The organism is Brevibacillus formosus, assembly GCF_003013405.1.
Classification (GTDB): Bacteria; Bacillota; Bacilli; order Brevibacillales; family Brevibacillaceae; genus Brevibacillus; species Brevibacillus formosus.
The window spans coordinates 57,672-115,342 of the sequence record NZ_PXZL01000011.1 but is presented as its reverse complement, the minus strand read 5'-3'; the positions used below and the strand labels follow the sequence as shown (position 1 = coordinate 115,342).

Sequence of the window (57,671 nt, the reverse complement as noted above, 5' to 3'; positions counted from 1 at the left end):
TCAAAGGAAGCATGTTCTGTCCCCTCCGCCCAAGATAGCTCAACATGAGCAATTGCCCCGCCAGCCATCCGGAGCATGACCAGCGCATAATGGACGATCTGTCCTGACTCATTCGTGTACTTGACCTCCCGCGCCATCACACGCTCAACTTCGCCGAACGTCCAGCGCAGCCAATCGAATTCACGCATTCCAAGCGCTTGAAAAATGCATTTCTCTCCATTCCGGGACGATGCGGGAGCACCTCTTCGCAAGCGAATGACGCCTGCCTTGCCTATGGCTCCCTTCTTTATTTGTTCGTGCGCTTGCTCGTATTCTGGAGCAAAACGCGGCGCATTTGCGAATTCCATGATCCGGCTCCCCCTCTTACAGCGAAAACTGAAAGGTATCCTGCAATAAAACAGCGGCAGCTCCTGCGACCTCTACATTTTCACCCAACGAATTCGGCCGAATCTCCAGTTCCTCCGTCAGGATTCCATGTGCGTATTCCATCACGTAGTCTTTTACTTTGGCGATCAACAGCTCATTTTCGAATGCAATCTCACCGCCTAGAATAATGACTTCCGGATTGAACAGATGAATTAGATTGACCAGCCCCGAAGCCAAATAAGAAGCGGTTTCCTCCAAAATGCTGACCGAGAGCGGGTCCTGCTCTGCCAAAGCCTGGCGAAACACCGCTGGAGTAATCCGACCAACATCCTGCTCCACCAAATCCGAAATGCGGCTCGTCTTTCCTTTCGCAAGCGAGGAGACCAGCTTGGAGTAAATCGTTGGCCAACTCACGTAATTTTCCAGACAGCCAACATTTCCGCAGTCGCACCGCACACCTGCCCGATCAATCGTGGTATGACCGAACTCACCGGCTCCGCCTTTAAAGCCCCTGTAGATGGCACCGTTCATCAAAATACTGGCTCCCAATCCATCCCCAATCGTGACGTACAGCATGTTTTGATAATGACTGAAATCCCCGATGGTCTTCTCGGCGAGCAAGTATGCGTTTGTGTCGTTATCCAGCCAGGTTTTCAACTGGAAACGCTGCTCGATCATCTCTTTAACAGGGGCATTCTGCAAGCGGAGCTTTGGATTGTAGCGAATCACCCCATGGACCGAGTCCACGATGCCTTGTGTGACAATCGAGATTCCCATACATGTATCCAGACTCGCGGCTCCACGCAAAAATTGCGCAATGATGTCCAGCAAATAAGCGAGTACGCTCTCCCCTTGGTACGGCTTGACCGAGTGGACTTCCTTTCGTTTAACAGCAGCTTCCAGATTCATCTCGGCAATCGTAATCTTCGAGCCAGAGATCGAAATACCGATCAGAAAGCGACTGTCAGGGGAGAACTGGACTAATATCGGTTTGCGTCCGCCATTTGACTCTCCTGTTCCCACCTCGCACACGAACGAGTCACGAATCAACTCACTGACTGCCGAGGTCACGGTAGTAGGACTCAGTTTGTTCCGCTTGGCTATTTCACTCCGGGAAATGGGCCCGTAATGACGGATCGTATCGAATATGATGGAGCGATTCAGTTCCTGGATCAGCTTTAAATCACCCGTCCTACGCATGTAACCATCCCTTTTATTCAAATCACAAATGGCAAGCGACAAAATGATCTCGGTCTGCCGCTTCTCGTAATGCAGGTGGTGTCGTCTTGCATATGTCCATCGCGAACGGACAGCGCGTATGAAACAGACAGCCTAACGGCGGATTTACCGGGCTCGGCACATCTCCCTGCAAAATGATCCTCTCCCGCTTCGCCCGTGGATCAGGAATCGGAACCGAAGAGAGCAGCGCTTTTGTATACGGATGCCGGGGATTGGCAAAAATCGTTTCCTTTGGGCCGGATTCTACGAGACTCCCCAAATACATCACGCCAATCTTGTCGCTAATATGCTCGACCACGCTCAAATCGTGGGAAATAAACAAATAAGTCAAATGAAATTCTTCCTGCAAATCTTTTAGCAAATTCAAGATTTGCGATTGAATCGACACATCGAGAGCAGAGACTGGCTCATCCGCGACGATCAGCTTTGGCTTCAAAATCAAGGCACGAGCGATTCCAATACGCTGTCGTTGCCCTCCGCTGAATTCATGGGCGAATTTCTCCGCATGATAGCTGGAGAGCCCGACGACCTCAAGCATTTCGGCGACAATCCGATCCCGCTCTTGGGCAGACAGCTTTGTATGAATGAGAAGAGGCTCTGCTACCACATCGCGAATTTTCATCCGCGGATTCAGTGAGGCGTACGGGTCCTGAAAAACCATCTGTACCTGCTTGCGCACTTCCCGCAGCTTTGTTTCCTTCATCTTGGAGATCTCTTCGCCATTGATCCAAATCTTGCCCTCATCCGGCATCAAAAGTCGTGTGACCAAGCGCCCTGTCGTCGACTTGCCACAGCCACTCTCTCCGACCAGACTGAATGTCTCGCCTTCCTTGATCTCGAACGAAACATGATTCACTGCCTTTACGCTTTTTTTGCTGCTTAATAGACCACTATCAATCGGGAACGTTTTTTTGATACCGTCTACCACGACCAGTGATTTAGACATGAACATCCCTACCTTCTCCTTGATAGAGCCAGCAGCGGCAAAAACGTTCTTTTCCCACCGTCGTAATGACGGGCTCCTTTTCCCAGCAGACAGGCATGACATCCTTGCAGCGCGGAGCGAATTTACAGCCCTTCGGCATATTGTTCGGTGTCGGTACGTTGCCCGGAACCGAATCCAGCCGCGCGCGCTTCTGCCCGATTTTGGGGACAGAGCCGATCAAGCCTTTGGTATACGGATGTTTGGGTTCATCGAACAAGTCGTAAACAGATGCTTCCTCCACGACACGCCCTGCGTACATGACCACGACACGGTTGCACATCTCCGCCACGACGCCGAGATCATGCGTGATCAACAGCATCGACATATGCTCTTCAGCCTGAAGCTGCTTCATTACGTCGAGGATTTGTGCTTGAATCGTGACATCGAGTGCCGTCGTTGGCTCATCGGCGATCAACAGGTTGGGATTGCAGGACATCGCCATCGCAATCATGATGCGCTGTCGCATACCGCCAGAGAGCTGATGCGGATACTCCCCCATAATTTCGCTCGGACGCGGAATGCCCACCTTTGTCAGCATGCTCACTGCTTGTTCTCGCGCCTTTTGGTCGGAGTAGCCGAGGTGTAAACGAATGGCTTCCATCAATTGCTCTCCGATCTTCATCACCGGGTTGAGCGAGGTCATCGGCTCCTGAAAAATCATCGAGATTTCTTTTCCGCGAATGCGACGCATATCACTCTCCGAAATCGAGAGCAAATTCGTACCGTTGTAAACAATCTCGCCATTGGTAATCTCACCAGTCGTGTCCTTGAACAGGCGCATAATCGACAAGGAGGTCACGCTCTTGCCGCAACCCGATTCGCCAACCAGGCCAAGCACCTCGCCTTTTTTTATATGAAAGCTGACATGGTCGAGGACGACTGTCTTCTGGTTGTCTCTCGTAAATTGCGTCTGCAGATGCTTTACTTCCATGATGTTCTCACTCATCTGACCCATCTCCCTCGCTTAGTTCTTCGTTTTCGGGTCCAAAATATCGCGCAAGCCATCCCCAACCAGATTGAACGCCAGCACGGTCAAAAAGATCGCAATCCCGGGAATGATGACCACATGTGGAGAAGTGGCGAGATAGTCACGACCCATACTGAGCATAGCCCCCCAGTCGGGACTCTCGGGCGCGGCCCCCAGACCGAGAAAGCTGAGACTGGATGCAGCCAAGATCGAGGTGCCGATCCGCATGGAAAAAAAGACGATCATACTGGAGACGGTCTCTGGAAAGATGTGTCGAAACATAATCCGGCTGCTTTTTGCCCCCATGGATCGCGCCGCTTCTACAAACACCGCTTCCTTGGCAGCCAATGTATTGCCGCGGATCAACCGGGCAAACGATGGAATACTGAACACAGCTACCGCCACGACGACATTCGTTAAGCCCGGGCCGAGAATCGCAACGATGGCGATTGCAAGCAGCAAGTCGGGAAAAGCGAACATGACGTCACTCCACCGCATGATGAGGCGATCCATCCACCCGCCGTAATATCCGCTAATCAAGCCTAGAATCGTCCCAACCACTGCGCCGACCAGCACAGAAGAAAAGCTGACGCCAAGAGAGATTCCCGTTCCTACGATGATACGGCTCAAAATATCTCGTCCGTATTCATCTGTCCCTGCCCAATGCTCTATGGAAGGAGTTTGCAACGTCACATCATAGTTCGGCTCATACGGATCATAAGGGGCGATCCAAGGACCAAACAGCGCGATGACAAACAAAAACAAGATAAAAAACCCTGCCCAGAAAGCTGTCTTTTGCTTCTTCCACTTCTTCCAAAACTCGCGGGCTCGGGATTTCTTTTCAGTGGGAACCACGACATTATGCCCGATTTCTTTTACTACCTCCATTTACGTCACCTCCTTGCCATTAGCTGTCATAACGGATTTTCGGATTCAGTGCCTTGTACAAGATATCTACCAGCAGATTCACGAGAATGAACTCCAGTGAAAACAACAGGATGACTGCCTGCACGACGGGATAATCGCGAAACGCAATGGAATCGATCAACAGACGCCCCATACCCGGAATGCTAAACACCGTCTCCACGACAACCGATCCGCCCAACAGAAAGCCGAATTGCAAACCGGCGATGGTTACGACCGGAATCATTGAGTTTTTCAGGGCGTGCTTGCGAACGACTACAGATTCCTTCAACCCTTTTGCCCGACCTGTTCGAATAAAATCTTCCTTTAATGTTTCGAGCAGGGAGGACCGTGTAAAACGGGCCAGCATCGACATGATTCCTGCTCCCAAGGTTAACGAAGGAAGCACGTAGCTTTTCCAGCTATCGACCCCACCCGTGGGAAACCAGCCCAGCGTGACAGAAAAAACTTGTATAAGAATGAGCCCCAGCCAAAATCCAGGCAAGGAAATACCGGAAATTGCCGTCAGCATTCCTACGTAATCGGGCCATTTATTGCGGAAAACAGCAGAGATCGTTCCAATCAGCAATCCGAGCACCAAGGCCCAGCCCAGGCTCATAAATGTCAACGTCATGGTTACGGAAAAACGGTTTTCAAACATATCGCTGATGGGAAGCCCCGTCTTCAAGGAGTGTCCCAAATTTCCTGTTAACAGGTTTTGCATGTAGTTGATGTACTGGGTAAGCAATGGCTTATCCAAGCCCAGCTCCTGACGCACCCGCTCGATCTCTTCCAAGGTCGCTTCTTTTCCCGCCGCCAAGCGTACAGGATCACCCGGCACCAGATGAATAAAGAAGAAAATGAGCAACGACACGACAAAAATAATCGGGATGATCTCGATGAGTCTCTTCACGATATAACGGAACATGGTACGGTTCCTCCTAAAAGAAAAGCAGCGCCCAGCGGCAGACAATGCCCGAACGCTGCTTCAAGTATTATTGGAACGCCGCTTCTCTTACATAGATGCCGCCACTTGGTGTGATATAAACCCCGTTCACGTTCGCGCGTTTTCCGTACAAAATTTCATCGACTGCGAGGAAAATCCATGGTGCGTCTTTAAACACATTTTCTTGCACGACGCCATACAATTGCTTTTGCTTGTCTTGGTCTGACGATTGTGTCGCTTCCTTGATGCTTTGATCGACAAGGTCATTTTTGTAGAAAGCCGTGTTCGCTCCCGCAGGCGGGAAGTTCTCGCTGCTAAACAGCGAACGCATCGCATTGTCTGGATCAGCAGAGGACCAGCTTACGTACCACATGTTCATTTTTGCTTCTTCTGGCGACTTGATGCCGTAGATTTCATCAGACAGCGTGGCTTCTTCCATCGATTTCACTTCAACCGTGATGCCGACCTTTTGCAATTGCTGCTGAATGAATTGCATGCCCTTCATCGTATCCGAGTTCGTATTGCCCCAGATATCGGTAGTGAAGCCATTCTCGTAGCCTGCTTCTTTCAAAAGCTGCTTCGCTTTTTCGATGTTGTATTCATAGGTGCCTTGCTTCGCATAGTGGGCAATCGTCGGCGACATTACGGATTCCAGCTGTGCACCATATCCGGATTTCACGACTTTAATGAACGCGTCCTTGTCCACTGCATGGTTGATGGCTTGGCGAACGCGCGGATCATCAAACGGCTTTTTCAGCATATTGATCGAGACATAGCGAGTGATGGTGGAAGGTGTGCGCTCTACTTTTACTCCCTCTTCACCGTTCAGTGTCTCTACTTGCTGCTCCGGCAACGGATAGATGACATCGGCTTCACCCGTCTTCAGCATGGCTACGCGGGAGCCGTTTTCAGGGACGGGCTTGTAGACGATTTTACCGACCTTGGCTGCTCCCTTATTCCAGTGATCTGGATTCAGCTCTACTGTCAGATGGTCTCCCTGTACCCATTCCACGAATTTGTATGGGCCTGTGCCGACTGGATTCTTGGTAATGTCCTTGCCGTACTTTTCCAGAGCCGCCGGGCTGATGATTCCAGTCGTGAACTTGTTGATCATCGCGGAAAACGGCTGGTTCAGTGTCACTTTCACTGTGTGTTCATCGACAACCTCTGTAGACTTGATGTATTTGTAGTTCCGATAGGCTCTCAAGTTATTGTCTTTGTTGCTCATCCTGTCGAAGTTGATTTTGACCGCTTCGGCGTTGAATGGTGTGCCATCATGAAACTTCACGTTTTGCCGGAGCTTGAAGGTATACTCTGTCGCATCTTTATTAACCGAATATTCAGTCGACAAACCCGGCATGAGCTTCAAATCCTTGTCGTAAATTAGAAGCCCTTCAAACATTGCACTTTGGACACCTGAAGACAGTGCATCCCCTGTATTTTGCGGGTCCATCGTGATGAAGTTTTCGTTTACGGCGATTACCAACTGATCCTTTTGCGGCGCTCCTGTCGTTGCCCCCCCATTGGAAGCTGCCGGAGTTCCACTACCACTGCCACCCCCACTGGAACATCCGAAAAGTAAAGCCACTGAAAAAAGTAAGACGGATGCGGTTCGCAAAAACGATGCTTTTTTCATTTTCTTTTCCCCCTTGTCTTCATCTACTTTATGGGTGATATCTGGATGTCCATGGATAGGTCTTATCTGCCGATTATCAGGTAAATACAATTTCTCTTCCACTCGCAGCTGATTCGTAAATGCCGCATAGAATCTTCATCATCTCCACGCCGTCCTGCACAGGGCTGAGCGTTTCTTTTTCACCTAATATGCATGCGACGAAGTGATCGATCTCATTTTGAAAGCCTCGCTTGAAATCAAACGATAATTTATCCATCTGCGGGCTGATATTCAGGATCGTGTCATGCTTTTCTGCAATGATGGACAGCTCTGGCTCCACCTCTGCGCCTCCCTTGTCTCCGTATAGCTTGACGGCCAACTCGTCTTTTTTCGCATGCAGCGTATAGCTCACATCCACGAAAAGGGACGCTCCGTTTTCGAAGCGAATGAGTGCATTGGCCATATCCTCGACGGTGTTTTGGGAAGGATCGTAGTCAGCTGCTTTGTAAAAGGAGAGATTTTTGACGTTGGCCCGATTGCCCAGCTTGTTGTATGTATTGCCACTGACGGTCGTTACTTTAGGGCAGCCCATCAAGTACCAGCACAGATCAATGACATGTACACCGAGATCGATCAGCGGACCTCCGCCAGATCTGTCCTTGTCAGCGAACCAGCCTCCTGGATTGCCCAAGCGACGCAAACAGGATGCCTTCGCATAATAAATCTCGCCCAGCTCGCCCGCATCGATAAACTGCTTGAGCAATTGCGCATTCGTATCGTACCTTCTCACAAAGCCTACCTGGAGCAGCTTGCCACTCTCTTTTACGGCTTCTTCTATCAGAAGAGCGCTTTCAACTGTTGTACTTAAAGGCTTTTCCAGAAGCACGTGCTTCCCCGCTCTAAGGGCAGCGATGGCAATATCTGCGTGCGTGTTGTTCCACGTACAAATACTCACTGCGTCTACCTGCCTATCTGAGAAAACTTCCTCAAGCTTGCTGTAGCAGGTCTCAGCACCGTACTTCTGTGCTTTTTCCCGAGCGCGCTCCTCGTTGAAGTCGACGACGGCACGAATTTCTGTACGCTCGTTTTGCTGGTACGATTGCAAGTGCATGTCTGAAATTGATCCTGCACCAATCACCGCAACTCTCACTTTTGTCATGATGTTGTCTTCCTCCTTGCTTCTCATTCATTAATTAATTTTTTCAGTGGAGTAATTAATAAGATGATACAAAATTGTTTTAATTTTTGCAATATAGATTTTCGAAGAATCCTCCTGCCGCTCCCATCACTCCGGCCTCCACTCCGATTTGGCTTGTGACCACCCGCACTTCATTCGCCAGACCAGGGATGCATCTATCTCTCATGCTCTTTTCGATTTCTGGAAGCAACAGTGCGGATGCGTTCATAACCCCGCCCCCGAAGACGAGGACCTCCGGATTAAACAAATAGATCAAATTGGCTGCTCCTATACCTAAGTAAAACCCCGCTTGCTTTACAATTTCAGTGAAACGCGGATCTCCTGCAAGCGCAGCTTCACTAATCACTTTTGCCGTCAGCTCTCCCTTTTCAACAAGGATTCGATCGGTAACGGGCTCCTTCATGGATGCCAATTTGCGACTGACGGCGTTTTCGATAGCAGTACCAGAAGCGTAATTTTCTAAGCATCCGCGATTCCCGCAGCGGCATTGCGGTCCGTTCCAATCGATCGAGATATGGCCGAACTCACCCGCACTTCCATCTCTACCTAAAACCAATCTTCCGTCGCTGACGATTCCAGCTCCTACCCCTGTGCTGACCGTGACGTAAATCATATTTCGTGTACCGACACCTGCGCCCCACAGCCACTCTGCAATGGCCGCAGCATTCGCGTCATTGAACAGGTGAACGGGCAATCCGAATCTTTGCCCAATCAGCGTGCCAATCGGTACATTTCGCCAGCCCAGATTGCTCGCAAAAATGACTTCGCCGCTATCGCTGTTAATCACACCTGCTGAAGCGATTCCAACACCGCGTACTTTTTCGGGATGGATTCCGCTTGCTGACAGGACATCGTGTGTAGCGGACAGCACTCTTTCGATCACGGCCTTTTCTCCCTCTTCCGCGTGCGTAGGCAGTTGTTTTCGTGCGATCAATCGGCCTGTACGGTCCACTAATCCAGCCAAGATTTTGGTCCCACCCAGGTCCAGCCCAATCGCGTATTCCTCTTTTGCCATGCTCGTCTCTCCTTTGTTTACCGTAACCGTTTGCTGTTAATTTCTCCAACGGCTTTATAAATTCAACTTGCTTTATTTGTAGCATACCCCTCTCTTTTCGTCCAGATTATTCAAAAAATTCACTTCATCGGCTGGTTTCTTTTCGAATACCAAGAAGTACATAGGACAGAATAAAACTGTTAAAACGCCCAAAAGGAGGATTGTCCGATGAATAAACAGACGCTGGCTGCCCATGAATCACTGGATATTCATGAAGTACTTAACTTCAAAACACTCTGCCTCGCCAAATCCAAGCTGATGCAAGGCATTGTATTCGATCAGGATTTACGAGCGTTGATGCAAAAAGATGTAGAGCAATCCTTGCAAGCAATCGAGGAGCTTCAGGCTATTTACAAGAACGCGCCCTTCCAGGCACCGATCCCGCAAACGCGTCCGACCCCCATCATAAACTGAAGGTGAAAATTAGATGAACAACGATTATCAAGATCCCATAAATGCGTTAAACATGCCGGAGAAGGCAGATATGACTTTTGCTATGGACTTCCTCATGCGTGCCAAAGAAGGCGTCCGAAACACAGCAATTGCTCTGACTGAAACCGTTACTCCGGAAGCAAGAGCCGTATTGCGAAAACAACTCCACCAAGGAATTGCTCTCCATCAAGAAATCGCGGAGCTGATGCTCAGTAAGAAATGGTTCCATCCCTACGAGCTCCATGAACAGTATCAACTAGACCACCTCTCAGCCTTGGAAACGATCCAAATCGGGCATATGAACCTCTTCCCTGAAGATACTTCGCGCAAAGGCATGTTCGATCGGACACCAGATGAACACCAATGATGGAGGAACTTATCGATGAAGGCTGTTACATACCAAGGCATTAAAAACGTAGTGGTAAAAGAGGTGCCCGACCCGAAGCTTGAAAAGCCCGATGATATGATCGTGAAATTGACAAGTACCGCCATATGCGGGTCCGATCTCCATTTAATTCATGGCATGATCCCCAATTTGCAAGAGGATTATATTATTGGTCACGAACCAATGGGCATTGTCGAAGAGGTTGGTCCCGGTGTAACCAAGCTGAAAAAGGGCGACCGCGTCATCATTCCATTTACGATTGCTTGCGGCGAATGCTTTTATTGCAAAAACGATTTAGAAAGCCAATGTGACAATTCAAACGAGAATGGCGATATAGGTGGTTTTTTCGGATATTCCGGTACAACTGGCGGTTATCCTGGGGGACAGGCGGAGTATTTGCGGGTGCCCTTTGCGAACTTTACCCATTTCAAGCTGCCCGAAAACTGCGAAATAGAAGATGAAAAGCTGTGTTTGATTGCCGATGTCATGCCAACTGCCTATTGGAGCGTAGATAACGCAGGTGTCAAGAGCGGAGACACCGTGATCGTTCTGGGCTGCGGCCCCGTAGGTCTTCTTGTCCAAAAGTTTTGTTGGCTGAAGGGTGCAAAACGTGTGATTGCGGTTGATTATGTTGATTACCGCCTGCAACATGCAAAGCGTACGAACAACGTAGAAATCGTAAACTTTGAGCAAAAAGAAAATATCGGCAACTACCTGAAAGAAATCACGAAGGGTGGCGCTGATGTTGTCATCGATGCTGTTGGTATGGATGGAAAAATGTCCGCTCTGGAGTTTCTGGCGAGTGGCTTGAAGCTGCAAGGAGGCGCCATGGGGGCAATCGTCATCGCTACCCAAGCAGTCCGCAAAGGCGGCACGATCCAAATTACCGGTGTTTATGGCGGACGCTATAATGCCTTCCCTCTTGGAGACATCATGCAACGCAACGTCAACATACGTTCCGGACAAGCTCCTGTGATCCACTACATGCCCTATATGTATGAGCTCATTACCACTGGAAAAGTCGATCCGGGCGACATCATCACGCATGTCATTCCCTTGAGTGAAGCAAAGCGTGGATACGAAGTGTTTGATACGAAAACAGACAATTGCATCAAAGTCGTTCTAAAGCCTTGATGAAATGACAGGAAGGAAGGTGCCGATGCGATGAGCTACGGATTGCACGAACAGCTTGAACTGCATGAAATTGCTTCTTTTAAAACCATTTGCATGACCAAGTCCAAGACAATGCAAAGCCTGGTTTCCGATGAGACGTTGAGACAGCTTTTGGCTGACGATGTTCTTGTATCCACCAGACAGCTCCAGGAGCTGAGCTCTCTACTGACAAAAGCAAATTCTTAGGGGGACAACACATGACTGGCATTCTTCAAAGCTTAGCTGGTATGGGTGGCCTGACGGATCAAGTAATCGCCATGGACTTCCTCATCTCCGCAAAGAGCGGTGTTCGGAACTATGCGATGGCACTGACGGAAACAGGCACCCCAGAAATTAAGGCAACACTAACCAAGCACTTGGAAGAAGCAATCGATTTGCACGAAAAGATCAGCCTGTACATGATTGAGCGAGGCTGGTATCATCCATGGAATGTTACCGAGCAGATTCAGTTGGATCAGCAAAATATCCAGACCGCGTTAAATCTTTCGTGAACGGAAAGCACCCTTTTGAGGTGCTTTTTATATTGTCTACCATTCGACAATATCTCCTAAAGTAAAAGAAATGAACATCCTATAAAATGGTATATATAGCTATTCTTAGGGAGTAGCGATGATATCCATCTCATGGAGTACCGCAGCTTCTGGCATTCACTAGATGAGCGTTTCAGAGCTACATTACCTCTGTCATGAAAGGTTGATGTTCATGTTTAAAAAAGCCTTGATCATCCTGACTTTAAGCTCAGTTGTCGCTGTACCAAGTTTAGCCGCGGAAGCCCACGGGGCCGCTCTACCATTACAGGAGAAGGCGCCAGCCTCCGCAAAAGCAATAATCAAAAATGCCGCATTTGGTCAGGAAGTATGGGTAATGCTCGGCTCGCCTATTCCAACGGGATGGGTCGTGATCAGATCTTCTGGCAATATGAACCTGATTAAGGATATGAACAATGCTCCTTCTGGTTACGAGGTTTGGGTAATGCTCGGCTCACCTATTCCTGACGGATGGGTTGTGATCAGAAGTTCCGGAACCATGAACCAGATTAAAAATTTGAACAGCGCCTCTTCTAATCAGGAAGTTTGGGTAATGCTCGGCTCCCCTATTCCAACTGGATGGGTTGTGATCAGCAGTTCCGGAACCATGAACCTGATCAAAAATCTGAACAACGCACCCTCTGGTCAGGAGGTATGGGTGATGCTAGGCTCGCCTATTCCTGACGGATGGATTGTTGTCAGGTCATCGGGAACAATGAACCTGATCAAGCGCCTATAGACTAATCAGAATAATGGGATAAACCGCATTCCCAATAGCTAGACTCATAGCATGCATCCTGTCCACAAGCTGACGTCGAAACTCAATCGACATCAGCTTGTTTCTTGTTGGCCATAGGCTGAGGACTCCAACTCCTACCTTTTTTAAACAGGTAGTTTTTTTTATTTCCACCATGCATTGGCATGAGCGATTAGTAAATATGGTATAAATTGTTAATTATTTTGTAATTGTCTTGAAAATACTAGATACATATTTTACCATTAGGAAAACAATTTCAAAATACTTAAAAGAGATGGATTTGGAAAGGAGCCTCATGATGTTAGAAAAAATTTTAGGTAAACTTTTATTGTTCATCATTACTTTTGTCACTCTTGTAAATGGATACTTCATTACGCCGACAAACGCACAGGATCAATCCGAATATCGCGTGGATTTTAGCGGTGTATCCGCTCCGATCCCTGTCAATATCCGTACCGGACCGACAACTTCTGCCGCTATCATCGACAGGCTTCAACCAAATACCCGTGTACAATTTTCTGGTTGGACCCGTGGTACCTCGCTCAATGACTATTGGACAAGCTCCCCTGATAATAGATGGTTCTTCTACGAGAAAAACGGCGTGAAATACTATATTGCGTCTGCTTTTATTAATGGAAACCCACCTGCAACCGATCAAAACAATGTCTTAGTTTCGTATCAGGTAACCATTACGACGAATATCCCTGCTCTTAAACAGGCCTATGAAAATGCCATTCAAAACTGGAACAACACAGGCATTGTTTCATTAACACCAACACAAAATGCCCCTATTACCTTAGGTGAAGGCTATGCGAGGGGTTATGATGGATTTGGCTGGTGGCAATTGAATGGCTCCAGAGTAACCGGTGGCACAGTCATCCAATGGAACAGAGTGAGCAACAGAAACGCCGCTTATTTAGAAGCCTTGGCTACTCATGAGATTGGGCATGTCCTACGACTAAATCACAGATCGGATTACTCGATCATGAATAACTCTTGGTTGACAAGAATCACTGCTCCGACCCAAAACGACATCAATGAGCTTAGAAACATCTTTAGTCGATAACTCCATTGCCCACAAAAAAAGACAATGAAATGCACTCTTTTTGGCTGTCGAGAAAGTCGACGGCCTTTTTTGACGAACTGCCCAACTCTTGTGGATAGACTCCTTTCCTTCTCATGCAACAGCGTATACTATTATAAATATTCCTTACCATTCCCAAAGGAGAATCCCAATGAATAATCAAATCCTCAGTGCACGCCTGACTCTCACTAAAGTGGCATTACCCGATTGGGATCTGATCCGCTCCATCTATTCCAACCCGACACTGATGGAGCATATCGGAGCGACCATGAGCGATGAAGATATCCGCCGTAACTTTGAGAAAGAACTCGCTCCATGGAGTCTCGAATCGAACCACTGGCTAACCTGGATCATACGTGAAACGGACTCTGGTAGCGACGTTGGCTTGATTAGCATCTGCACCCGTAACCGAGAAACTCTCACTGCGGAAGTGGGCTTCATCATACTGGAGGGATTCAAGGGCAAGGGTTACGCAACGGAAGCAATCAGACGTGTATTTGATTTCGCTGTGGATACGTTTGGATTCAAAAAATTTACAGCTGTTTGTTCCGAAGAGCATGCCGCTTCACGCCGTGTTTTGGAGAAGGCTGGAATGAAGCTGGATAAAATCGTGCCCGAAAGCACTGAAATTGCTGGCAAGATGGTGAATGACTGTTTTTATTCGTTAGAGAAGTAAGCGGATCTACGTTGGGCTCCCTAGCAAATCCGCCGATTTCTAGCTGCACCTAGACCAAATATAAAGAGCAAGATTGAGGCACAAACCAAAAGCAGAAGTGGAACAGTCCAGCTACCCGTTACATCATGCAGATATCCGAAAAGGGTCGGTCCTATTGCAGCAAGTAGGTATCCAACTGATTGAGCCATACCGGACAGCTCTGCAGCCTGTTGAGCATTCTCTGTGCGTAAGCCAAAAAACATCATCGATAAACTAAATGCAAAACCTCCACCAATTCCGAGCATGATGATCCACCAAACAATGAAATTCGCGCTTCCGTAAAGTAATCCAAGAGTTCCCATTAAAAGCAAAATTGCTGTAATCGTAACTAATGAGCGCTGACTGGACATACGCCCTGCGATAATCGGAACGACAAAAGTAAAGGGAAGCAAGGCTAACTGCATAATGGAAAGTAACCAACCAGATTGGTCTGGACTTGTTCCTTGCTGTTTTAAGATTTCAGGTAGCCATGTGATCAGTACATAGAAAAACGTAGATTGGAGTCCCATAAACAAGGTTACTTGCCACGCTAGTGGGGAACGCCATAAATTCACACTGCTATCAGCCGATTGATTTTGAACGGTGGCTGTTTCCCTATTGCGGCGTTTCATTTGAGGTAACCAAAACAATATGGATACCAAACTAAGAATGCCCCATATTCCCAATGCCCCTTGCCAGCCAACTCCTAATCCAACTGCAATGGGAACACTAATACCAGATGCTATTGCCCCTAATAAATTCATAGAAATGGAATATACACCCGTCATTAAACCAATTCGTCTAGGAAACTCTCGTTTAATAAGGCTAGGCAACAATACATTAGAAATGGAAATTGCCAATCCAAGAACAGCAGTACCGATATATAAAGTAGCGATTCCTGAGAGGGAACGCAAAATAACCCCAAGAGTAAGAAGGATGATAGAAATTAGAATCATTACTTCTACTCCAAACCTTCGTCCTAATTTAGGAACAATTGGAGAAAAAAGTGCAAAGGCTAATAGGGGCAACGTGGTAATCATACCGGCCAGCGTATTCGAAATATGAACATCGTCCCTAATAAGACCAACTAGAGGCCCCACCGAGGTTAAAGGGGCCCGTAAATTAGCTGCAATAAAAATAATCCCTACAATAAACGCAAAAACTGCTGATCTAGTGACATTTGGATTTGATTTTATCTCTTGCTTGCTCATCTTTTTCCCTCTTCGTCTATTAGATTGGATTCGAAACTCAATGAAAATATATTATAATATACTTTTAGTCTTATAATGTATACTATAATACATCAATAGATAATTGTCTAATGTCTATCATCTCTAATAAATCACAACAAAAAATAACCCTCTAGCAACCATTCGGTCGATAAAGGGTCATAGTCGTCGTAGTCTATGAACATACAGGGGATCAATTTTCAGACCCCATATTTCAATATAATATGGAGCACAACAAGCTCGTCGGACTGATTTATATAGGAATGCGTGCCATCTGCACAAAAACTAATCGAATCATATTGATTCAAGACGTACGACTCATTATTTACATGAATGGAAAGGGTTCCTGACATTACTGTCGCAATTTCCGTTGTATTGTGGTGATGCTTCTCTGGATGGTATGAGCTGTTCGGTTGTAAATAAGCTCTATACGTTTCAATTTCATTACTTACGTTTTGAAAGATTGGCTCAATGACCCACTCTTTATTTTCCCCAGCAATTCTGAGTCCCTTCCCAGCTCTGGACAGATTCACACTGTTTTCCGTTGAGAATAACGCCAAGAGTGGTATAGATAAGCATTTCGAAATTTTCCACAGCACCCCGATTGTTGGGTTGGTTTCTCCACGCTCAATATTTCCAAGTGTCAGCTTGCTCACACCGGATAGCTCTGATAAATCTTCAAGGCTCAAATGCTTCTCTTTACGAATTTTTTTTAATACCCCTCCAACCTGTAAAACAACTTGTTTTGGATCATCGGTTTCTAGATTCACTTTAAGCCCCCCTTTGCCACAACGATGGAAACTATAAAAATTTGCTATTAGCATTCATATACGATAGTGGGTGGAATCATACTAAATATACCAGATCATCAATCATAACCCCATAAAAAAGAAACCCTTCCTGCCGAAACAGAAAGGGCCTCCTCCAGCTGGTCTGCTACTTAAACCAGCCTTTTTCCTTGGAATGCATAATCGCCTCGATCCGATTGCTAACACCGAGCTTATCGAGAATGATGGAGATGTAATTCCGCACAGTCCCTGTCGTAATGTACAGCTGGCTGGCAATCTCCTTGGTGTTCTTCCCGTCAGCGATCAAAAGCAGGACTTCCTTTTCCCGCTCTGTCAGCGGATTCTCCTGCCCGTATGCCTCATCGACCAACTCAGGCGCATAGATCCGCCGCCCGGCCATAATGCTGCGGATCGAGCTAGCCAGCTCCTCGCTCGGACTGTCCTTGAGCAAGTAGCCGTTTGCGCCTGCCTTCAGTGCCCGTTCGAAGTAACCTGGGCGAGCAAAGGTTGTAAGAATCATCACCTTGCACCCGCTGCCTTTCAATTCCTCAGCAGCGTCCAATCCGCTTTTGACTGGCATTTCGATATCCATAATGCATATGTCGGGTTGATGCTGATGCACGAGCTTAACGGCATCCTCACCATTACTTGCTCTTCCGACGACCTTCATATCCTCTTCCAAATCAAGCAGGGAAGCAAGGGCTCCCAAGAGCATCCGCTGATCCTCTGCAATAACAATGCGAATCATCCTCCCGCCTCCTGTTCCGGTTGTTTGAAGACGTTGGGTACCCGAATCACTAGCTGTGTTCCAGACATTGAGGACTGGATTTCCATGCTTCCGTTGACAAATTCCAGCCGTTCCTTCATCCCACGCAAACCGTTGCCTCGGTAAACCAATTCCTCCGCCATTCCGATGCCATTATCCGTTACGCTTACGACGAGATCGGTACGAGTGGGTTCAATGACGATGGAACAGGCGGTGGCATTGCTATGCTTCACAATATTGTTGACCGCTTCTTTCAGGCACATGCACAACACATTTTCCGTCATCAGCGAAGTATTGGTCAAATTCGTGTCGCCTTCCAGCACGAATTCAATATCCGCTGCCTTGAAAATTTGCTTGATCCGAAACATCTCATCCTCTAACCGCGTCCCGCGCATTTGCGTGACCATTTCCCGTACCTCTTTCAAAGCGATTCGCGCCGTTTGCCTGATTTCCTCCAGCTCCGTTCTCGCCAGAGCAGGATTTTTGTTGATCAGCTTGTTCGCCAAATCACTTTTCAACCCAATTAGGGAGAGCTTCTGCCCCAGCGTATCGTGCAAGTCTCGGGCAATGCGTTGGCGTTCCTCGAGCTTGACCAGCTCTGATATCCGCTTGTTTGCATGCTCCAGCTCTCCTTGCAGCTTCTCTCGCTTATTCCAGTTGTACGTAGTCACGGGCAAGAGAATGACAGCGATCATGCTAACCAAAACAAACGGAAGCTGGCCAATCAATTGCGCGTTTTTGGTGAAAAAGCCGATGTTGACCGATAAGGTGGTGCTAATCAAATGAACCGTGTACAGCGTAACAAAGCCGATCTTGTTCTCGATATTCCCGATAAAAAACGCCAGGAAGAGCGAGAAATACACATAGCCGAACATCAAGGTCATGGCGACGGATATGATAATCTGCACACTCGTCCAAAAGTAAATTAGCCAGCCCTTTGACAGGAAGGAGAATACATAGCAAATGAAAAACAGAATGATCATGATGATTCCGATCACTGCTTCGTGCGTCGAAGAGGACCGGAAGATGAAATAGAATGGCAGGATGTAGAAGACAACCCACACATAAGGGCTCAAGCCCGTATTTTTTTGAAGAATGTGATACCACTTCTGCTTCTGCATGATTGCCCACCTTTTCTTCGCCACTCTCTCAAGTGTATCGGAATTCAAAGGTTTATGGCAGGCTTATTTTCCTTCCAAACTCGGTTTGGAGCCTTGGAGTGCATCCATGATCACTTCAGATCGAGCAGCAGCCAATCGCTTGATGCCTTTGAAGCTCACAAAACGCTTGTTGCTCTCATCCCATAAATGAAAACGCAGGCACTGCAAGCTGGACGCCAGTGTAATCGTTGTCGCCATATGAAGCGGCGGTGTCTCGTTATGGGCTTTTTCCAGGTTGTAATTCGGTACGCGTGGGCTTAAGTGATGGACGTGGTGAAAGCCAATATTGCCTGTGATCCATTGCAAAACCTTCGGCAGCTTATAGTAGGAGCTTCCTTCTACTGCTGCTTTCACGTAGCTCCACTCTTCTTCGTTCTCAAAGTACGAATCCTCATACGTATGCTGCACATAAAACAGCCAAATCCCAAACAATCCCGAGACAAAAAAGATTGGACCTTGAATCAGCAGGAATGCTTGCCAGCCAACCGCCCAGATTAAGAGCCCATAAAGACTGACCAACAACACATTCGTCAAATACGTATTCATCCGCTCTTTGCGGCGAGCTCTCTTTACATTAAAACGATATTGAAGCAAAAAGACAAAAATAGGACCCAAACCAAACATAACGATCGGATTACGGTACAGCCGATAAGCAATTTTACGCCAAGTAGGAGCTTCGAGATATTCATTAACAGTCAACATCCACAGATCGCCTACGCCTCGTTTGTCGAGGTTGCTGCTCGTTGCATGGTGAATATTGTGACTATTTTTCCACTGTTCATACGGAACGAGGGTAAGCACACCAGTAATCGTCCCTACGATGTCATTTGCCCGACGATTTTTGAAAAAGGATTGGTGGCAGCAATCGTGGCAAATGATGAAGGTACGGATGACGAAGCCAGCTGCGACAATGACGATAGGCAACGTGAGCCAATAAGACACAGACAGACTGAGATAAGCTCCGTACCAGAGCAGAATCAGCGGAACCAACGTATTGAATAGCTGTCGGATACTCTTTTTCAGGTCTGATTTTTCAAAGGGGGCAACATTCTTTTTCAACTGGGCAATGTTGGCTTGATGCATCTATTGTTTCCTCCTCGATCGAAGCGCATAGACACGTGGAATGCGCCGAACGCCATATTCTATCTTTATTGTAGAAAATAGTGTCTGGCCGCTGTAGTCATAAACGTCAAGTCGAAGACATGACAAATGTCATGGTTGAACAAGCGACTGGAAATATTTAAGGTACATAAACGAAGTAGACGTCCCATATTATGCCAAGAAAAGACCCCATCCATTCTTCCGGATGAGGTCTTTTGCTTTGACACCGTATTCTTTTTACTTCACATCGAGGCGCTTCATGATATCTTCGAGCAGCAAATTCGCTGCCTTGATGCCGCCTGCTTTGTTCCAGACCGTTTCGTCTACTTGGTAAACTTGATTGGTTTTCGCCACATTCAGAGATTTGAAGACTGGGCTCTCCATCCATTTTTTTGCATTGTTCGCAATGTCTTTAGATTCTTTCGTTGGCTCCGTTACCCAGTAGAACAGGATGTCCCCGTCCATCGCAGACATACCTTCTTCGCCGATCATTTCTGCAAAATTGTTTACGTCCTGGGAAGCTGGACGTGCGAGTCCCAGCTGATCGAGCAGCACACCGCTAAAGGTATCTTTTTGATAGATTTGTACGCCTTTTTTGGAGAATTTCGCTACGGATACTTTAGTAGAAGCTTTAGGACCCAGCTTTGCTTTCGCAGCAGCTACGCGGTCGTCGAATTCTTTCAGGACTTGCTCGCCTTCCGCCTTCTTGTTCAGTGCTTCTGCATAGAGCGTGAAGTTGCTTTTCCATCTACCGGACAGCTCTTCAGAGAATACGGTTGGAGCGATTTTAGACAGTTGATCGTAAATCTTTTCATGACGCACTTTATTTCCGATGATCAAATCAGGGCTCAGGCTTACAATCGCTTCGAGATTCGGCTGGTCTTCGAAGCCCAACACTTCTACGCCTGTCATCTCGTCTTTGATGTGAGGATACCAAGGATCTTCATCCCAGGACTGTACAGCAGCGATTGGCTTGACGCCAAGTACTAGCAAGGCTTCCGTACCTTCATTTGTTAAAATAACCACGCGTTCTGGTGTTCCTTTAATCGGAGTGGTACCCATTGCGTGTTTTACTTCTCGTACTTCATTGGAATTTGCTGGTGCTGGTGTTGGAGTAGCCTCAGTCGTCGTTCCCGATGCAGCTGGCGCTTGTTGAGCTTGGTTGGCATTGCCTCCGCAGCCGGCAAGGACAACCAGAAAGCACAGCGCGAAGAAGCTGGTCATGATGTGGCGCATGGTACGTAAACTGGTCTTACTTTTCATATCGAGAATGCCCCCACTTCTGCTTATCAACTTATTGATAACAATTATCAATTGATAGTATATAGAGACTCCTCTTACTTTTCTATGGACGTGATTGTCTAATTGTCATGGACCAAATTACCCTTGTGTGCATTGGAGAAAATACGCTGTACTCCTTTGAATCGTATGCTCTCTGCCAAACGGTCCCCATGGGTCCCATTCGTGATTGGCGGGATGGTACACTTTGTTTTCCCGCACCGCACGCATATCTCTCCAAAGCGGGTTGTTCCACAGTGCTGCTACATGCTCCCGTTCACTCCAAAACACGATGATTCTCTCCGGGTTCAATTCGATCAGATCGTTTAGCGCATTTGGTTTATAGGCCGCATGGGTCACATTCGGGTCAGGCGAAAATCCAAGCTTGTGATAAAACAAGTCAGCGAGGGCGTGTCCCTCTACACCATACAGACGCACCTCATCAGCAAGGACGCGAATCATCGTCCATTCACCCGTGCGTGTAACCGGTAACAGTGCATCTCTTGCTTGTTTTTCCAATTTGTCGATGTGCTTGATGATTTTCTCTGCCAGACTCTCTTTCTTGAAGAGCGTCGCCAATCTGGTTTGGTAGTCAATCCAGTTCGGATAGCCGTCAAAGAAGACCGTTCCTTTTATTTTCTCCCAATCTCCTGCCTCCCGATTGTGAAAAAAATTCATCCTGACGATCACATCTGGCGACAAAGTCAAAATCTCTTTCGGATCGATCAACTGCTCTGCATTCAGTGCTTTTGTCCCGCGCAGCTTTTGCTGCAAATAAGAAGGAAAGCCCGTCCTCGTTTCAAAGTAGTTCGGGAAGGAGGGGGCAGCTATCGGCTGAATTCCCATCGCAAGAAAATGATCCTGCAAAAACAGCTTGCTGACGACGACTACCCGCTGGTCACTTTGCTTCATATAAATTTGCGGCGACAATCCTTCTCGTTTTTTGAAGAGTCTACTAAAATACAGCTCATCGGTATAACCTACGTTACGAGCTACATCCTTCACACTTCCTCCAGAATGAGCAAGCAACTCCTTGGCATGCTCCATCCGTAGCCCAGTCAAATACTCCCCAGGCGTCATTCCCGTTGCACGTTTGAAAGCACGGCAATAAGAGCTGGGGGTCAGCCCCGCCAGCTTCGGCAAGCTTCCCAATTCTAATGACTCGCGGTAGTGTTTTTGCATGTAGGCAATGGTCTCCTCAATAGCTCCAATCCCCTTTTCCTCTTTCTTTTTCTGTTCATCATGAACAATACCAAGCAGCTCGTAGAGAAGCGCTTGGCTCCGCAAAAAAGAAGAGTAGTCCCGCTTCCGTGTCAAATGCGAAAGCTCCTCCAATATCCTCAGAAATGAGGCGGGAGTAGAGACAGCCAAAACCTTGACTTCTTTCCTCGCGGGAGCGCTCTCTTGCTGATCGTGTCTCGCTTCCGCGTAATGCAGCCTATATATGTGCAACGGTCCTGATTGGCACCACAATTCTTCTAGCTTCGTCGTCGGACGCAACAACAAGAGCTTTCCGGCGTCGAGCACCTGCTTTTGACCATCAACCGCCATCGCTGCACTTCCTTCTGTCACATAGCAAAGGACATGGGTGTTTACCTCCACCTGACGCAGGTGAAAATTTTTCAATCGCTGTTTGCGAAAGGCGGTTATCAACAAGCCAGGATAATCCTGATAAATCGTCAACAGACTCACATCCTTCTATCACCGGAAAATAACAAGAAAAAGTAGACAAGCTGATTGCAAGAATCAGCCTGTTCTACTTTTATCATGTTGGAGATCTTTTTATTTGGCAAGTACTTGCCTATGCGTCTATTGTGAGGAACGATTTGAACGGAACATCAGCAAGAACAGATAGGGCGCGCCCAGCAACGCCACCACTACTCCTGCCGGAATATCTTTCGGGATCAGGACGGTCCTTCCCAGCAAATCAGAAGCAGCCAGCAATACGGCTCCAAGCATGGCTGAGACGACAACTGCACGGCGATGATGAGGTCCAACCAGCATACGTGCTGCATGCGGAGCGAGAAGACCGATAAAACCTACGGCTCCGACACTGGCAACAGCCGCTGAAGCGAGCAACACTGCAATGACTGCCACAGACAGCCTCGTTATCCGCACCTTTAACCCCAATCCAGTCGAGCTCTCGTCGTTAAATGACAAGAGATCCACCCGACGGCCTAACCACCACGCGATTGGTGCTAAGACGAGGATCGCAGGCAACAGGCGGCCTACTTCCATCCATCCCCGCCCGTATGTACTTCCTGCCAGCCAAGTGAGTGCAGGCGCTGCCAAGATCATGGAATTTACGATCAAGATATTGATAAAGGCGGCACCTGCGGCAGAAACCGCAATTCCTACTAGCGTCAAGATGATTGGATTGAGTCCCCTTCTCCAAGAGACCGCATACACAATCGCAGCAGAGATGATTCCCCCTGCAACGGCCCCAAGCGGCATCCAAGCCGAGAGTTGAGGAAACACGAGGAGCACGATAATCGCCCCTACACCTGCACCGCTCGTGACACCGACAATCTGCGGATCAGCCAGTGGATTTCGTACTGCACTCTGCATGAGACTTCCGCTGATCGCGAGTGCCACACCTGCCAACATCGCTGTCAACAGTCGCGGCATCCGAAGCTCAAACACCAATTGGCTGTACATCTCGTTTCCTTGTCCCATGAAAATAGCGATGATCTCCGTCCACGGCAGGTACAAGTTTCCGCTAGACAAGCTGATCATCCAAACGACCACGAGCAGCACAGCAAGCGTGCACACAATCAACGGATACGAAACTTTGCGTTGTGCTCCACCGACACTCATCGAGCTTCCAGTACCAGCACTCATACTGCGCGAGACACGCAAAGCCAGCCAGATCAACCATGGACCACCAATAGCAGCCGTGATGGCTCCTGCCGGAAGTTCACCATAATGATTGATAAACATGCGTGCAATCGTGTCGGAAGCTACCAGCAGCGCTGCCCCCCAGATGGCACATAGCGGCAACAGCCATCTATGCTGAGTGATGCCTGACAATCGCACCAGATGCGGAGCCACGAGTCCGATGAAACCGATTGGCCCGACCACACTGACACTGACGCACGTAACCAAGATCGCAATAAACATGGTGAAAAGCCGTGTTTTTGCTACCTTTTGCCCCAAGGATTTCGCCGTTTCTTCATGAAGGCTAAGTACATCAAGCTGCCTAGCCATGAAAAAGCTGACCAAAATCCCGGCTACAATCCAAGGCCAACTGAATTCTACACCCGACCAGTCATTTTGCTTCAAGGAGCCTGAGCCCCAGAGGAAAATGCCATTTGTCGTTTCTTCGTTAAACAAGATGATGGCACTCGTCAAGGAGGAGTACACCAAGGTGACAATCATCCCGGACAAAGCCACACGCACAGGCGTACCTTTTTGCCCGCCAGACATGAAGTATACGGTAACAGCTGCGAGTATTCCGCCTGCCATCGCAAATGGAAGCGGGTGGTCATGCAAGAATGATGGCCAAAAAACCATCCCGAACACCACGAAGAAATAAGCACCCGCATTTACGCCCAGTGTCGTTTCCGAAGCGAGCGGGTTTCGTGTCACTGTCTGCATCAAAGCTCCGGCAATAGCCAATGCTGCACCAGACAAAAGCCCCATGACCGTTCTCGGAAGCCTCACACCTTGAATCATATGGTGATCGGAAATGTCTTGCGGAGCAATAATAGCCTGTACAACAGAACGCAGAGAAATGTCTGCCATCCCCTGTGTCAAACTGACAAATGTAAGCACTAACAGAGCGACAAGTCCACTCCCTAACATCAAGAACAATCTCCAGCCCCCTCTTTGTGAGGAGCTGGCTGGAGTGATGTCAGATCGTGTAAACATTTTATTTTTGGCTAAACTCATTATTTTGCCAACAGATCAACAGCTTTATTCGCGAGAATCTTTGCAGACATGGTACCACCATACGGCCACAAATCTCCGCCCAGAGCATAGACGCGATTTTCCTTCACAAAAGTAAGACCGTTCCAAACAGGGTTGTTCTTCAATTGATTCTCAATCACGTTGTCATCATTTTGAATGATATGGAGGAAATTCGCATCCTGCAACGCTGGAAGTGCCTCCACATCTGCCAGTGTCATTCCTGTTTGCTCAAATTTCTTAGGCTTATACTTATTTGTCAGACCAATGTTAATCAAGATGCTTGCTGCTGTAGAGTTGTCCGTAGACAAACGGAATTCTACCGCATTTTGACTGCTGTAACCCATCGCGAGAACGAATGGAACTTTATCAGCACCAGCTTTGGTCAGCTTTTCTTTTGCTTCCGCATAAGTCTTGTCGAGGTCTTTCAAAGCGGCTTCGGCTTCTGCATTTTTACCCGTAATATCCGCAATTTGCTTGAAAATCTCAATCATTCGATCATACTGTGATCCCTGACCTTCAGCAGGATTCGTATCAAAAGCAATCGTTGGGGCAATTTTGCTCATTTCATCGTAATTCGCTTCTACATTTCGTTTAATACCGATAATCAAATCCGGCTTCAACATCATGATCGATTCCAGGTTTGGGGAAGTGCGACTCCCTACATCCACTACTTCTGGAGCAATCTCCACAGGGAGCTTCACCCATTTTTTCATATTAGGAATATCTGCAATCCCTACAGGCTGAATACCGAGAGCCAACAAATGCTCTGCTGAGCTCCATTCCAATGCAACGATACGCTTAGGAGTGCCTTTGATAGTCGACTCTCCCATCATGTGCTTCACTGTACGCACTTGCTCTTCAGCCGGCTTCGCTGTGTCAGGCTGAGCTGTAGCAGCTTGGTTGGAACCAGATGGTGCAGTCGACCCTGCATTGCCGCAAGCAGCAAGTAGCAGCATCGCAGACAAAAATACAAGCATCACTGGTAATTTCATAAGACGCATGAAAAATTCCCCCTTACTTTTCTAGGTGATACATCGAATGATAGTGGATGTTGCATGATGGACATAGCTTCCAATCAACCATTGATTATGATAATGATTATCATTATCCTTGTCAACGGTGGGATGTGTTCACTATATTTTTGTTTACCAGCTGTTCCTGGCTGCGCAGAAGATGTTCAGAGAAAATAAAGTAGTTTGGCTTAATCTCTAAAGTCCCGATAGTGGAATAAACATTTTGGGACTTTCCGAAGAACCCCCTTTAGTGTGACTTATTGTTGGCCAAAACCCAGAAGGTACTTGTTCAATACCGAAGAATATTAATTATGATCGAATGCACCCTCCCACAAAAATAATGATGAAGGAGAGGATCCAATGGAAAAGTTGATCGAGGAGTACAGCCAAGACTATGCGCTGCTGCGAGAAGCCGTCGAAGGATTGTCTGAGGAAGAGCTGCGTTTCCAACCTGCACCGGACAAATGGAGCATCCATCAGATTGTGATCCATGTAACCGATAGCGAAGTCCTGTCGACACATCGGCTGAGAAAAGTCTTGGCGGAGGAAGAACCGCTTCTACTATCATTTGATCAGGAAGCCTGGGCGGATAACCTAGGATATGAACGGTTGGACTGCGAGCAGCATTTGCTCCTGTTCCAAATGCTGCGGGCCAGCATGCTGCCGCTTCTGGCAAATCTGACTCCCGAGCAGCTTGAGCGCGTCGGGCAATATCCCGATGGAGCGCGGTTCACGTTCAAAGAGCTGCTGGAATTTCGCGTCCGTCATGTCCGTGACCACCTCGCCCAGATTGAGCGGGTAAGGCAAGCATATCGGGAGGATAGGGTATAACACTGCGGCAGTCTAAGACTTTATTTACAAAGAACAGAAGAAGCGCATTTACAATCCAAGCGCCTCTGGAGCCCAACCCAGCTGGGGAATAAGTGGCATTCGCGTTTTCTGGTTTGAAGCGCTCCCGCATTTATTCCGAAGTGGGCAGTCACTCCCCCTTTTCTGGGCGTAGGCCGAAGCGTAGACTGGAAATGTGCTTCTTCCCCCACAACTGCTCCGTAAAAAAAGAAAAAATCCCCCTCAAATGAGGAGGATTGATTTCTATTAAAATTACGCTTCTTTCGGCAACACAATTCCACGATAAAGCTGAACCGTGATGTAATAGTAAATCGCATAGATCACAACGAAAATCAGCGTTGGAATCCAGATGTTCAGATACGGATCCAATAGGATGAACGAGAACATCTCCATACCGAGCAATACGTGCATCAGACCGATAATCGCCGGGAAAATGAATACCATGAACAGCTCTTTATAGATCGAACCTACGAGCAACGATTGACGTACGCCGATTTTTCTCAGCATACTGTAACGATCTTTGTCACGGGAAGCACCGGACAAGATTTTGAACATCAGGCAGCTTGCCATCATCGCCAGGAAAGCAATTCCGAGGAAGAAGCCCATGAACATCGTTCCGCTTGTAAAAATATACATCCCCGCATACGTGCTGTATTTCGAAGAAGTGTATACGTCTTTCACTTCCACATTTGCGATAGACCCAATCATTTGCTTTTGACGTTCATCCATTGCTTTTAATTCCTGCGTGTATTTCAAATAGTCGTCAACCTGGGCAAGGAGAACCTTGTGTTCACTTCCAGCGGTTTTCTCATACGTCGCCTGATCCACAACCAGAACAGATTTTCCCTCAATCATCTGGTAGTTGATAAAATTGGCAGATATCGCTTTGTCCCAATCCTCAGGAACAGCATCGTATTTACCGTTGTCTTCTTTTGACGCACTAATGATATACGTCTCTTTTGGAAGCGGATCTGTCACAAGTTTTGGCTTGTTGTCAGCAGAGTAATTTTGAGTGCTGTTCGTGGAAATCAGCAGCGGATTTGCCAGCAGGTCTTCCTTCAAGTAGTAATACGCCTTGTCATCGACTTTGTATCGATACGTATTTTGCTCCAGGACATTCATTTTTTTCAGTGCCTCATAATCCGCTTCAACCGGATCATGCAGATTCACGTCATACACATGGAATACCGAGGTAAACAAATTGACGTTTTGCTGGAAAGCCAAGCCCCCTGCCATCGCTCCGACACCAAGCCCAATTAGCATGGCTACTGTACCAAGGATTTTGGTCAGGTTGTTCACTCGAAAGCGCAGCTGAGCAAAGGTGAATGCGTTCAACTTGCTATCATTCAGCTTTTTATTTTTCTTCAAAGCCTGTACAAGAACTGGCAACAGCGAGATGAAAATCAAGTACGTCCCGATTGTGCATGAAATCGCGCCTACGATAAAGCCGAGTGCTTGCAGGTACATAATCAAGTGCAAGCATGTATAGCCCAGAGCCAACAGAATCACGCCAAGGATGGCTACCAAAACGGCTCCGATTCCTTTTGACTTGATTTGGTCATTTTGCTGCTCGGCACGGATGAGAGCGAGCTCAGTAGCACGAGCCAAACGAGTCGCATTGATCGTAGATGTGATGATAAACAGGATGAGGAAGAATCCCCATGTCATCCAAACCGCCGGCAGATAAAAAGGATAGTACCCATCTGTCGAAATCTCCAGCAGATTCATAAGCAAGACGCCGATGCCGCTTGCAAGCGCAATACCAACCAGACTACCGATCACCAAAGAAATGATCCCCATTGTCAATGTTTCCAGGAACAAAATCTGGCTGATTTTCCCCTTCTTCGCCCCTAAGACCATGTACATTCCGAGCTCTTTGCGCCGCAGCGAGAGTAGGAATGAGTTCGCATAGAAGATATAGAAAATCGTGATAAACGCCAGCAGGAATGCCCCTACATTGAAAACGATCTGAATCGAAGAGATCATCGAGTTGTTTTTCGTGTAATCAGAATTGAGGGCAAGCGTTTGGAACATGTAAAAGATCGAAATCGAGATGACCAGACCCACGAGCAGAACCAGATAGTCCTTCATCATCTTCCGCATACTGGACAAGGATAGCTTTAAAAGCATGAAACGTTACCTCCTAGCGTACATCATGTGATGCACCTAGCTCGGCCAGTACATCCAGAATTTGTTTGAAAAATTGCTGACGATCCCCCGTACGTTGAATCTCGGTGTACAGCTTGCCGTCCTGAATGAACAAGATACGTTTGCAATAACTCGCAGAAAAAGCATCGTGCGTAACCATCATGATTGATACTTGGTGGTTCTCGTTCAAATCTGTCATCGTTTCCAGCAAGCTTTTCGCATTCTTCGAGTCGAGGGCGCCCGTCGGTTCATCCGCCAGCAAAATCGCAGGATCATGCACAAGTGCGCGTGCTGCTGCGGCGCGTTGTTTTTGTCCCCCGGAAATTTGAACCGGATATTTCTGCAAAATCTCTTCGATCCCGAGTGTTTGCGCTACTTTACTTACTTTGTTGCTGATCTCTTTGGAAGGGACACCTTGCAGAGACAGCGGCAAAGCAATGTTCTCATACACGGACAAATTCTCTAGCAGGTTGAAATCTTGAAAAATGAAGCCGAGCTTTTGCGAGCGAAAATCTGCGAGCTGGTTATTCTTCATCTGTGTAATGTTCGTTCCCGCAATTTCAATAAAGCCTTCCGTTGGACGATCCAGTGTAGAAATCACGTTGAGCAGTGTCGTCTTACCCGAACCGGATGGCCCCATGATTCCCACGAATTCACCTTTGTCTATGGTCATCGACACGCCTTTTAAGGCATGCGACTGGCTTTCACCTTTTGTCCCATATATTTTTTGAACGTCTTTCACTTCCAGTACAGCAGTACTCATTCTACGTTCCTCCATTCTATCTGTTGGCTAGCGTTCGTTGTTTTCGTCGCTATTAACTGTAACCAAATTCCAGAACAGGAGCTATTGATGTTCCTTACAGTTTTCTTTACATTTTGTAAGGTTTATTACGTGAGACGAAAAAAAGTCATCCGGCGAGGGATGACTTTTCTTGTGATCTATTTTTTGCCCTTGTTCTCTTCGTGTCTTTTGATCAGCATATCTACGAACATATCAATATGTGCTGTGATCGCGATTGGGTCATAGCGATAGAATGTATCGTAGTCGTTGTAGAAAATCTGATTGTTTTTCGCCGCAGGAGTCGCATTCCAGACAGCGGACTCCTGTAAGGTTTTCAAGGCTTCGCTATTTTTTTCCGGATTGTAGAAGGTCACGAACATGTAATCCGCAGCGTATTCTGGCAAGGTTTCCATGGCCAGCTGTACGGTTTGCTCTTTGGATTTGTCTGCGTGAGGCATTTTCAGCTTCAATGCATTGTACACGGTTTGACCACCGCGCCCTGCGTGATCGCCGAAGATCCACAAATCTCCTTTGTTCGTCAGCTCGTAGAGACCAACCGTTGCATTCTCATCCACGATGCCTTTCAGCTTTTCGCGACCCCAGGCAGCCTTCTTGTCAAAGTCTGCAATGAATTTGTCTGCCTTTTCTTTATCGCCAACCACGTCTCCGAACAATTTGACCGTATCGTAAATGTTTGTCGCCGTACCGTAAGGGAGATAAACGGTTGGAGCGATTTTGGACAAGGCTTCATAGTTGTCATCATACATGACGACGATGAGGTCAGGAGCGAGCTCTAACGTTTTCTCCACATTGATCCGCGGGCTTCCTACGTCCTGCGCATTTTTTAATTGTTCAACGGTAAACGGGCTTTTGAAAGCTTCTGTCTCTGCACCGATTACATTTCCGCCTACTGCAATCAACTCGCCAGCGTAGTAATCGGTCACAATACGTTGTGGCTTGTCAGGAATTTGAATGGTCCCTTTGGGTGTTTCGATGCTGCGCATTTTGTTCCCAGTAGGGGCTTCTGTTGACTTGTCAGCTGGCTTGGAAGCAGAATCTGTTGCGGGTGCTTGCGTTGCCGTATTTGTTCCACCGCATGCCGTCAAAAAAAGCGAGAACACAAAAATAACAGCAAGGACAGCATTTACTGTTTTGTTAGTAAGCATGATGAGCCTCCCTTATGTACGTTTGCAAGATAGATGTAAGTAAGACATTAATCGATATTGATTATCATTATCGTCAAAACTATAACAAAGAGTATTTTTACTGTCAATCGCCCAAGCTTTGCGAAAAAAAGCAAAAAAAATCCCTTTCTGAGAAAGGGATTAGTTGCCGGAGCGGCTTTGTTTGATCATATCGTCCATCTTTACAAAGGTGTAGCCTTTGCTTTTCAGTCTTTCCAGTACAATCGGGAGTGCCTCAATCGTGTGGATGTCATCGAGCATATGCAGCAAAATGACACTGCCATTTTTCGTCTTGCTCATGACGCCATTTACAATATCTTGGGCACTGTTTTTCTTGTCCCAATCCAATGTGGTGACATCGTACAACGCGATGACCTTGTATCCCGTAGCTGCAATCACTTTGGCTGTGTGCTCGTCTACTACCCCAGTCGGCGGACGGAACAGCATGACAGGCTGCTGTTGGATCGCTTCGGTAATGACCTGGTGTGCTTTGACCACGTCCTTCTGCAATTCTTCCATTGTCAGCGTCGTAATGACCGGATGGCTATAAGAATGGTTTGCTACATCATGACCACGCTCCACCATCGCTCTCGCCAAATTCGGATTGTTCTCCACCCCTTTTGCCCGCAAGAAGAACGTCGCTTTTACATCATGCTCTGCCAGAATCTCTAATAGTTTCGTTACGGTTTTGTCGCTTCCCCAGTCGTCAAAGGTTAGCGCGATCTGTTTTTTATTTGTGTCGACCTGAGAGATGATCTCGTACTCGGCATTTTCGAATTGCGGATTCAGTTTTGCTGCGTCAAAGCCTGGTATTTGTTCCAGCGGCTTGCGTTCACCGCCGTTTTTCACCATCTCACTGAGCGGGACAAACTGATAGCCGATATCCGCTGCTGCCTTGGCGATCAACGGAATAGCTGGGATGACCTCAGGATTGATGTCTGTATTGAGTGAGATAATACTGCCTCTGGATATGTAGCGAGTGATGTAATCTCCAATGGTTTTGGCGTCTTTTTGCAAATCACGATCCTTCGGGTTGATGTTGTAGCTGACGACTGCTTCCATCCCGAGATGGGCAGCTGCCAAACGAACGTCATCTGTCACATCGCCAGATTTGGTTCTCACATAGCGAGGTGAAACACCCGTCTCGCGTTTGATGACCTCATTACTCAACTGAATCTCCCGGTAAATTTGCTCGTAGCTGAGCTTGCTCATATCCAGTTGATTCAATGTGTTGTTTTGGATTTCATGACCGCGGGCCAAAATGTCCTTGGCGATGTTTGGCTCCTCAGCGACACGCATGCCAGGGAGAAAAAAGGTTGCTTTGATCTTATGAGCATCTAGCTGCTCCAAAAGACTTTTCATCATTTTATCGTCGCCCATGCCGTTAAACGTCAGAGCTAGTTCCTTGCGCCCCGTGTATACATAAGATAGCGCCTTGCTTTTTTCACCTGTGTATCGGGTGATTTTCTGTTTCTTCTCTATCTTTGGGCTCTCAGTGGATTCTTCTTTGCTCGCAAAAATCGAGCATCCGGAAATGAGCACGACTGTCATGAGCAGTGCAATTCCTTTGAACAGTTTGGTCAATATAATCATTATGGCTCCTTATCCTATCATTTCTTTGATGTCGGGATTATGCAAAGTTCGAGGCATTGATTTTTAACTCTCAACTACCATAGCTAAAATTATACTCTGTTTAGCAATTTTGGTAGAGCAGATATTCCTACCATTTAATAACAAAAAGAGGCGGATCTGCTCCGCCTCTTTTTCTTCCCTATCTGCTTACTTCTGAATACTCACCTTGCCGCCATCCGCAAGCAGCGTCTGTCCTTTTACCACGACGATATCTCCATTCGCTAGGCCGGACACTACTTCAATCAACTCGCTTGTCGAGTTGCCCGTCGATACTTCCACTTGCTTGGCTGTTTCCCCTTCCAGCTTGAACACGTATTGTCTGCCTTCACGATCAAATACGGCCTTGCGAGGTATGACCAGTGAATTCGCTCCTTCTGAACCTTGCGGGAAGGTAACATTTACGACCATATCGGACTTCAATTCATTAGAAGCATTCGGGATCGTGATTTCTACCGGATAGGCTTTGATCTGCGAATCCATGACAGGACTAATCGCCGTTACATTTGCATCAATCGTTTTGCCTGTAGACTGCACGTTTACTTTGACGACTGTTCCTACTTTTACTTTTGTCACATCTGCTTCAGACAAATTTGCTTTGACCACAAGTGGATTCGTTTTGACGACGGTCACAATGGTTTGCTGACCTGTCATCTGTCCTACTGCTCCGGTCACGCTTGCGACAAATCCGTCGATTGGGGAGACAACCTTTGCATTCGCCAATTGCTCACGAGCATTTTGCAGTCTGACCTCGGACTCCGTTACGCTCGCCGCCGATACTTGCACACCCGTTTTTTGTTTGGCGCTTTGCAGCTTCTGCTTTGCATTGTCATAGGAAATCTGGGCTTTTGTGAACGTTGAATTTACCTCTTCCATTTTCTCAGCAGCAATCGCCCCCTGAGAAAACAGCTGTTGATTACGTTGTTGGTTCAGTTTTGCGTCAGCAAGCGCTCGTTCTGCTTCCGTCAAATCATTTTGTGCTTCCACCAAACTTTGGTTAGAGGTGCTGCCTGCTTGGGTTAAGTTCGCTTTTGCCACACGGAGAGCTGCTTCTTGCTCTCTTACACTGTTAGACAACTCATTCGTATCGAGTGTAAACAATAATTGTCCTTTTGTTACGGCCTGACCCAGCTTTACTGGGAGAGATGCAATTTTCCCGCTAGTTTTTGGTGACATTTGGACTTCCTCACTCGGTGCCAATTTTGCTGTCAGTCCAGACTCAGATGTGACCACACCTTGTACCACTGTTGCAACCTGTACAGGGGTAACCGTTTCTGCTGGTGGGGCAGCAGTCGTCGCTGCATCCTCCTGGCTTGCGCAACCAGTGATCAAGGTAAGGGAAAGCAGCGCCACAATCGCGATTCTTTTATTTATGATCATGAATGGTTCCTCCTCTTTTCTCATGCATTTGTCGATTCCAAAGTGGTAAGGCCTTTCTTTTCCTGCTTTTGCTTACGCTTGTTGCGTCTCTTTTGTCCCATCTCGTCAAACCATACGGTAACCACTGGTACGAGTATCAGCGTGATCATGGTGGAGAAGATCAGACCATACATGACGGTCGTAGCCATTGGCGCTTGCAGTTCTAAACCAGAACCAGCAGCAACAGAGAGTGGAGCAATGGCCATAATCGTCGTGAGGGTTGTCATCAAAATCGGGCGCAGACGAGCAGGCCCCGCATGTAAAATCGCTTCATGTAATTCCCAACCCTTTGCACGCAACTGATTGATCAAATCGATTAACACAATCGCATTGTTCACGACCAGACCGATCAGCAAAATGTACCCGATCAAAACAGATACGGTAATAGGTGTTCCTGTAAACAAAAGCCCCAATATGACCCCAGTAAGGCTCGGAGGAACCGAGAACATGATAATAAATGGACTGAAAAGTGATTCAAACTGAGCAGCCATGACCATGTACACAAGCACGACGGACAAGATAATCGCGAGACCCAGATTCACAAAAGAATTTCCCATATCCTCGCTCTGCCCGCCCATTTCGATGGTGTATCCGTCCGGAACATTCAGCTTATTGATGATATTCGTAACCTCCGTCGCGGCCGCTTGCAGGTTATCCCCGATCAAATCGCTTGTGACCGTCACTTCGCGCGTCATGTTTTTGCGCTCAATCGATGGGGGTACGTCGACTTTGCTAATGGTCGCCACGGAAGTAAGGCTAATTTGGGCACCCGTTGGCGTAGAAATGCGCAGGTTCTTCAAGTAATTGATATCTTCCTTATAGTCTTTTGGCAGCTTGAGATTGATATCAATTTCATCTTCGCCCGTACGATACTGAGTAACCGTTTGACCTTGGAACGAAGTTCGCACAGCAGAAAGGATTTCATTTGTTGTCAATCCGTACAAGCTCGCCTTCTCTGTATTGACCTTCACATCGAACTCCTGACTCATTTCCTGAACACTGGTGGATACGTTCATCGTTCCCGGTACCTTGGCTATTTCTCCCTTCACAATCTCGCTCAGTTCCGTTAAGACGTCCAGATCATCTCCGCGAATTTCAATCGAGATGGCAGCTCCGCCCCCCATACCACCGGAAAGGGATTTCACCTTGATATCTGCTCCTGCAATATGCTTGACTTGCTCTTGCAGGCTCACAGCAATTTCCTCTGTCGATCGCTGTCTCGTAGAAATCTCTCCTACATGCAGTTCGATCGTTGCGTTATGAGAAGTAGATGCACCGCTCTCTGAAATACCGTCGCCACCCCCGACCGAGGACTTGACCAATTTCTTTTCTGGCACTTGATTGACCACTTCTTCTACTTGCTTCATTACTTTTTCTGTTTCCGTCAAGACAGTACCCTTTGGCAGCTTGATCTCTACCTGGATTAATCCTTGGTCCATATCTGGGAAAAACCCTGCTCCGAGGGTGGGAACTAGCATCAATGAGCCAATCAACATGGCAAAAGCAGATCCAATCACCGTTTTCCGATGACCCAATGCCCATTTGAGTACTCTTTGATAACCCTTCTCCACTTTATGGAATCCGATATTAAACCAGATTAGGGGATTGAAGCCGCGATAGTTTTCATGATTTGTATGCTCCGGTACAGTTTTTAACATGCGAGCACTCATCATCGGAACCAGCAAGAAAGTGAAAACGAGTGCGGCGATGTGTGAGAAAACGACCGTCAATGCTAATGGTGCGAAAAGCTCAGCAACAATACCCTCTGTCAGCGCAATCGGTAAGAATACGCAAATTTGTGCCAATGCGGATGCCATCACCGCGGTTCCTACTTCTTTGGAACCGACCAATGCGGCTTCCATCATACCCTTGCCTTGTTCCCGCTGACGGAAAATGTTTTCCAGCATAACAACCGCGAAGTCCACTAATGATCCCAATCCGAGCGTGAGACCAGCCAGGGAAATCAGGTTGATTGTTTGACCTGTCATATACATCAAGAGGAAGGTCGATATGATCGATACAGGCAGGACAATAACCGCAATAAGCATAGACGACAGACTGCCCAAGAAGAAGTACAGCATGAGTACGCCAATAGCACCACCTGCAAGAGCATGTACTACCGTGTTGTCAACGGAACTCTGGATATATGTAGAGGTATCGAAAACGATACTTGTTTCTACATTTGCTGGGAGCGTGCTATTAATCTTCTCCAGCTCAGCCCTTACGTCTTTTGCGATTTTGATTGTATTGCCGCCGGTGCCTTTCATCACAGCAATTCCCAAGCTCGGCTTTCCATCAATGTAGCTCAGCTCGGTCACTTCTTTGACCGTGTCTGTTACGTTGGCAATATCACTCAATCGGATGAAGCTCCCACCGACAGAGATTGGAGTGAGTGCTATGGTATCCACATTGGTGAATTCTCCTTGCACGCGAATACTGGTCTTTGCGTCCCCTTCCCGTATCGCACCAGCTGATCCGGATACATTGCTGTTTTCTAGTGCTGCCTTTATTTGATCCAATGTCAATCCATAGGCGGCCAGTTTGGCTGGGTCCACGATGATATCGACAATTCGCTCTTGCCCGCCAGTGACAGTGACAGAAGCAACACCGTTAATTCGTTCCAAGCGGGCCTTAATTACATCATCCGCGATTTTTTTCAGTTTGTTGACATCTTGATCGCCAGTTACAGCCAGATCAATTATTGGCTGGCTTGTCGGATCAAATTTCAACACCCTTGGTGAACCAGCTGATTCAGGCAAGCTCCCTCGGACAAAATCCACTTTATCTCGCATATTCAGCGTGGCTTGATCCATGTCTGTTCCCCACTTGAAATGGAGGATGACCGAGGAGGAGCCGTTAACAGAGGTTGATGTGATCTTGTCTAAATTCGGAACCGTGCCTAGTGCATTTTCGATCGGTTTGGTAACAAGCTTTTCTACCTCAGCTGGAGCCGCCCCCTCAACAGAGGTAACAACTACGGCAACCGGAGAAGTCAGCGATGGCATCAATTCAATAGCCAAGCGCGGAAAGGTAACCAAACCAAAAATGAAGATGGCCACGGATATCATAATCATGGTGACCGGACGTTTAATGGACAGCTCGGATATATTCAAAATTTTCTCACCTCTTCGCGGATAGAAAGTTCCATTGGATCAACTCAGTATTTCCTTTTCTAAAATAAGCTCGCGTAAAGAATCGAGGGTTGCTGGCATACAACCAATCCCCTCTTGCAGATTCATATTCGCAGGTACACGTTCCGTCAATGCTGCCCATACAATTCTCCGATCCGAACTGTCACGAAATCTGCGCACCAAGTTCATCTGTTCCAGCCGACTGATTAAGCCTGAGGTCGTACTATAGGAAAGATCAATCGCCTTGCTGATTTCTCCCATTGTTTTCGGGCTGATCGCGATTTGCTCCAGAATGAGAACTTGTTGCCAGGTGATATCACTTGAATCCAATGCTTGCATGGAAAGTGTGGAAAATACGGTGCTCGTTTCACGTAGAATCTTCGCTAACTGAAACAGTTCGTTCATAAAAGCCTCCTACCCATTGTCTATTTTTCGGACTATCGTTCGGGGCGTTCCCCTCCACAGATCACATTGTACTTATACGATTCGTCCCCGAAGTCTATCGGATAGTCAAATTGTGGAATTCGATTTTATCTATCCAGAGATAGAAGACCGTACACCCGGAGATAGACGACAGCGCATGCTAAAATGAAACTATAATGGGTACGTATTCCAAGAAAGGAGGTTGTCTTCTTGAACGCTTCAACGGCATCATTACGCCCCCGTTTCCTGCTCATTTGTTTTTTTGTATTGATCTCATTTTTTCTCATTCCAACTGCTTACTTGCATGAACCAATCATTCCGTTTATCATCTCTCTGCTCATCATCTTCTGCTTCCTGCTGATGTTTCTCAGACCCAAAAAGAACTGGAAGCCTTATCAAAAAGACATCGCCGTTATCATTATTGGTACCGTGTCATTTATAAAGGTTCTTTATGTAGGGGAAGAGATCGGTCTATCCTTGCCATTGGTAGCTTTTATCGGATTTCACATTCTTGAACGCCGAGGATTGTACTATGCAATTTTTTTTGGCACATGCTCCTTTTCTTACATGTACTTTTATAAAGACTTTATGTTTGAGGAGGTAATAGGCTATGTCGTGGCCTATATCGGATGGTATATCGGCGCACGAGGATTATCTCTTCAAAATCAAGCAAAGGAATCGAGTCAGCAGCATTTGAAACAATTGCAAGAGGCGCATGTTGAACTCCAGGAAGCTCATTCTGAACTTCAAGAAGCCTCTGTGAATACACTTCGTGCCGCTGTCCTCGAGGAGAGAACCAGAATCGCCCGCGATGTTCACGACGCCTTGGGACACAGTCTCACATCGCTAATCGTTCAATTGAATGCTTTGAAATACATGCTGCAAAGCGGACCGAGTGACGCACAGGAGGTTGTCCGAGACATGCTTGCCGTATCCAAGCAAAGCCTCGATGATATCCGCTCGTCTGTACATACATTGGCTGCAGACAAATCCTCTCTGGGGATCACACCGCTGCGTATACTCTTATCACGAGCTCAACAGCATACCGACATCAAAATGCAGCTGATCAGTCCCAATCCAGACATTCCTCTCTCTCAGCAGATGACCATTACGCTTTACCGGATTCTCCAAGAGGCTATTACCAATTCCATACGCCATTCTGATGCAACAGAGATTTTCATCACGATTGAAAAAAAGCAAAACTACCTATTTCTTACAATTTGGGACAATGGGAATATGACGAATCATCATCAAATCAAGCTGGGCTCCGGTTTAACAGGTATCGCAGAACAAACTAAGCAATTAAACGGAGACCTTTCCTATTCCATTCGAGAGCCCCACGGCTTTCAGATCGACATCAGCTTTCCGCTTTGATAAGCAAATACCGATTTATACGGAGGAATGCCAGCATGGAAAATCACAACAAAAAAGAGACCATTCGTGTGGTCCTGGTCGATGACCAAACGATGATCCGTCAAGGATTGGGGTATGTCATCAAAATGCAGAAGGATATGGAAGTAAGCGGGGAGGCTTCCAATGGAGAAGAAGCCGTGCAGATCGTAGGAGAAATCATTCCTGATGTCGTCTTAATGGATGTACAAATGCCGAATATGTCAGGAATCGATGCAACACGAGAAATCACTCGACTCCATCCTTCGATAAAAGTATTAATCCTCACAACATTTGACACGTACGATTACATCGTAGACGGTATTCGCGCAGGTGCTGTCGGCTATATGCTAAAGGATTCCGATTCACAGGATATGTTGGACCTCATTCGCAGGGCACATCAGGGAGAGGCACTGTTCTACACGGCTACAGCTGCCAAGGCTCTAGCGGAGGTTCTACAGTCTCAACAAAAGAGTGACGAGTCTGACTCCGATGCTGACTTTGACTCTGCGCTTCCACCTCTTGTCATGTTTGATCAGTTGACCGATCGAGAGCGGGACGTACTTGAGCAGCTATCCTACGGCAAACGGAACGATCAAATTGCGCAGCACTTGCTCATCTCAGGGGGAACCGTCAAGACGCATATCCATCGGATTTTGCAGAAAATGGGCGTAGAGGATCGTACACAGGCAGTTGCCAAGGCGATCCGGTATAAAATCGTAAAATAAGGAAGGAAACGAAAAAAGCCCAAGCATCTAAACCATGCTTGAGCGTTGATGCTGATTGGAAGAGAATAGCTATTCCATACTACGAGCCTTTTCGAGCTCCACTTCCAACAACGGCAACTTTCTTCCTGGGAACACGGTAGAGGCGATTTCTCCTACTCGCTTTGCCCCTCTCGATAAGTAAAACGGTTCTGCGTACGGGTCGCTGTGGATGGTGATGACTGGGATATCCAGCTTTTGTGCCACGTCCACCATATGCTGCCACAGAGCCTTTCCGTAACCTTTTCCAACTGCCTCCGGTTCCATGAACAAAAAGCCTAAAAACCACTGCTCTTGCTCTGCATCCTTTTCCAAACTCATGAAGCCTTTGATGCTGCCCTCATCCTCTAACACATATACTTCCTGCGTCTCGATATAGGCAGGTGATAGCGTCAGGTCGTCGCGACAGGCATCCATGAATTCGTCGCTGTATCCCCAATAAGCTTTGGAGCGATAGGCTAGCTCGCTCAGTTCGCTTGCTTCTTGTCCTTTACCTCTGCGGATGTTCATCTGAATCCATGCCCTCCTTTGCTACGATATCCGCTAGACGTTGCTTGATACCCTCTGTACAAACACCACCATGATAGGCAATCACAATCTCTATGTCGAACTCGAGCAGTTTGCGGATCGATTGCAGAGCCGTCGTTTGATCTGGCGTGAATTCGGGGTTGAAAGGCATCAGTACCCCATCTTGTGCTGTGAGGGCGTCTCCAGAAATCAGTGTCTTGCTCGGAATATGATACAAAGAGATGTGATCAGGAGAATGACCGGGCGTATAAATCACCTGGATACCGCCACAGTATGGGAGAACATCACCATCCTGTACGGCATGATCGACTTTTACCGGAGGAGCCAGTAGACCGCTTTTGAGCAGGGGTGTTACTCCAGCCAGATACGGAATCGCTGCCTCGTGAGCAACCACCTGTACGCTTCCTTCCGCTGCTGCTACGATTTCTGGCAAGCTGCCGATATGATCCCGGTCTTGATGAGTAATGATGATTTTCGTCAATTTTTCAAAAGGAATCGCTTCTTGCGCCAGTACGTTTTGAATCAGCTCCAATTGTCCGGGGATGCCTGTATCCACAAGAATGGCTTCATTGTCATCCCATAGCACTGCGGTGTGGACGACGAATGGATTACCTCCTGCGTTCATCTCCAGCTTGATTGTTTTGATTCCTTCTGTTTGGGTCAAATCGGACACCTCCAGCATTTGCTTGAATCTGAATCGTATGAATGATTCCTCAAAGGCAGACAAGAATCCTTTCCCAATCTACCCGTTTGCACACAAAAAAATGATCATCGCAATGGACGACCATTTTTCCACACTTACTTTGCTTCCTTCTGACGATAGACTTCCTTCCCTTCAACCAAGGTCAACACGACTTTCGCATCCTTGATTTGAGTGGCCGGAATTTTAAACAAGTTTTTATCGAGCACGATGAGATCTGCCTTCTTGCCGACTTCGATGGAGCCTGTGATGTCATCTACGTGGTTGGCGTAAGCACCATCAATCGTGAAGCTGGCGATCATTTCCGCAAGCGTCGCGCGCTCGTCTGGGTTGGCAATTTTGCTCGGATCGGTTACCCCCTCCTCGATTCGAGTAATGCCTTGTTGAATGCCGTGCAATGGATTGAATTCTGGCGTTACGATGTAGTCAGACGAAGAAGCTACATGCACCCCTTTTTTTAGGAAGCTCTTCATCGGGTATTCTTTTTCTGCGCGTTCGCGGCCCAAGTACGGTACTTCGATCTCATCGTAGTAGCCCTCTTCCTGCATAAACCAGAACGGCTGCACGATTCCGACTGCACCAAGCTTCTTGAAGCGCTCGATGTCTGTTTCATTGACCAGTTGCAGGTGAACGAGCGAGTGGCGAGCATCATGCTTGCCATTTTGTTTTTCAGCGAACTCCATACCGTCCAGTGCTATACGGGTAGAAGCGTCCCCGATGGAATGGACGTGCAATTGGAAGCCTGCTTTATCTACTGCGGCAGCTGTTTGGTTGTAAACCTCTTGCTTCCAGATTAATTCTCCGTTTGTCTCCTTATGTACATACGGCTTTTCCAAGTAAGCTGTGGCGCCTTCTACGACTCCATCCAAAAAGATTTTGACGGCGTTGACTTGGAATAGCGGATGTTGATTGCGCTCACGGATTTTTACGAATTCTGCGATCTGCTCAGGACCTTTTTCCGGATTCGCTGTCAACGCATTGCGGAAGCGGATGGTCAGCTTGTCCTCTTTCGCGAGCTCCTCGTACGCTTCCAATACGTTCGGATAGCGCAGCATATCTGGGTCTCGCACCGTAGTTACACCGCGTTCAACCGCTTTTTCTTGGTAGGCTTCAATTCCGGACTTGTATTGCTGGACGGTGTATCCGCCGATTTTTGACAGCACCAGATTCATTGCACTTTCACGCAACGTTCCAGATGGTTCTTTTGTTTTCGGATCGCGCTCGATAATGCCGCCCTCAGGGTTAGGCGTGTCCTTCGTGATTCCGGCCAGCTTCAATGCTGCCGAGTTCACCCACAAAGAATGTCCGTCATCGGAGGTCAGCGCGATTGGAGTCGTTGGTACGATTTTATCCAATACTTCCTTGCGCGGACCGATACCAGGCACTACCGGATTGCTCCAGCCGCGTCCTTGCAATGCTGGTTCGTTTGGATGCTCTTTTACGAATTTCTCGATGGTCGCAACGTATTCCTCGACTGAGCCTCCGTCAAACAAATCAATGGAGAAAATGAGTCCCGTCGTTTTGCTCGCATGCGTATGGCTGTCGATAAAGCCCGGCAACACCATTTGGCCTTTCAGATCGATTACTTTCGTATCCTTGCCGATGTGTGCTTTCGCATATTCATCTGCGCCGACAAAGACAATTTCATCACCGCGAATGGCCACGGCCTCTGCCCAGCTGTTCTTATTGTCCACTGTGTAGACCGCGCCGTTAGTTAACACGACATCTGCTGGCTGTTTTGTCTCTTGGGCGGCAAAAGCCGACATCGGGCACATCAGCGCTGTGGCGAGCAATGCGCTGGTTAATTTTTTCCCAAACACGTTAAGATCCCACCTATCTATTTATCTAAGATGAAAAGAATGCCAAAACTGATTGTAGCATCGCAACTCTGAAAATTCCATGAAATAAGGTCGGAAAATAGCATTTTTTGCCGATTGATAACGAAATCGATCACATAATGACCACCTAAATTGGTCAAATTGGAAAAAGGTTAATTTGACTCACTTTCATAAATCGATGTATACTCGTAAATGTTTTAGTGGGTAAACATTTAACATCATATATAATTAAGCAATAAAAATAGGAGAGGGTACGATGCAAAGCCAAGTCAATTTTGAAGAACTTTATATACAACTCCAACGAAAAGTTTCGACCGAGTCCCACAAGCGCTTGGACCCACTCGTATCAGGATCACAAGCGATGCTTTTGCGAATCCTAGATATGAGCGGCCCGCAGAAGGCATCTTCTATTGCAGAACGTATGAATATTACCCCCGGAGCCGTTACGAGTCTCGCTGATAAATTGATTGCTTGCGGCTATGCCACGAGAAATCGTGACAGTAAGGATCGCCGCGTAGTGCAACTGGACATAACCGATCAAGGAAAAGATATCCTTCGGCAATACAAAGCCGTGGTGAGGAGCACCATTGAACAGTTTTTTGCAGGCGTATCTGATGAAGACAAGCAACACTTAGTCCGCATCTATCACCAGGTTCTGAAGAATATAGATCAACAAAGAGAGGAGCATTAAGATTGCAACAGCTGACAGAGAAAAAGAAAGTGACGATTATGATCGCGATTATTACGGCCATGTTCTTCGCCGCGATCAACCAGACCATTATTGGTGTTGCCATGCCGCGCATTATCTCGAAGCTCGGTGGCATGGATTACTATTCGTGGGCGATTACGATTTATTTGCTGACCTCAACTGTCGCTTCCGTGCTGGTTGGGAAGCTATCTGATATATATGGAAGAAAACCGTTTATTTTGACGGGTATCGCGTTGTTTAGTATCGGAGCCTTGTTATCCGGGTTTTCTACCGATATTTTTCAACTGATTACGTATCGTGGCATACAAGGGGCGGGTGCCGGGATCATTATGTCCACTGCTTTTACTGCCATGGGTGATCTGTACGAACCTCGCGAACGCGCAAAATGGGGCGGAATCATGAGTGCCGTCTTCGGCGTATCCAGTGTGCTTGGTCCTCTGATGGGCGGCTATATCGTCGACCATCTCGACTGGCATTGGGTGTTCTGGATCTTCTTGCCGATTGGCGTGATTGCCTTTCTGTTGATCATGATTCATTTCCCAAAAGTACCGAAGCAAGAAGGAGAGTCTGTCGACTACTTCGGCTCGCTGTTCCTGACCCTCACCATCGTACCGATGCTGCTCGCCTTCTCATGGGCAGGTAATGGTCCGGGCAAACACGCTTGGGGCTCGTGGCAAATTATTGGGTTGTTTGCAGCCACAATCGTTGCGTTGATCGTGTTTATTATGATTGAGAGGAAAGTAAAGACTCCCGTGCTTCCGCTGGGCTTGTTCAAAAACGGTATTTTTACTATCTCCAATCTGGTCGGATTCTTCCTCAATGCGGGGATGATGGGCGCTATCATTTATGTTCCGTTCTTTGTCCAAGGGGTCAAAGGCATCTCTCCGACGATGGCCGGTTATGTCGCGATGCCGATGTCGATCGCCATGCTCGCGACCTCCGCACTCGCCGGACAAATCATGACCAAGACGGGAAAATATAAAAAGATGGCGCTGGGTGGACTTCTCGTCATGACCTTGGGTATGGTACTGATGTATTTCATGTCGCCAGCCACACCGATTTACTTGCTCGTGATCTACATGATCATTCTCGGTTTGGGGATCGGGATTGCGATGCCAGTCTTCTCCTTGACGGTACAAAATGCAGTCGCACCGCAGCAATTGGGTGTCGCTACAGCAACGTCGCAGCTTTTCCGCAACCTCGGCGGGACCATTGGAATTGCTGTCATGGGAACCGTCATGAGTGCCAGCATGTCTGCGAAAATGACGCAACTGTCGGGAGCCATGGGTCAGGGGAACAATCCCGCAGCAGCCGATCCTGCTCTCGCAGAGAAGCTGTCGCTCTTTATGAATCCGCAAAATTTGTTGGATCAGCCGAAAATTGAAGCCACGCTGGCTAGTTTGCCACCGGATTTACAGCCACTGTTCACTCACATGCTGGATATGATCCGGGAAGCGATGAGCTATGGGATCACGACTACGTTTTTGACTGGGGCGATTGTAGCAGGTATCGCTGTCATCATCGCGCTGTTCCTGAAGGAAATTCCTCTGCGTAGTGGGAAGATGGGACAGAAGCCGGAGGGCGAAGCAGGAAAGGCGTAAAAAGGGAAAGGAAGAGGCGTTTGTCCTCTTCCTTTTTTTACAGCTCTGCTCTTCCCGTTCGGATCGCATACGCATAGTCTCTGCGCCCGTTTTCTTCCGCTCTTCTCGCTGCCTTCTCGAAATCATACGGAACCAATACATGCTCTATAAGCCACGAGCCACCCTGTGGTTTTACCGTGACGTACTTGGCATGTGGCGTCTTCGATTCCATGGAATGCGGGTACGGCGCTTCCTCAAAATACGCTGGCAGCCCAACACTTCCCGGGTTTACCACGAGCTTGCCATCTGGGAGCCATACGGATTTGGGCACATGAGAGTGTCCGCAAAAAATGACTTTTTGCTGGATGCCTGTCAACTCGATCATCAAGGCGTTTGGGCTTTTCTCGTCAATCCCGTATGGAGCCACATTCTCCAATAAATACATATCATCTACAAAAGGCGTCCCGTGACAAAACAAGAGATCATCTTTCGTCCATTGCTTTTGGAATGACTCGATCCAGCTGAGCATTTCCGGTGTAAGCAATGGTTTCACATATTCGAAAGTGATGGACTCCATTTGCTCTTGCAGTAAATATCTGTCACAATTACCCATGATGTGTACAATTCCAGTCCGCTCCATCAAGAGCTCTGCTGTCTTGACCGGATCAAGCGGTCCAAATAAGGTGTCGCCTAAATTTACAATGGTTTCAATTCCGCGGGAATCAATGTCGTGCAGAACAGCTTCTAAAGCATAAGCATTGCTGTGTACGTCAGAGATCACCGCGATGGAATAGCTGTTTTGGCTCAAGGTCATATTACTCCTTTACGATTGAGGTGTTAGACAGGATGAAAGATACCGTCTCTAAAAGCGCGTTTATTACAAAGGTCGAAGAAATGCTGGATCAATACCACAGCCTCTATGACGGAAATTGTCCGTATGTTTTGAATGAGCGATTGACGTTGGAACAAATCGAACAGTTCGAAGCTTCAGCTCACATAGTATTACCGCAAGACTACAAAGATTTCCTGCTCCATATCGGAAATGGCGGGAAACATGCCAAACAGTTCCCCTTGTCTTTGTCGCATGCAAAGGAAAGCTTGGAAGAAAGCTTACGACAAACAGTAGGCTTAGAATATATGAGTCTCCCCTTTTCCCTAGAAAAATGCAACAGCTGTTTTGATGATGACTTTGACGATTCGGAAGATGATACAGAAGACGATACGATCATAGACGAAGCATATGATCACATGATTATAGAGGCTCTTCACGGTACTATTACTCTGCATAACGATGGATGCGGGTACTTTATTGTCATGATTGTATCAGGTGAGCTTAGCGGCAAGCTGTACTACATTGATACAGCGAGTGGACAGGGGACTCGTTTCGTCAGTGATTCGTTTGCAGAGTATTATCTGAAATGGCTCAATCAGCAGGTGGCCCGAAGATCGGCCTACTTGGAACATAACGACAAATTCGACTGTGTCATTACCGATGTGAAGCTGGGCGGAAATGTTAGGGATTTACACGTACGCAAGCTGAACAACGACTTTTTGTTTCAGTTTGAATATTTTTGCCCGGGTGATTTCATACATGCGGGGGGATATTCCGAGCATACCAAGGTCAACGATCACATTGTTGTCTCCCTCTACATGGAACATCTATCATATAGTGTTTTGGTAGTGACCCAAGTGGATAAACGCACAGAACCATCTGTTACGCATGTTGGAGAGCGCTCCTTGCACGAGGTCATCGGGCGTGTAAACAGGCTGTTTACACACGATATCGGTGGAAATTGCTTTCCCTTGTATGTTGAAGGACTAGATCAAGAAATTTTGATCAAAGGTGTGAAGGACCTAGTTGTTTCCGTCGGTGATGTTTATAAAATCCGTGGACGATTAAGTGGAGAGGTTTATCGGATTTCGCGGTAAAAAGGTTTTTTAAAGAGGATGCCCTTCTATCAAACGAAGAAAGGCATCCTCTTCCTATGCCCTTTTCTTTTTTTATAAAAAAGTTTGAGAGGGGTCCCCCCTCCTCATCGTCTATAGTAATGAACACCAAAACGGTTTCGTCCGTTTTGGTTGACCCAAGCGGTCAGATTACATTTCATGAAAAACGTCGAGACGTTTTTCACAAAAAGGAAAGCTGCGCAGCACCTTTTTTGCAAGGAGGTAACAAACATGCAGGACGATCGAGAGGTCATTGCGGAGGTTCTTCAAGGAAATAAAGAGGCTTATGCTCTGATCGTCAATAAATACAAGGGAAAAATCGCTTCGATTCTCCAGCGCACGCTCCACCATGCTCATGATGCCGAAGACATGGTGCAGGAGGTTTTTATCAAGGCGTACTACAGTCTGCCAGATTATAAACCCAACCACTCCTTCTCTGCCTGGCTGTATCGTATCGCGATCAATCGCGGAATTGACGAGCTGCGAAAGCGAAAGCGGATGCCTTCCGTAATGGAGATGGATGTCGAGGTCAAAGACGAGTGTCCGATCCCGGAGGAAGATTATCTGGTAAAAGAACAGCAACAGGCGCTTCGACAACAGCTGATGGCACTGGGCAAGGACTACAGGACGATCCTCGATCTGCATTATCTCCAGCACCTAAGCTACCGAGAGATCGGCAATAAACTATCTTTGTCTGTGGATACCGTGAGAATGCGTCTCTCTTATGCCAGGAAAAAGCTTCGAGACCAGCTAAGCAAGCCGAAGAAAAAAGGGGGCAACCCATTTTGAATTGCCTTACGCAAAGACAGCTGATCGCCTACATGGAAGATCGTTTAACACCAATGAACAAACGAAATGTCGAAAGTCATCTCGATCATTGCACACACTGTCAGTACCAGCTGGAGCAATGGATCGATGAGCTGCACCAAACAGAAGAAACGATGTGGGAAGACTCCCTCTCAGCAAATATGGATCAAAAGATTATTCAAATGCTCTCCCCTCATCCTGTGAGAGTATTGAACCCTGCTATCCCTTCACACCAACCACCTGCGTGGAAACAAAGGAGTATCACGATCATGAAAAGAATGACGATTGCCGCCGCTGCATTAACCGTCGTTGTATCGGGAGGAATGCTCGTCTCCCCGACCTTTGCTAGTTATGTCCATGCTGCTTTTACGAACAGCCCGATTGGCAAAGCTGATCCTGTAGCACCTGTGAGCAATAGCTTTTTGCAACAAATAGCGGACAAAGGAATTGCTCAAGCAGCCAAGAATGGGTTTGCTCAGTCCGTTAATGTAAGTGCGACCGATCAAGGCCTCACTTTTACCGTGCATGAAGTGGTCGCTGACCCGTTGCGTATTAGCATAGCAGCTTCTTTAAATGACAAGAACGGCAAGCCATTAGACAGCTTTATGTCGGAAATGGTGAGGAGATCTAACAGAGAGCCTCTTATCACCATTAAAGACAAACAAGGGAACATCCTTACACCGTCTGAGGAAAAAAATGCTCAATACCCCAACAAGCCTTGGCACGTTTCCATGTATGCCGAACAAGGTGTCATGAACTTGGATCGCGAGCTGCGAAGCTATTTTGATGATATAAGCAAAGTTCCAGACGAGCTGATCGTAGAGTTTAACATCAAGCAATTAGACGACATCAAGGGGAATTGGAAGCTGTCCGTACCTGTAGATATGAAAAAAGCAAAAGCTGCGATGAAGACGCATGAAATTAACAAAGCCTACACGACCCCGCAAGGACTCAAGCTGAACGTCAAACAGATTACGTTTGCGCCAAGCGGAGTGGAGATGGTCATTGATCGAACTCTTGCTCCTAGCGAGAAAAACGCATACAGCTATGAGCTGGTAGACGAAAAGGGCAAAGTGGTAGCTGCTTGGGATTCGACTTCGATTATTCATGAAGCCAGCAAACGAAACAATTTGATCAATGATGTGAAATGGGATCATACCCAATCCACCGAAAGTGGAGCAAGAGACTTCCATTACTTCTATCCAATCGACGAAAGCCAAAATCTCACCTTCAAGCTTGGGTCTGTATATACAGAGGAATCCGCTAAGCTTAACGCGAAATTGGACACCAATCGCCTCGAAAAGAAAGAAGTCATCACAGCGGAAGAACAGGGAGATCAGTTTACTTTCAAAAAATATCAAAAGGATCCAAACGCGGTCGTTGATGTTGAAGGCTATGACGGCCATTACCGCATGAACGACGATGGAACTGCCACAAAATTGGAAGGCTACCACCTGGCATTTGAGGCAACTCTCTCTCCAGATGCTGCTGCTATGGGTCCCTATCAATACTGGACCATTACAGACGAGACCGGGAAAAAGTACGAAGACATCGAGTACTTAATCGATAAGACTGAGTATGAAAATGAACGGGCGATTTTTGGAGGTATGGTTTTCTTGGAAAACCTCACAACCCTGCCAAAGCAATTGATCATTTCTTCCGACAAACGAATGGTTGAACACAAAAATGTAGAGTGGGAAGTGCCGATTTACTCCGGAAAATAAGAGCTCTTCATACGCAAAAAGGCTGGTGGTACCCATCGTACCGCCAGCCTCTTTTTCAAGTGATATATTCCTGCTGCAAAATCCCCATGTGGACGATATCATGCCATTTTCCCTCTCGAAACAAAAACTGCCGCGAGATCCCCTCCTGCTTAAATCCGAGCCTCTCATACAACCTGATCGCCTTTTCGTTAAAGGAAAAGACCCGTAGCGATACACGATGCAGATTCATTTCCAAAAATGCATAATCCAGCAGCAGCTTCAGCGCTTCTCGCCCATACCCCTTTCCCCAATACTCCTTCTCCCCAATATCGATGATGCACTCCGCATTGCGGTTTTTCAGGTCAATTTGGATGAGGGAGGTAATCCCGATCGGCCGATTGGTTTGGCTGTCTACGATCATGTAGCTCTTCGATGAGCTTGCATGCAGAATCACCTGATTCACAAACCCGTTGGTATCTTCCCACGTATAGACGTCCATAGACGGATTCGTTGTCCGCATGACTTCTACGTCATTTCTCCACGTGTGGTAGACGTCCACGTCCTCACCCGTCATTTTTCTCAAATAAATTCTCTCTGATTGAAACAACATTCGTACCCCTCCTTATTGAGTCGGTCTCAGCATCGCTCTCAATGAAAACAACAGTGCTTCCATCTGCTCGGACACCTTCGTTTTCTCTGGGCCCAAATGTGCGGTATCCAGCATCAATCCATCGATAACCGAGATGAAATAGCGAGCGATCGCCTCGGGTGGTAGCTGTGGCTTGAACTCACCTATCGTTGTCCCATGCGCGAAGAAAGCTGTCAACACATCCACCATTTTTTCATAGCGGGTCGTGATGTATGGATAGCTCTGTTGCTTTTGCTGATCCTTCAGCGACAGGAAAAATTCTGAGTTGGCTTGGGACAGTGTCTGTTCGATTTTCTCGATCTCGCTCTGCTGTTTATAGAGCCATTTGGTGATTTGCTGCCAAGATGTTTCGCCAGCAATTGGTGTGAAAAACTGTGCATCCTGTTGATCCTCGAATTGCAGCAGCTCCAAATATAAGTGCTCCAGGTTATCAAAGTAGGCGTACAAGGCCCCCCGCGATACACCAGCCTCGTCCATGACGTCTTGCATAGTGGCTCGTGTATAGCCTTTTGTGATAAACACACGTTTTGCCGCTTGCAGCAGTTCGATTTTCTTTTTGGTTTTGTATTCGTCGCTTACTTTTGGGGCCATGGGGCTTGGGCCAACCTCCTTTTACAAAATATACACTTATGTCGTTTTTATCAGTGCATTCATTATAAACGACACAAATGTCGTTTTTCAACTCCTCATGATATGTACTGCGCTTTTCCTCCCAACTTTTCAATATAGTAGTCGCATGTCCAGTCAATGAAAAACCTGGGGCATATTCTGTGTTAGATTGTCATGAAAGGGTGGGGAATTCTTGAAAAGAAAAAAATCGAAGGGCTTCAAGAAAGTCAACGGACGTTTGGTACACTATGGACCTTATCAGGATCGTGGTCGAGACCTGGACAATCGCCTTCGAGATGAATGTGAAGAGCTGAATCCGAATAATCCGAGTGGGGCTTCTTGTTGTTACTATTGTGCCAGATGTTCCATCTATGGTAATCGCTATGGCGAATATGACTGTTACACTTGCCGTTCCTATGAATGTAGAGGAGGGTAAACGGCGTTCAGAGGTATAGAAAACGAGGAAAAAGCACCCTGCTTCACCAATAACCGTGATCCAGGGTGCTTCAACGACAACCTTGCTCTATTTTGTCCGATCCGGTATGACAAAGGAAACCGTTGTTCCTTCGCCTTGCTTGCTCGTGATAGACAAGCCCTTCCCATACATTTGCGTCAGTCTCCGATTCGTGTTGGACACTCCGATTCCGCCTCTCTCCTTCTTAGACAAATCAAGAATTTGCCGCACAGTCTCCTCCTCCATTCCGACACCGTCATCCTTCACCTCAAAAAGGGTGGCATTCTTTTGCCGGACGATGCGGATATGGAGAGTTCCCCCTTCTATTCGGGTAAGAAGACCATGATGGATAGCATTCTCCACCAACGGCTGAATGGTCAGTGGCGGGATGAGAAGATCGATACCAGGCTCAACCTCCCACACGATCTGTAACCGCTCGCCAAATCGTTCCTTTTCAATGTAAAGATAGGCTTGGACGAGCTCCAGCTCATGGGAGAGTGCAACTTGTTTTCCTGTATTCAAAAAGTCAAAGCTGATATGCAAGAAGGCGGTAAACGCATCCCCGAGTTTACGCATCTTCTCCGTATCAATGTCACTCAATGCCATGATCGAGCTAAGTGTGTTGAACAAGAAGTGCGGGTGAATCTGCGCCTGCAAGTAGGCAGCCTCCATACGAAGTTGTTCATCGACGGTTTGCTTGAGTGTCGTCAACGACCAGACGCGATATTTCAGCTCCATGCCATCGACTGGTTTGCATACATAGTCATTCGCACCAGACAAATACCCGGTGTATACATCCTGAGACTGGCTGCGCGCAGTTAAGAGCAAAATCGGAAGCTCTGAAACAGAGAAATGCTCCCTAACCCTTTGCGTCAGCTCATAGCCCGACATATGGGGCATCATGACATCGATGATAAGCAAATCCCACTGCTCTGTAAAAAGCAGATCGAGCGCGTCTCTTGGCGATGTGCACGTAGTGATTTGATAATGCGAGGATGAGAGCATTCGATCCAGCACCCTTAAGTTAACCGGGTCGTCATCGATCGCTAATATTTTCGCCTTTCTTTCTACAAACGCATGTGCAGCCGTTTGCTGAAAAGCCAAGATATCTGGCGCTTCACTATGCCTCATCTGGTTGATAGCCGTCACTTGATTGCCCTTATCTATCTGCTCCGCATATTGGCTCTCTGCTGCTTCCATCTCATCTGTACTAACCATGGGCAGCGAGAAGCTAAATACCGAACCTTTGCCCGGTTCAGAGTCGACTCTCAGCTCGCTATCATGCAGCTCGACCAGCTGTGTACAAATAGCAAGACCGAGGCCGATTCCTCCACCACCGTTCGTTGCTTGAGCTCCCTGCTCATATGGCAAAAATATACGTGACTTGGTATGCGCATCCATCCCGATTCCTGTATCGGATACATAGATCGCCAGCTGTTCGTCTACGATCTCAGCAGAAACGACGACAGATCCTTCTTCCGTGAACTTCAGTGCATTGTGAACCAGATTGAATAAAATCTGGACTAGCCGCTTCTCATCTGCCAAGATTGGCGGGATGGACTCTGGTATGTCCATTTTCAGTTGAACAGGCTTGCCTTCTACCATGTAAGTGAGCATGCCGATGATTCCGGAAACAACCGATTGAATATGCAATGGCTTCTTCTGCAACACGATATGCTTGTCCTGCAAACGTACGACATCTAGCAAATCATCCAGTAGATGCGACATTCTGCGGCTGATCGTGATTAAGAGCTCCATATCCTGCGTGCTGCGACCACCCATGACATGCTTTTCATTGTTGACGACAGTCTGGGCAATATTCATGATGCCGTGCAAGGGCGTTCTCAGTTCGTGCGAGGTATGGGCGAGAAACTGGTCTTTGAGCTTGTCCGCTTCTTTCAATTGCTCCGTTAGCTTGACCTTTTCCTCTGCATTGCGAAAGAATAGCTTAAACCAATAGGCAGAAAAGCTGACAAGAGCAGCAATCATATCGAGCGGATAAAACACGTACTTGATATCGATGATTTGATATTCCATGACTGCGGACCATATGACATTGGAAAAAATACTTGTTGCAGCAATAAGCAAAAATACAGCGTCATGCTTGTTTTGCATGAGCATGCGGCTGATTCTGAAAATAAACAATAGCAATGGGCCGAAATAAATAATGACTAAAAATGGCGTTCCAGCTAATATATACACCCATTGTGCTGTTCCCAGTACGATGACTGCCGAATAAAGACTGAGCATGGAAAGGTACGCGCTGAACGGTTTTGTATATTCTTTCTCCCCCTGTTCCGTCAGGCTTCTCACCAATACGATCATCAGCAAAGGCTGCCATATGTAGGCGAGCACTTCCACCTTGGTCGACCATGTATAATCAAGCGGGAGCCAAAGCAACAGCAGGTTGTCAAAATCAGACACCGTCTTTATCCCTACACAGGAAAGCAGTAGCAGGAATACGAGAAACTCTTTGTGACGGGCATTAAATATATACAGGATGCCGGCATACAAGCCATGAAGCAACAAGATGAGGAAAGTTGCCATCTGGAAGCCAATGGAATACCAGCGTTCGGTGTCAATAGCTGCCTGCGACCCGAAGTAAATCGATCTGACGATGCCTCCTTCGATTGGATTATGGAAGTTGGCAGTTCGGACAAGCACTTCAATGACCTTTGCATCCCCTGCAATGTACGTAACCGTGAAGGATGCCTTCTGCGGTGTGTACTCTTCCGCTGTTGTCGCAGGTACTCCTATTCTGGCTAATATCTCTCCGTTAACCTCTACGGTAGAAGATGCCTCCACTTGCGGAACCCATAAGGTGTATGGCTGATTTAGCGGTTGATCGACCAAGATCCGTAAACGGTATGTTCCATAGCCATACGGTGACGGAGAGTCCCTGGAAAAAGCGCTGCTCCAATTGCCAGGCACTTGAAGGTATTGACGTTCGTCATGCGATGATTGCTTGAAATCTTCATGCGTGATGAAAGAACCAGGAAAAAACTCCCACTCCCCATCCAGTGAAATGGACGGAGAATTTTCAAAATCCCACCCGCGCATATCAAGAACCCCTTGAACCACAGGCGGATGCTCTGGAAACGCATGAAACGAAAACCAGAACATCCGAAGCCCTAGCAGAAATGCTAAAAACAAGAGAAGAATCAAAAGATACTTACTTATGAGTGCTTTTGAATGACTCCGATTATGGTTGCTTCGCTTTATCATAGTATGCATCTTTCGACACATTTCGGATTATCCCTTGTCAAATTGCAGTTCCACAGTCCTATTTTTCTCACACAAACTGTCTACTATCGTTATTTCGCCCAAACCGATAAATGGCGATCAAAGCAAAAACCGTAGCGAATGCGAGCAAAATAGCTATGTTCAAATACAAGCTCCCCAGACTGTACCCTTGTTGAAGCTTATTCACCGTATCGAGCAACCAATGCTGGGGCAAGAACGCAGAAATATTGCGCACAGTGACCGGCATGATTTCCATGGGGAAGAAGCAGCCAGCCAGGAGGCACGTCGGTACAATAATCAGATTGGAAATCGCTCCGGCACCTGCTCTACTCTTCGCAAAGGCAACGGTCATCAGAGAGAGTGCGATTGCCCCCAGCGCGAACACGAACAACGGCAGAATCATTTGGCTATACGGGACGCCTGCATCTATACCGAAGACGTTTTTCATGACGAGCAAGGTCACGATGATTTGCAGCAGTAAAATAAACATGCTGACGATAATATTCGAGAATACATAGGATCTGGCCGACATCGGCGAGGAAAGGAGTCGTAAAAAGGTGCGATTCCCTTTTTCTTTTAAAATGATCTCTGACATGTCCACCGCTGAAAACATCATGAACATAATAAGGAATCCAATCGATTGATTCGTCATGCGCGCCACGTTTGAGTTGTTTTGAAGCGCTACCGTACTGAGCTTGTAGCTTTGCTCGTGGTATGCCGCATACAGCTTCGTGAACTTTGCCTCATCCGCCTGTACCGCTTTTCCAATCGCGGCAAGATTGCCGATATAACTGTGCAGCATGGCCTTCACATAGGCAGTAACCTGCTCACCCTTTACGGAGACAATATTCAAGTGCGCTGGCGCCCCTTCCCTAACACTAGCAGCATATCCTGGCTCGAAAACAATTCCGCTATCCAGTTCACCAGAAACGATCTGTTCACGCATCGTCTGTTCGTCGACAACTGTGACCTCAACATGATTCAATCTCTCGATAAACCGGATCGAATCCTGCGTGATCACCTGGTCCCCATCCTGATTGATGATTCCTACATGGATCGTGCCGCTGCCTGCATTGCTGTACATGGTAAGAGACAGCAGAACCCCTGCGATCGGCAAACCCAAATAGGTAAACCAGCTTTTTTTGCTGCGAAACGTCTCCATCAGCGTTTTCCGAATTAGCCATAGCATTTCACTCATACAAAAGCACCCTCCCTTCTACGCATCGTGATAACAGAAAAGATGATAAACGCCATGGCAATGCTCACATTCATCGCAATCGCAAACCATGCGCCTGTCGGATTGTCTGTGTAGATCATTTGCAGCAGACCTGTATTTACCCAGTGAAGGGGAGAAAGATTGGACAGGAGGCTGAAGAAGCCATCCGATTGATCAATCGGAAAATAGGCACCTCCTGCAAAGGAGGCGACTTGCGTAAAAATATTGTTGATTGCCCTTACCCCTTCGCCTTTGAAAAGAAAGCTAATACCGAGGCCCAAACTGACCGCAAGCAGTACCTCTGTCAAAAGCACCAGGATAACCATCCCGTAATGGCTGCCCCAATCCGCTTTGAACACGAATTTGCTGAATAAGAACACGGCTAGTACGAAAAACAGGTTGATCACCGTACAACCGATCACTTTTCCGGTAAAAATGGCACCTTTGCTTACAGGTGCTGCCATTAAACGAATGGCCGTTTTGTTCGTTCGCTCTCTGCTGAATAAATAACTGGCATTGAACATCGCGTAGAGCCCGATCATCGTGGTCATTGCCATCGCGTAATAGTCGATGGAGCCTGGTTTTTTATTCGAATTCAAGGTCGTTTCACGAATAAATTCATTGTTTTGTCCGGTAGCTGAAAGAGTAGCCGCAGCAGTCTCTGGGTCTACCTGAAAAGCTGCGGATGCGAGCGAGTAGCGATCGGCAAAAACGGTTAACATCCCGGCAAGGATATTGCTTCCGATCGCATTCTCACTGCTTCCATAAAACTCAATCCCTTCATCACCGACAACTGCATACCCCGTATAGCGATTCGCTCTTACTTCCTCATGCCCGTCTATGCCTGATTCCGCTTCAACGACCTCGACTCCATTTTTTCCGATAGCTTCTATAAAAGCGTTCCACCCCGTCGATACTTGCGCGTTCGTCCAGTTGCTTTTATACAATAGGCGCATGTCATCCACAGTCCTCGTTTCATCGAATACATTGGATAGAGCAGTACCCAATATCAGCATCAGGATGATGGGAAGTGCCAACATAAACATAAACGTTCTCTTTTCGCGAAGACTGGACTTGATTTCTTTTACAGCGATATTCCATATGTTCATGGCAAAGCCCCTCCTCTAGTCTCGCAAGTTTCGACCGGTTAAGGTCAAGAACACCGTCTCCAGATTCGGCGCTTGCTCTTCAACGGAGCGGATTTCTACCTGATCCTTGATTAATTGTTGAATGATCTGGTTCAGGTTGTTGATCTCCGTTTTAGACACGATTTTGATCGTATTCTCTTCTTGTAGCACCGCATTCACACCAGCAATCGCCTTTAGAGCTTCGAGATTTAATGGTTCATCTGCTCTGACGCCAATCCAAATTTCCTTTGCGTCGGTAATAATCGCTTTTAATTGCTCCTTCGTTCCTTCTGCGATGACTTTTCCATGATCGACGATAGCAATGCGGGTGCAGATTTCTTCGACTTCCTCCATGTAATGGCTCGTATATATGATCGTGCAGCCCATGTCGTTGAGCTTGCGCACCGAATTCAAAATATAATTGCGTGAATGAGGATCAATTCCGACAGTAGGTTCGTCCATGATGATCAGCTTCGGCCGATGGGCAATAGCGCAAGCGATGTTTAACCGACGCTTCATCCCGCCAGAGAAGTTTTTGGGAAAGCTAGTAGCTTTGTCACCGAGACCTACGAATTCAAGCGCCTCTTCCGTCCGTTCGCGAAGCAGTGGTCCACGCAGTCCATACAAGCCAGCAAAAAACCTCACGTTTTCATAGGCAGTCATATCCTCGTAGATCGCAATATCTTGTGGGACGATACCGATGTTCATCTTGGCGAATTTGCTGTGCTTCTCAATGTTTTTTCCCAGCAGGGTAATCTCGCCCTTTGTCACGCGCAACAGGGAGGCGATCATGTTGATGGTCGTGCTCTTTCCCGCTCCGTTGGCCCCCAGGAAACCAAAGATTTCTCCTTCACGCACATTCAGAGACATATTGTCGACGGCGACGAAATCACCGAATTTTTTCGTTAACTGACGAATTTCCAATACATGACTCACATAACTCACTCCCTTCGTAGCTATGTCTGCATTGTAATAAAAAAGGATGCCCTTATGTCAGTGCATAAGTTCATCCCCCGGTATGAGAATTCTCATGTTGTTTCTCATGATCTTTTTCATTCGTTGCGATAAGGCAGCAGAGTGGTCACGCTAAAGCCTCGCGTACCGTCTACTATCACTGTTCCACCAGCGGAAGCGGCTCTCTCCTCCATTCCGAGAATGCCCAGCCCTTTTACAACCTTTTCTGCACCGGCCCCATTGTCTGTGACCACTGCTTTAATGAATGTATTCAGCACCCGTACCTCTAGAGAAATCACTGTTGCCTTCGCATATTTGAGT

At 47.2% G+C, this 57,671-nt stretch carries 52 protein-coding genes (2 of these 52 cut by a window edge); 16 read left to right on the top strand and 36 right to left on the bottom strand.

Annotated elements, in window-relative coordinates:
- From C7R91_RS11405 to C7R91_RS11365, 9 genes are all read right to left on the bottom strand, one after another.
- Positions 1-347 carry the 5' portion of a Gfo/Idh/MocA family protein gene (locus C7R91_RS11405; RefSeq protein ID WP_236697930.1) on the bottom strand. 274 nt of this gene lie to the left of the window's left edge, so 347 of the gene's 621 nt are visible here — the first part of the coding sequence; it begins with the start codon at positions 345-347; its stop codon lies beyond the left edge, outside the window.
- Positions 348-363: 16 nt separating this feature from the next.
- Positions 364-1,566: an ROK family transcriptional regulator gene (locus C7R91_RS11400; RefSeq protein ID WP_047072092.1), complete on the bottom strand. Its 1,203-nt coding sequence runs from the start codon at positions 1,564-1,566 to the stop codon at positions 364-366.
- Positions 1,567-1,588: 22 nt separating this feature from the next.
- Positions 1,589-2,551 carry an ABC transporter ATP-binding protein gene (locus C7R91_RS11395; protein WP_106786189.1) on the bottom strand — a complete coding sequence of 321 codons (963 nt, stop codon included), beginning with the start codon at positions 2,549-2,551 and terminating at the stop codon, positions 1,589-1,591.
- Complete coding sequence (locus C7R91_RS11390; protein WP_047072094.1) at positions 2,544-3,536, bottom strand: ABC transporter ATP-binding protein; 993 nt, start codon at positions 3,534-3,536, stop codon at positions 2,544-2,546. Before C7R91_RS11390 ends, C7R91_RS11395 begins: the two co-directional genes overlap by 8 nt.
- Positions 3,537-3,554: 18 nt before the next feature.
- Positions 3,555-4,445 carry an ABC transporter permease subunit gene (locus tag C7R91_RS11385; protein ID WP_047072095.1) on the bottom strand — a complete coding sequence of 297 codons (891 nt, stop codon included), beginning with the start codon at positions 4,443-4,445 and terminating at the stop codon, positions 3,555-3,557.
- Between the two features lie 19 nt (positions 4,446-4,464).
- The gene (nikB, locus tag C7R91_RS11380; protein WP_047072096.1) at positions 4,465-5,388 is read right to left on the bottom strand and encodes a nickel ABC transporter permease; all 924 of its coding nucleotides are present in this window, start codon (positions 5,386-5,388) and stop codon (positions 4,465-4,467) included.
- A 67-nt stretch (positions 5,389-5,455) separates the two neighbouring features.
- A complete protein-coding gene (locus C7R91_RS11375) occupies positions 5,456-7,042 on the bottom strand; it encodes a glutathione ABC transporter substrate-binding protein (protein WP_047072097.1) in 1,587 nt (528 codons plus the stop codon).
- A 76-nt stretch (positions 7,043-7,118) separates the two neighbouring features.
- Positions 7,119-8,180 (bottom strand): Gfo/Idh/MocA family protein, encoded by a 1,062-nt coding sequence (locus C7R91_RS11370; protein WP_047072098.1) that lies wholly within the window; start codon positions 8,178-8,180, stop codon positions 7,119-7,121.
- A 79-nt stretch (positions 8,181-8,259) separates the two neighbouring features.
- Entirely contained in the window at positions 8,260-9,234 is a 975-nt protein-coding gene (locus C7R91_RS11365; RefSeq protein ID WP_047072099.1) for an ROK family protein, read from the bottom strand.
- A 207-nt stretch (positions 9,235-9,441) separates the two neighbouring features.
- Between C7R91_RS11365 and C7R91_RS11360 the strand changes: the two genes are divergently transcribed.
- The 8 genes from C7R91_RS11360 (at position 9,442) to C7R91_RS11325 (ending at position 14,307) form a co-directional block, all read left to right on the top strand.
- Positions 9,442-9,687 (top strand): hypothetical protein, encoded by a 246-nt coding sequence (locus C7R91_RS11360; RefSeq protein ID WP_012684543.1) that lies wholly within the window; start codon positions 9,442-9,444, stop codon positions 9,685-9,687.
- A gap of 13 nt (positions 9,688-9,700) precedes the next feature.
- The gene (locus C7R91_RS11355; protein ID WP_047072100.1) at positions 9,701-10,072 is read left to right on the top strand and encodes a spore coat protein; all 372 of its coding nucleotides are present in this window, start codon (positions 9,701-9,703) and stop codon (positions 10,070-10,072) included.
- Positions 10,073-10,087: 15 nt separating this feature from the next.
- A complete protein-coding gene (locus tag C7R91_RS11350; RefSeq protein ID WP_047072102.1) occupies positions 10,088-11,224 on the top strand; it encodes a zinc-dependent alcohol dehydrogenase in 1,137 nt (378 codons plus the stop codon).
- Between the two features lie 30 nt (positions 11,225-11,254).
- Positions 11,255-11,449, top strand: coding sequence for a hypothetical protein (locus tag C7R91_RS11345; RefSeq protein ID WP_047072104.1), 195 nt, complete (start codon positions 11,255-11,257; stop codon positions 11,447-11,449).
- Positions 11,450-11,460: 11 nt separating this feature from the next.
- Positions 11,461-11,754, top strand: coding sequence for a spore coat protein (locus C7R91_RS11340; RefSeq protein WP_047072106.1), 294 nt, complete (start codon positions 11,461-11,463; stop codon positions 11,752-11,754).
- Positions 11,755-11,965: 211 nt separating this feature from the next.
- On the top strand, positions 11,966-12,529 hold the full coding sequence (locus C7R91_RS11335; protein ID WP_047072107.1) for a hypothetical protein: 564 nt from the start codon (positions 11,966-11,968) through the stop codon (positions 12,527-12,529).
- Between the two features lie 316 nt (positions 12,530-12,845).
- Positions 12,846-13,613: a matrixin family metalloprotease gene (locus C7R91_RS11330; RefSeq protein ID WP_047072108.1), complete on the top strand. Its 768-nt coding sequence runs from the start codon at positions 12,846-12,848 to the stop codon at positions 13,611-13,613.
- 169 nt (positions 13,614-13,782) lie between these two features.
- Positions 13,783-14,307 carry a GNAT family N-acetyltransferase gene (locus C7R91_RS11325; RefSeq protein ID WP_047072109.1) on the top strand — a complete coding sequence of 175 codons (525 nt, stop codon included), beginning with the start codon at positions 13,783-13,785 and terminating at the stop codon, positions 14,305-14,307.
- Positions 14,308-14,327: 20 nt separating this feature from the next.
- Here the strand turns inward: C7R91_RS11325 and C7R91_RS11320 are convergent, their stop codons facing one another.
- The 9 genes from C7R91_RS11320 to C7R91_RS11280 all read right to left on the bottom strand — a co-directional run bounded on the left by C7R91_RS11320 (position 14,328) and on the right by C7R91_RS11280 (position 25,557).
- Positions 14,328-15,536 (bottom strand): CynX/NimT family MFS transporter, encoded by a 1,209-nt coding sequence (locus C7R91_RS11320; protein ID WP_047072110.1) that lies wholly within the window; start codon positions 15,534-15,536, stop codon positions 14,328-14,330.
- 218 nt (positions 15,537-15,754) lie between these two features.
- Positions 15,755-16,324, bottom strand: coding sequence for a helix-turn-helix domain-containing protein (locus C7R91_RS11315; RefSeq protein ID WP_047072111.1), 570 nt, complete (start codon positions 16,322-16,324; stop codon positions 15,755-15,757).
- A 166-nt stretch (positions 16,325-16,490) separates the two neighbouring features.
- Positions 16,491-17,090, bottom strand: coding sequence for a response regulator transcription factor (locus tag C7R91_RS11310; protein ID WP_047072112.1), 600 nt, complete (start codon positions 17,088-17,090; stop codon positions 16,491-16,493).
- Complete coding sequence (locus tag C7R91_RS11305) at positions 17,087-18,229, bottom strand: sensor histidine kinase (protein WP_047072113.1); 1,143 nt, start codon at positions 18,227-18,229, stop codon at positions 17,087-17,089. The genes C7R91_RS11310 and C7R91_RS11305 overlap by 4 nt, the downstream gene beginning before the upstream one ends.
- Before the next feature lie 63 nt (positions 18,230-18,292).
- Entirely contained in the window at positions 18,293-19,351 is a 1,059-nt protein-coding gene (gene desA, locus C7R91_RS11300) for a Delta(5) desaturase DesA (protein ID WP_047072114.1), read from the bottom strand.
- Positions 19,352-19,606: 255 nt separating this feature from the next.
- Positions 19,607-20,632 (bottom strand): ABC transporter substrate-binding protein, encoded by a 1,026-nt coding sequence (locus tag C7R91_RS11295; RefSeq protein WP_047072115.1) that lies wholly within the window; start codon positions 20,630-20,632, stop codon positions 19,607-19,609.
- Between the two features lie 117 nt (positions 20,633-20,749).
- Positions 20,750-22,339 (bottom strand): helix-turn-helix domain-containing protein, encoded by a 1,590-nt coding sequence (locus C7R91_RS11290; protein ID WP_255322512.1) that lies wholly within the window; start codon positions 22,337-22,339, stop codon positions 20,750-20,752.
- A gap of 117 nt (positions 22,340-22,456) precedes the next feature.
- Positions 22,457-24,517 (bottom strand): Fe(3+)-hydroxamate ABC transporter permease FhuB, encoded by a 2,061-nt coding sequence (gene fhuB / locus C7R91_RS11285; RefSeq protein ID WP_083995149.1) that lies wholly within the window; start codon positions 24,515-24,517, stop codon positions 22,457-22,459.
- A 20-nt stretch (positions 24,518-24,537) separates the two neighbouring features.
- Complete coding sequence (locus C7R91_RS11280; protein ID WP_047072117.1) at positions 24,538-25,557, bottom strand: ABC transporter substrate-binding protein; 1,020 nt, start codon at positions 25,555-25,557, stop codon at positions 24,538-24,540.
- A gap of 372 nt (positions 25,558-25,929) precedes the next feature.
- On the opposite strand from C7R91_RS11280, the gene C7R91_RS11275 reads away from it, so the two are divergent.
- Positions 25,930-26,400: a DinB family protein gene (locus tag C7R91_RS11275; protein ID WP_047072118.1), complete on the top strand. Its 471-nt coding sequence runs from the start codon at positions 25,930-25,932 to the stop codon at positions 26,398-26,400.
- 270 nt (positions 26,401-26,670) lie between these two features.
- Here C7R91_RS11275 and C7R91_RS11270 read toward each other — a convergent pair whose 3' ends face one another.
- From C7R91_RS11270 to C7R91_RS11240, 7 genes are all read right to left on the bottom strand, one after another.
- The gene (locus C7R91_RS11270) at positions 26,671-28,548 is read right to left on the bottom strand and encodes an FtsX-like permease family protein (RefSeq protein WP_047072119.1); all 1,878 of its coding nucleotides are present in this window, start codon (positions 28,546-28,548) and stop codon (positions 26,671-26,673) included.
- 13 nt (positions 28,549-28,561) lie between these two features.
- Complete coding sequence (locus C7R91_RS11265) at positions 28,562-29,329, bottom strand: ABC transporter ATP-binding protein (protein WP_047072120.1); 768 nt, start codon at positions 29,327-29,329, stop codon at positions 28,562-28,564.
- A gap of 176 nt (positions 29,330-29,505) precedes the next feature.
- The gene (locus tag C7R91_RS11260) at positions 29,506-30,513 is read right to left on the bottom strand and encodes an ABC transporter substrate-binding protein (RefSeq protein WP_047072121.1); all 1,008 of its coding nucleotides are present in this window, start codon (positions 30,511-30,513) and stop codon (positions 29,506-29,508) included.
- Between the two features lie 159 nt (positions 30,514-30,672).
- On the bottom strand, positions 30,673-32,124 hold the full coding sequence (locus tag C7R91_RS11255; protein WP_047072122.1) for a polysaccharide deacetylase family protein: 1,452 nt from the start codon (positions 32,122-32,124) through the stop codon (positions 30,673-30,675).
- 186 nt (positions 32,125-32,310) lie between these two features.
- Positions 32,311-33,540 (bottom strand): efflux RND transporter periplasmic adaptor subunit, encoded by a 1,230-nt coding sequence (locus C7R91_RS11250; protein ID WP_047072123.1) that lies wholly within the window; start codon positions 33,538-33,540, stop codon positions 32,311-32,313.
- Positions 33,541-33,560: 20 nt separating this feature from the next.
- Positions 33,561-36,692: an efflux RND transporter permease subunit gene (locus C7R91_RS11245; RefSeq protein ID WP_047072124.1), complete on the bottom strand. Its 3,132-nt coding sequence runs from the start codon at positions 36,690-36,692 to the stop codon at positions 33,561-33,563.
- Between the two features lie 39 nt (positions 36,693-36,731).
- Complete coding sequence (locus C7R91_RS11240; protein WP_047072125.1) at positions 36,732-37,115, bottom strand: MarR family transcriptional regulator; 384 nt, start codon at positions 37,113-37,115, stop codon at positions 36,732-36,734.
- 228 nt (positions 37,116-37,343) lie between these two features.
- Here C7R91_RS11240 and C7R91_RS11235 point away from each other — a divergent pair, with 228 nt between their 5' ends.
- Positions 37,344-38,507 (top strand): sensor histidine kinase, encoded by a 1,164-nt coding sequence (locus C7R91_RS11235; RefSeq protein ID WP_047072126.1) that lies wholly within the window; start codon positions 37,344-37,346, stop codon positions 38,505-38,507.
- A 35-nt stretch (positions 38,508-38,542) separates the two neighbouring features.
- Positions 38,543-39,250: a response regulator transcription factor gene (locus C7R91_RS11230; RefSeq protein ID WP_047072127.1), complete on the top strand. Its 708-nt coding sequence runs from the start codon at positions 38,543-38,545 to the stop codon at positions 39,248-39,250.
- A gap of 69 nt (positions 39,251-39,319) precedes the next feature.
- On the opposite strand, the gene C7R91_RS11225 is transcribed toward C7R91_RS11230, so the two are convergent.
- The 3 genes from C7R91_RS11225 to C7R91_RS11215 form a co-directional block, all read right to left on the bottom strand.
- Positions 39,320-39,796 carry a GNAT family N-acetyltransferase gene (locus C7R91_RS11225; protein WP_047072128.1) on the bottom strand — a complete coding sequence of 159 codons (477 nt, stop codon included), beginning with the start codon at positions 39,794-39,796 and terminating at the stop codon, positions 39,320-39,322.
- Positions 39,777-40,487 carry an MBL fold metallo-hydrolase gene (locus C7R91_RS11220; protein ID WP_258183139.1) on the bottom strand — a complete coding sequence of 237 codons (711 nt, stop codon included), beginning with the start codon at positions 40,485-40,487 and terminating at the stop codon, positions 39,777-39,779. The genes C7R91_RS11225 and C7R91_RS11220 overlap by 20 nt, the downstream gene beginning before the upstream one ends.
- A gap of 125 nt (positions 40,488-40,612) precedes the next feature.
- Positions 40,613-42,334 carry an amidohydrolase gene (locus tag C7R91_RS11215; protein WP_047072130.1) on the bottom strand — a complete coding sequence of 574 codons (1,722 nt, stop codon included), beginning with the start codon at positions 42,332-42,334 and terminating at the stop codon, positions 40,613-40,615.
- 274 nt (positions 42,335-42,608) lie between these two features.
- Between C7R91_RS11215 and C7R91_RS11210 the strand changes: the two genes are divergently transcribed.
- Together C7R91_RS11210 and C7R91_RS11205 are read left to right on the top strand one after the other, a co-directional pair.
- Complete coding sequence (locus tag C7R91_RS11210) at positions 42,609-43,043, top strand: MarR family winged helix-turn-helix transcriptional regulator (protein ID WP_047072132.1); 435 nt, start codon at positions 42,609-42,611, stop codon at positions 43,041-43,043.
- A 2-nt stretch (positions 43,044-43,045) separates the two neighbouring features.
- Positions 43,046-44,662, top strand: a complete 1,617-nt coding sequence (locus tag C7R91_RS11205; RefSeq protein WP_047072134.1) for an MDR family MFS transporter — start codon at positions 43,046-43,048, stop codon at positions 44,660-44,662.
- A 37-nt stretch (positions 44,663-44,699) separates the two neighbouring features.
- On the opposite strand, the gene C7R91_RS11200 is transcribed toward C7R91_RS11205, so the two are convergent.
- Complete coding sequence (locus tag C7R91_RS11200) at positions 44,700-45,455, bottom strand: metallophosphoesterase family protein (protein WP_047072136.1); 756 nt, start codon at positions 45,453-45,455, stop codon at positions 44,700-44,702.
- A 32-nt stretch (positions 45,456-45,487) separates the two neighbouring features.
- On the opposite strand from C7R91_RS11200, the gene C7R91_RS11195 reads away from it, so the two are divergent.
- The 3 genes from C7R91_RS11195 (at position 45,488) to C7R91_RS11185 (ending at position 49,119) form a co-directional block, all read left to right on the top strand.
- Positions 45,488-46,570, top strand: coding sequence for an SMI1/KNR4 family protein (locus C7R91_RS11195; protein WP_047072138.1), 1,083 nt, complete (start codon positions 45,488-45,490; stop codon positions 46,568-46,570).
- Between the two features lie 249 nt (positions 46,571-46,819).
- The gene (locus tag C7R91_RS11190) at positions 46,820-47,377 is read left to right on the top strand and encodes an RNA polymerase sigma factor (RefSeq protein ID WP_047072140.1); all 558 of its coding nucleotides are present in this window, start codon (positions 46,820-46,822) and stop codon (positions 47,375-47,377) included.
- A complete protein-coding gene (locus tag C7R91_RS11185; protein WP_047072142.1) occupies positions 47,374-49,119 on the top strand; it encodes a DUF4179 domain-containing protein in 1,746 nt (581 codons plus the stop codon). Before C7R91_RS11190 ends, C7R91_RS11185 begins: the two co-directional genes overlap by 4 nt.
- Before the next feature lie 55 nt (positions 49,120-49,174).
- Here the strand turns inward: C7R91_RS11185 and C7R91_RS11180 are convergent, their stop codons facing one another.
- The 7 genes from C7R91_RS11180 to C7R91_RS11150 all read right to left on the bottom strand — a co-directional run.
- On the bottom strand, positions 49,175-49,708 hold the full coding sequence (locus tag C7R91_RS11180; RefSeq protein ID WP_047072144.1) for a GNAT family N-acetyltransferase: 534 nt from the start codon (positions 49,706-49,708) through the stop codon (positions 49,175-49,177).
- A 12-nt stretch (positions 49,709-49,720) separates the two neighbouring features.
- Entirely contained in the window at positions 49,721-50,338 is a 618-nt protein-coding gene (locus tag C7R91_RS11175; RefSeq protein ID WP_047072146.1) for a TetR/AcrR family transcriptional regulator, read from the bottom strand.
- A gap of 541 nt (positions 50,339-50,879) precedes the next feature.
- The gene (locus C7R91_RS11170; protein ID WP_106786188.1) at positions 50,880-54,044 is read right to left on the bottom strand and encodes a hybrid sensor histidine kinase/response regulator; all 3,165 of its coding nucleotides are present in this window, start codon (positions 54,042-54,044) and stop codon (positions 50,880-50,882) included.
- Positions 54,045-54,102: 58 nt separating this feature from the next.
- A complete protein-coding gene (locus C7R91_RS11165) occupies positions 54,103-55,251 on the bottom strand; it encodes an ABC transporter permease (RefSeq protein ID WP_047072150.1) in 1,149 nt (382 codons plus the stop codon).
- Positions 55,248-56,378 (bottom strand): ABC transporter permease, encoded by a 1,131-nt coding sequence (locus C7R91_RS11160; protein ID WP_047072152.1) that lies wholly within the window; start codon positions 56,376-56,378, stop codon positions 55,248-55,250. Before C7R91_RS11160 ends, C7R91_RS11165 begins: the two co-directional genes overlap by 4 nt.
- 15 nt (positions 56,379-56,393) lie before the next feature.
- The gene (locus tag C7R91_RS11155) at positions 56,394-57,332 is read right to left on the bottom strand and encodes an ABC transporter ATP-binding protein (protein WP_047072153.1); all 939 of its coding nucleotides are present in this window, start codon (positions 57,330-57,332) and stop codon (positions 56,394-56,396) included.
- 116 nt (positions 57,333-57,448) lie between these two features.
- Positions 57,449-57,671, bottom strand: partial view of a sensor histidine kinase gene (locus C7R91_RS11150; RefSeq protein WP_047072155.1) — the final stretch only. Its footprint extends 893 nt past the window's final position; 223 of the gene's 1,116 nt are visible here — the last part of the coding sequence; its start codon lies off the right edge, out of view — the gene reads right to left on this strand; it ends in the stop codon at positions 57,449-57,451.

Excerpts from the sequence above, each read along its gene's own strand:
- C7R91_RS11260 (WP_047072121.1), bottom strand. The coding sequence starts at position 30,513 with ATGCTTACTAACAAAACAGTAAATGCTGTCCTTGCTGTTATTTTTGTG.
- C7R91_RS11310 (WP_047072112.1), bottom strand. The coding sequence starts at position 17,090 with ATGATTCGCATTGTTATTGCAGAGGATCAGCGGATGCTCTTGGGAGCC.
- C7R91_RS11305 (WP_047072113.1), bottom strand. The coding sequence starts at position 18,229 with ATGCAGAAGCAGAAGTGGTATCACATTCTTCAAAAAAATACGGGCTTG.
- C7R91_RS11325 (WP_047072109.1), top strand. The coding sequence starts at position 13,783 with ATGAATAATCAAATCCTCAGTGCACGCCTGACTCTCACTAAAGTGGCA.
- nikB (WP_047072096.1), bottom strand. The coding sequence starts at position 5,388 with ATGTTCCGTTATATCGTGAAGAGACTCATCGAGATCATCCCGATTATT.
- C7R91_RS11195 (WP_047072138.1), top strand. The coding sequence starts at position 45,488 with ATGAAAGATACCGTCTCTAAAAGCGCGTTTATTACAAAGGTCGAAGAA.
- C7R91_RS11335 (WP_047072107.1), top strand. The coding sequence starts at position 11,966 with ATGTTTAAAAAAGCCTTGATCATCCTGACTTTAAGCTCAGTTGTCGCT.
- C7R91_RS11210 (WP_047072132.1), top strand. The coding sequence starts at position 42,609 with ATGCAAAGCCAAGTCAATTTTGAAGAACTTTATATACAACTCCAACGA.
- C7R91_RS11200 (WP_047072136.1), bottom strand. The coding sequence starts at position 45,455 with ATGACCTTGAGCCAAAACAGCTATTCCATCGCGGTGATCTCTGACGTA.
- C7R91_RS11265 (WP_047072120.1), bottom strand. The coding sequence starts at position 29,329 with ATGAGTACTGCTGTACTGGAAGTGAAAGACGTTCAAAAAATATATGGG.
- C7R91_RS11250 (WP_047072123.1), bottom strand. The coding sequence starts at position 33,540 with ATGATCATAAATAAAAGAATCGCGATTGTGGCGCTGCTTTCCCTTACC.
- C7R91_RS11365 (WP_047072099.1), bottom strand. The coding sequence starts at position 9,234 with ATGGCAAAAGAGGAATACGCGATTGGGCTGGACCTGGGTGGGACCAAA.
- C7R91_RS11230 (WP_047072127.1), top strand. The coding sequence starts at position 38,543 with ATGGAAAATCACAACAAAAAAGAGACCATTCGTGTGGTCCTGGTCGAT.
- C7R91_RS11170 (WP_106786188.1), bottom strand. The coding sequence starts at position 54,044 with ATGCATACTATGATAAAGCGAAGCAACCATAATCGGAGTCATTCAAAA.
- C7R91_RS11225 (WP_047072128.1), bottom strand. The coding sequence starts at position 39,796 with ATGAACATCCGCAGAGGTAAAGGACAAGAAGCAAGCGAACTGAGCGAG.
- C7R91_RS11370 (WP_047072098.1), bottom strand. The coding sequence starts at position 8,180 with ATGACAAAAGTGAGAGTTGCGGTGATTGGTGCAGGATCAATTTCAGAC.
- C7R91_RS11395 (WP_106786189.1), bottom strand. The coding sequence starts at position 2,551 with ATGTCTAAATCACTGGTCGTGGTAGACGGTATCAAAAAAACGTTCCCG.
- fhuB (WP_083995149.1), bottom strand. The coding sequence starts at position 24,517 with ATGTTTACACGATCTGACATCACTCCAGCCAGCTCCTCACAAAGAGGG.
- C7R91_RS11190 (WP_047072140.1), top strand. The coding sequence starts at position 46,820 with ATGCAGGACGATCGAGAGGTCATTGCGGAGGTTCTTCAAGGAAATAAA.
- C7R91_RS11275 (WP_047072118.1), top strand. The coding sequence starts at position 25,930 with ATGGAAAAGTTGATCGAGGAGTACAGCCAAGACTATGCGCTGCTGCGA.
- C7R91_RS11175 (WP_047072146.1), bottom strand. The coding sequence starts at position 50,338 with ATGGCCCCAAAAGTAAGCGACGAATACAAAACCAAAAAGAAAATCGAA.
- C7R91_RS11320 (WP_047072110.1), bottom strand. The coding sequence starts at position 15,536 with ATGAGCAAGCAAGAGATAAAATCAAATCCAAATGTCACTAGATCAGCA.
- C7R91_RS11330 (WP_047072108.1), top strand. The coding sequence starts at position 12,846 with ATGTTAGAAAAAATTTTAGGTAAACTTTTATTGTTCATCATTACTTTT.
- C7R91_RS11240 (WP_047072125.1), bottom strand. The coding sequence starts at position 37,115 with ATGAACGAACTGTTTCAGTTAGCGAAGATTCTACGTGAAACGAGCACC.
- C7R91_RS11400 (WP_047072092.1), bottom strand. The coding sequence starts at position 1,566 with ATGCGTAGGACGGGTGATTTAAAGCTGATCCAGGAACTGAATCGCTCC.
- C7R91_RS11355 (WP_047072100.1), top strand. The coding sequence starts at position 9,701 with ATGAACAACGATTATCAAGATCCCATAAATGCGTTAAACATGCCGGAG.
- C7R91_RS11360 (WP_012684543.1), top strand. The coding sequence starts at position 9,442 with ATGAATAAACAGACGCTGGCTGCCCATGAATCACTGGATATTCATGAA.
- C7R91_RS11180 (WP_047072144.1), bottom strand. The coding sequence starts at position 49,708 with ATGTTGTTTCAATCAGAGAGAATTTATTTGAGAAAAATGACGGGTGAG.
- C7R91_RS11345 (WP_047072104.1), top strand. The coding sequence starts at position 11,255 with ATGAGCTACGGATTGCACGAACAGCTTGAACTGCATGAAATTGCTTCT.
- C7R91_RS11295 (WP_047072115.1), bottom strand. The coding sequence starts at position 20,632 with ATGAAAAGTAAGACCAGTTTACGTACCATGCGCCACATCATGACCAGC.
- C7R91_RS11280 (WP_047072117.1), bottom strand. The coding sequence starts at position 25,557 with ATGCGTCTTATGAAATTACCAGTGATGCTTGTATTTTTGTCTGCGATG.
- C7R91_RS11385 (WP_047072095.1), bottom strand. The coding sequence starts at position 4,445 with ATGGAGGTAGTAAAAGAAATCGGGCATAATGTCGTGGTTCCCACTGAA.
- desA (WP_047072114.1), bottom strand. The coding sequence starts at position 19,351 with ATGCATCAAGCCAACATTGCCCAGTTGAAAAAGAATGTTGCCCCCTTT.
- C7R91_RS11340 (WP_047072106.1), top strand. The coding sequence starts at position 11,461 with ATGACTGGCATTCTTCAAAGCTTAGCTGGTATGGGTGGCCTGACGGAT.
- C7R91_RS11255 (WP_047072122.1), bottom strand. The coding sequence starts at position 32,124 with ATGATTATATTGACCAAACTGTTCAAAGGAATTGCACTGCTCATGACA.
- C7R91_RS11390 (WP_047072094.1), bottom strand. The coding sequence starts at position 3,536 with ATGAGTGAGAACATCATGGAAGTAAAGCATCTGCAGACGCAATTTACG.
- C7R91_RS11375 (WP_047072097.1), bottom strand. The coding sequence starts at position 7,042 with ATGAAAAAAGCATCGTTTTTGCGAACCGCATCCGTCTTACTTTTTTCA.
- C7R91_RS11270 (WP_047072119.1), bottom strand. The coding sequence starts at position 28,548 with ATGCTTTTAAAGCTATCCTTGTCCAGTATGCGGAAGATGATGAAGGAC.
- C7R91_RS11160 (WP_047072152.1), bottom strand. The coding sequence starts at position 56,378 with ATGAACATATGGAATATCGCTGTAAAAGAAATCAAGTCCAGTCTTCGC.
- C7R91_RS11350 (WP_047072102.1), top strand. The coding sequence starts at position 10,088 with ATGAAGGCTGTTACATACCAAGGCATTAAAAACGTAGTGGTAAAAGAG.
- C7R91_RS11165 (WP_047072150.1), bottom strand. The coding sequence starts at position 55,251 with ATGAGTGAAATGCTATGGCTAATTCGGAAAACGCTGATGGAGACGTTT.